Origin of the sequence: Paenibacillus medicaginis (assembly GCF_042138635.1) — a bacterium.
In the GTDB taxonomy this organism is placed as follows: domain Bacteria; phylum Bacillota; class Bacilli; order Paenibacillales; family Paenibacillaceae; genus Paenibacillus; species Paenibacillus medicaginis.
This window is the reverse complement of record NZ_JBHIRY010000011.1, coordinates 1-57205: the sequence shown is the minus strand read 5'-3', so window position 1 is coordinate 57205 and position 57205 is coordinate 1. Positions and strand designations below refer to the sequence as shown.

Genomic DNA, 57205 nt, shown 5'->3' with positions numbered 1-57205 from the left:
AATCCAGTCCGTTAGAATGATCACGCTCACCGTTGTCATCCACAACCCGCTGACTGGATATGCTAAGGGAAAAGTACTCCGAATGTTCGAGCACGAGCCTGTCGATTTTGCCGAGGTGGTGACATATATGAAAACAACTCGATCTTCATCCGCATTGGGCGAATTCATCAAATCACGCAGGGAACGGCTGCAGCCTGAAGAAGCGGGAATTGACCGGTTACCAGGACGAAGGCGTACTCCGGGGCTGCGCAGGGAGGAAGTAGCCTATCTCGCCAATATCAGTGTGACTTATTATACCTGGCTGGAGCAGGGCCGGGAAACGAACCCGTCACCGGAGGTGCTGCTTCATATCGGCAATGCGCTGCAGCTGGACGAGGATGAGCAGAAACATCTGTTTGATCTGGCAAATGTCGACCCGGTGAGCGCAGGTGCTGAGCTGAATAGCGGAGAGCCGGATATCGGATTTTTGCAAAATATTGTAGATCAGCTGCATTATCCTTCTTTCATCACGGATACAGGCACAGATGTTATCGTATGGAATCGGGCCGCAGAGCTGATTGTAGCAGATTTCGGCAGTCTGCCGGAGAGCGAGCGGTATATGATCAACATTATGTTTCTGCATCCGGAATACCGTGAACGACTGGTGAATTGGGAGGGCGCTGCCCGTTACTCCGTAGCGGTGATGCGGGCCGGCTTCGACCGTTACAAGGAGAACCTGCTCTATATGGAACGGTTCGAACGTTTGAGACGGGAAAGCGAAGAGTTTAATTACTACTGGAATCTCTATGAAATCAAGCAAAAACGTGTAGCAACCTCATTATTTCGCCTTCCCGACGGGCAGGAGATGGAGTTCACGATCCATTCCGCAGGTGTGATTGATAACAACCCGGACTTGCACTGGTGCTTTTTTGTTCCGGTGCCCGGCACGGACACGGAAGAGAGGCTGCTGCAAATGCTGGAAGAAGACTCGCTGATCCAATGAGCAGTTCCTGTTGTTGGCCTCCTTTTGGTTGCTTTCCTTTTCGGAAATAACGTATGCTTGAATTCGGACAATTACCAAAAGGGGGCATGAAACGTGAAGGAGGAAAACCGAATTTTTGAGGAAATTTCGCCGGAGCGAATCATGGATAAAGAAATTGCACTTGACCTTCGTCACGAAGATGAATGCGATATCAGTGTTGGGGAAACGATCCGCGTGCTTGGCGGGAAATGGAAGCTCTCGTTATTACATGAATTGGTTGATCAGACCCGGCGGTTCAACGAATTGCGGCGGGCGCTTCCCGATATATCGCCAAAAATGCTGACACAACAGCTCCGCGAACTGGAAGAAGAGGGGCTGGTAAAACGGAAAGTTATTCCGGATAACCCGCCTAAGGTGGAGTATTCCCTGTCAGCATACGGGCAGACACTGAGGCCGCTGTTTGCCGTCATGCTTGACTGGGGAGCCAACCATCGCAGGCGTAAGGCCCAATCCGAAAAGCTCTCAGGAGAACCATCCTGAGAGCTTTCAATTTACCGCTTTATTTTTCACTGTCCGGCATGCGGATTATTGCGCTCAATCCAAAATGATACGATACAGAATACTTTAGCTGGACAGGTGAATGCGAATGCCGGCTTAATAAAGCTTTTGCTTCGCCTCGTCCGTAAAGGAGATCAATTCGTCTATTCGTCCGTCGCGAATTTTATTTGCCCAGGCAGGATCGGCTAATAATGCCCGCCCGACGGCGACCAGGTCGAATTCTTCATGTTCCAGCCGTTCGAGCAAGCCGGCGACCTGAGTCTCTGCCGTTCCATCGTCTTCCAGACCAACCGATCCGACGGCGATCACCGGTTTGCCTGTCAGCTTTTTGGTCCATCCGGCCAGGTTCAGAGCGGAGCCTTCGAATTCAGGCTCCCAGAAACGGCGGGTGGAGGCGTGGAATATATCGACTCCGGCTGCGGCCAAAGGAGTCAGGAATTGTTCCAGCTGTGCTGGCGTCTCAACCAGCTTTGCCGTGTAGTCGCTCATCTTCCATTGCGAGATGCGCAGCACGATCGGAAATTCTGGACCGACGGCACGGCGGCAAGCTTCGATCACTTCCACCGCAAAGCGGGTCCTTCCGCCCCAGTCGCCGCCGTAGCGGTCCGTGCGCGAGTTGGTTTTTTTCCAGAAAAATTGATCGAGCAAAAAGCCGTGTCCACCATGGATCTCAATGCCGTCGAAACCGATCCGCTTGGCGTCGGATGCCGCCTTGACGAAGGCCTGGATGATGTCTGCGATATCCGCTTCCGAATAATCACCGACATGCCCCCGCGCTCCTATATGAGCAATCTGCGCTATGATTCGGCCGCCCGCTTCGTGCACCGCGGTCACCACGTTGGCCCAACTGCTTAACGCGGCTTCGCCGTAGATGTGTGGTACGTTCTCCAAATTGGACGTATCCGGATGATCGATCAGCGTGCCCCCGGTCATGATCAGTCCGACGCCATTTTCCGCCCTGCGGCGATAATAGGCGGCCATATCCGGGACCGGCACGCCATTCGGAGCAAACTCCCGGGCCATCGGTGCCATGACAATCCGGTTAGGCAATGTCAAATTTCCGATGGTGAACGGTTGGAACAGTGCTTGAACAGATGGGGAATAATTCATAACAAACCTCCAGAAAGATTGTATTTGATCGCGATTAGTTCAATTCGGGTATGGCCCCAGTATAAAACCCGTGTCAGTCTCCCACAAGGAGGCACTATTTCTTCATCTGGTAACCTTCAGGTAACCTACTATGGACTCTAGTGCTTCACTACAAACAAAAGAAATGCCCTAGGTACGCAAAAAGAGCTGACCGATATCATGCGGCCAGCTCCTTGTCCTGTTTTTTAGGATTAATTGAACGAATAGTCTGCTACGACAACACCTTCCACCCAAGGACCGATGTTCTGCAGCAACTGCTGATGAAGCGGATGCTGTACATAATCCCGGCAGGCCTGCTGATCCTCGAACGTTACCCGAAGGGCCAGGGAATAACCGTGCGTATTCTCTGTCTCTTCAGAGACATTGATCCCGGCGCTAAGAGCAACAATCCCCGGAATGGAAGTTTTGAAGGAATTTACGGTTTTCAGAGCATCTTCATGGTTGAGGACCGTGCCGTTGTGCTCCTTGAATTTCAATAGAACGATATGTTCATACATGGTTTGAAACCTCCCTGTCTATATTAGAAAAAAGTGAATCTTGATTTTATGCCTGCAGATCACATAACCTATTCTATATAGACTAATTATGACCAGGAAGAGATCCAGTGATCCTGGGATTGCGAATCCCACTCTTCCTGCCTGGACAGGAGGCATGCAGCATGGCGAATATTCCATTGGACAGATACCAGGAATTAGCCCGTTTTTTACGAATACGGCGGGAACGGATTACACCGGAGCAGGTTGGTCTGCCGGACAACGGTCGCAGGCGCACTCCAGGACTTCGCCGGAGTGAAGTCGCGATGCTGGCCGATGTGGGGCTGGATTGGTATACCTATCTTGAACAGGGACGCCATATCAACGTCTCCGACGAGATTCTCGGGCGAATAGCCAAAGTGCTCATGCTGGATGCTCCGGAACGGAACCATATGTTTTATCTGGCCCGCAAGCGCCCTCCCATAGAGGAAACAAAACACGCTTCCCAGGTTACTCCTGCCCTGCAGGGCTTTCTGGACAGCCTCGGAACCTCCCCGGCGAATGTCATGGATTCCCGCATGAACATCATTGCCTGGAACTCGGCCTACTGTGCCATAAACGGCGATCTTGCGGCCTTATCCAACCAGGAACGGAATTTTGTATGGATGACCTTCACATCCGAACGCTTCCGCTACATCAAAGGAGATGAATGGGAGCAGCATGCACGCCGGATTGCCGCTCAATTTCACGCCGGATTTGCCCGGCACGTTGATGATTCCTGGTGGTCCGAGCAGTTCAATGCTTTATCCCAAATCAGTCCGGAGTTCCGTGAGTTTTGGGAAGCCCATGATGTGCTGGATGCCATTGATGCCCCCAAGACGCTTCGGTGTCCCAATGCCGGCATGTTAAATTTCGACCATGTGTCCTTCCAGTATCTTGAGGATCCGAGCTTGACGGTATCCATTCATGTTCCTCATCAGGATGGCACCGTCGAAAAAATGCAGCGGCTGCTGAGCGACTATGAACTAAAGAGCAAGGAGCGGCATGCGCTCTCTACCTGATTAGCCTTCAATTACAGACGATTCTCGATGTCAGGAAACCCGGCGGCTTGCGTGTCTGGAATTTCAAACGACATCGTCGTTCCTTCTCCAGGCCTGCTTACGATGGACAACCCCTGCCCGTATAACTGCTTTAATCGCCGATTCGTATTGGAGATGCCGATTCCGCCTTTTTCACTAATCCCGGCGCTTAGCAACATATTCACCTGCTCCTGATCCATTCCTTTTCCGTTATCGCTTACCTTAACAAGAGTACAGTCGTTCTGATGTGTAATGGAAATATGAACTGTCCCGCCTTCTGACTTGCTCAAGAGGCCGTGGTTCACGGCATTTTCCACCAAAGGCTGGATCGTGAGCGGTGGAAGCTGCAGGCGGATGTCCGGCTCCACCTCCCATTCCATCGACAGCCGATCACCAAACCGCACTTTTTCGATATACAGATAGGCTTTGACCAACTCCAACTCATGAGACAGCTCAACCAGCCTGCCCGTGTTCAGAAAATTGAAACTAATCCGCAAATAGGAAGCAAAGGCCTCGCCCAGCTTGAGCATTCTGTCCGTATCAATCTCACTTAACGCCATCAGCGAATTCAGAGTATTAAACAGAAAATGAGGCTGAATTTGCGCCTGTAAATATGCGGCTTCCATACGCAGCCGCTCATGAACGGATTGCCTTAGGGTAACCAAAGCTTTAATCCGGTATTTTAGCTCCAACGCATCTACAGGTTTTGTGACATAATCGCTCGCCCCCGCAGAGAAACCTGTGTAAATATCGGCCGGCTGGCTACGAGCGGTAAGCAGCAAGACGGGAAGCTCCGACACGGGAAACTGCTCCCTGACGTTCCTGGTCAATTCATATCCGGACATGTTCGGCATCATCACATCGGCGATGAGCAAATCCCACTGCTGCGTACCCAGCAATTCCAATGCTTCCTGGCCCGATTGTGCCGTCACAATGACATAAGGCTCTGTCGACAGGATGCTGACCAGCACTTTCAGGTTGACCGGATCATCGTCAACAGCAAGAATACGGGCCCTGCTTTCTTCCAAAAGCGGTGAAGGTGTCGTTGCGGAGACTTCCTTGTCCCCGACAGTCAAATCCGGGAACAGAAAACCGCCAGGCATCTCATCCGCTCCTGCCGTCTCATGCCCGATAGAAAAGGACATCTGCGGCCTGGAGAGATCAGACTCATCCGCCAAAGGAAGATCAAAGCTGAAAACAGACCCTTTACCAGGCTCGGAACGAACCGTCAATGTACCCCCGTGCAGCTCAATAAGCTGCCTACAGATGCTTAGCCCCAGTCCGATCCCCTGCCCTCCGTTGACGCCATCATAAGCACCTTGCTCATAAGGAAGAAATACTCGTGCGCGGGTTGCTTCATCCATGCCTATCCCGGTATCGGCGATATGAACGAGTACTCGTCCCTCCCCTGTTTCAGCTGACACGGAAACGGTTCCCTTTTCTGTATATTTCAGCGCATTGTGCAGCAAATTATAAAAAACCTGCACCAGCCTCTTTTCATCGGCTAGAACGGGAGGCGTGGTTTCCGGTAATTCCATATGCAGGCCGACCGGCCTTGCTTCTGCCATATATTGCAGCATGGAGAGGATACCTGGTACGATGGACTGAATTTTCAAGGGTTCCTTCCGCAGCACAAGACGATGCTCCTTCAGCCGAACTACATCAAGAAGATCATCAAGCAGATGGGACATCCGCCTGCTCATTCTAATAAGCAGTTGCATATCGTCAAGACTGTTCTTCTCCAGCCTGTCTTTTTCTTTAGTGGCCACATGATGGGCGATATTCATAATGCCGTGCAGTGGTGTCCGCAGCTCATGCGAGGTATTGGCCAAAAATTGATCCTTGATCTGGTCCGCCTCTTTCAATTTTCCGTTAAGTTCAATATTTTCCCTGTTTTGCCGGAAGTATTTCTTGAACCAATAAGAGGCAAAACCGATAATCGCGATAGCCAGGTCAACCGGATAATAGACGGTGGTTACGTCTCTGACAGCCTCTGCCGTACTCCAGATAAAATTAGAAATGATTCCTGCCGAGCTGAGCAGCAGGAAGATCATGTCCCGATCCGTCTGCTGCTTGAAGACCATCATGCCTATGATATAGAGGAACCAGGCAAACGACATCAAATAGAGAATGTAAAACAAGCTGGAAAGAACGAGGCCATCCACATAAGCGAACGGCATGATCAGCAGCAGCACCGTAAAGCCCATGTTTGCCGCCAAAAATACACGCAGCCATCTTTTATGAAAATAGGCCGGCATGAATTTTTTGAACAGCAGCAGAATTAACGGAATTTGCCACAGCATGCTGATCCATTTAATTTTGATCGCCCATGTGTAATGGATCATCGGATACCAATTCAGCAGCATGGTATCGTAGTTGCTTAGAACCACAATGCTGGTGATCAGCAGCAGCAACCCGGTAATCAACAATGTCTTCTCTTTCGGATTGAACGCATAAATAATGAAAGCATACACTTCATGAAGCAACAGCACCAAAAAAATAAACAGCTGTAACCCGATGGAGTTCCAGCGGACAATGTCAATGGACGCTTGGGAGCCAAAGCGCACGGGGTTGATGATTCCACCCTTGTTGGGATTGTCGAAGTTGGCCACACGGACCAACACATCGATCTCGGTAGTTCCTTTTATTTCGTAGGTAGCGGTAAAAGAGACACTTTTGGGGGTGTACTCCTGTTTGGAGGTTGCTACCCTGCCGATGCTTCCCGCCATTTCTCCGTTGATTTCAATTTCAGTTGCCGTCGTAACGCCCCTGAACCAGAAAGCGATGGGCTCCTGCAGCGGATCGGTCAAAATTCGCAGCCGATAAGTTCCATATCCGATGGAGTTGCCGGTGTCCGGGTGAAGCGCACTTCCCCAATCTCCCGGAACCGTGATATTTAGAGGGTCGGGTCCTTTCTCAGGTAGTTCTTGGCCGGTGGCAAGTGATCCGGGATAGAACTTCCACTCTCCATTCAAATATAAGGGGGGAGAACTCCCCAAATCCATCCCGCGCAGATCAAGCACGCCATCAATGGCTCGAGGGTGATTCATTACTGTGAACATCTCGGACCACATCCAACGCATTCCGGTCAGTGCGCTAAATATCAGAAGCAGTATCCATATATATTTGTGTTGGGTTCTTTTCTTTGTTCGCATATACACAAATTCGACACAAACGTGAAGGACTCCTTTAATCGTTAAAGAAAGGAGCATGCCGCAGCAGCCCCTTTCCCTCTCTCACTATATGTTTTTTAACTAAAAACCGTCTTCTTCTCGCTCAGACCAAGCGCCTGCGATGTTGCATCATGAGTTTTCTGGAAAAGATCGGGGTTTTCCGTTAATGCCACACCATAAGAAGGAATCATTTCTTTGATTTTCGGTTCCCACCCCTTCATTTGCTGCGGGAAGCATCTTCCCAGCACCTCAAGCATAACGTTAACAGCCGTAGAGGCACCTGGGGAAGCGCCAAGCAGTGCGGCTACTGAACCATCCACAGCGGTAACCACCTCCGTACCGAATTGCAGGGTTCCTCTGCCGATAGCCGTATCTTTGATCACCTGCACACGCTGGCCCGCCACCACGATGTCCCAATCTTCGCTTTTGGCGTTCGGAATGAACTCACGCAATTCTTCCATCCGCTGCTCATTGGATAACATCACCTGCTGGATCAGGTATTTGGTCAGTGCCATCTCTTTTACCCCGGCCGCCAGCATGGTCAGGATATTATCCGGTTTTACGGAGAGGATCAAATCCAGATTTGAACCTGTTTTTAAAAACTTGGGTGAGAAACCGGCAAATGGCCCGAACAGCAATGCCTTTTTGTTGTTGATATATCGGGTATCCAAATGCGGAACGGACATGGGGGGAGCCCCAATTTTGGCCCTGCCGTATACCTTGGCATGATGCCGCGCCACCACGTCCGGATTGTTACAGGCCATGAACAGCCCGCTTACCGGGAAGCCCCCAATATGCTTGGATTCAGGAATTCCGGTTTTTTGCAGTAAAGGCAGACTTCCTCCACCTCCGCCAATAAATACAAATTTTGCCGTATGATATTCCGTCGCTCCACTCTCGGTATTCTGCACCTTCACCTGCCACAAACCGTCGCTCGTTCGTTTAATATCTTTGACACTATGCTTGTAGCGGATCTCGACATTCTTGCTCTGTAAGTGGTCAAATAACAAACGCGTTAAAGCGCCAAAATTAACATCCGTACCGGAGTCAATTTTGGTGGCTGCTATCGGTTCGTTCGATGTACGCCCTTCCATAATGAGTGGAACCCATTGCTTCAACCGTTCCGGATCGTCTGAAAATTCCATTCCCTGAAACAGGGAATTTTCTGAAAGCGCTTTAAATCTCCTTTTCAAAAAGGTCACATTTTCATCACCTTGTACCAAACTCATGTGAGGTAAAGGCATAATAAACTCACGCGGATTTCGAATCACATTGCTGTTCACAAGATACGCCCAAAACTGCCTTGAAAGCTGAAACTGTTCATTAATACTTATGGCTTTGCCAATATCTATAGATCCGTCAGCTTTTACGGAAGTATAGTTAAGCTCACACAGTGCGGCGTGACCTGTGCCCGCATTATTCCATTCGTTGGAGCTTTCTTCCCCTGCACTTGCGAGTTTCTCAAATACTTTGATTTCCCATTCCGGTGCCAGTTCTTTCAGTAATGCTCCCAAAGTTGCGCTCATGACTCCTGCACCAATTAAGATAACGTCTGTTTTTATCTGTATGCTGCTCATTACAACCCTTCCTTATACCAATATTTGCAAAAAAGGGTAGACGCTCCGGCTTAGGTACCACAAAGCAAGGCGCCACCTAGGAACTCAACATTCTTTTCAATTATAAACTATTTAAATCTGGTTAAAAAGTGACAATTCCGATTTCATACCTCGGAGCACGCAAAAACCAGTATAAAATGCAAAAGAGCCTCGGCCCGGCACATCCCGGACCAAGACCCAACAAACCTTCAAAAAAATGATCTATCTATCTTAGAGTGAACCTTGCTCTGACGTATCTCCCTCCAGCTCATGATTCATTTCTGGTCTTGGCTCGCGTAAAATAATGCTTAATAATGTCCCGGCTGCGGCAATGATCGCGATCAGGAGAAAGGTGCTGCCATAAGCCTGCGACAGATTATGCAACGCATTGCTGCTTCTCCCCCCCGCCTCTGACATATGGAAATTTACCCTGGAGGCCAAATACCCCGTTAATCCCGCTATGGCAAAGGACATCACCACCTGCTGACTTGCAGAGGTTAATGGCGTCACCCGGCTTACAAGCCTTTTCGGCGCCGATTTTAATACATGAGTGTTCAGCGACATCATGCAAAAACCCATTCCCGCTCCCAGCAGGCCAATTGGAACCATCATCCAAGGGACTGGTGTATCCAGCTCAATCATCGACAGGGAGAACAAAGCTACTGTAATCAGGGACAGACCCGTTAAAGCAATGGGGCGAATCCCCAACTTATCGAACAACCGACCCCCAAGCGGCATAAAGATCACAGCGCAAATCTCCATTGGCAGCGTCGTCAGTCCGCTCTCCAGCGGAGTGAAACCTCTAACATTTTGCAGATATAACGGAATCATCAGAATCGACCCAAACAAGGCCACCTGCGCTATCCAGGTCGTTATAATGCTGCGGGTAAAATCTGAAGAACGGAATACCCGCAACTCCAGCAAAGGTTGTTTGTGCAGAAGCTCAACTATCACAAATAGGAGGAGCGCTGCCCCGCCAACGATTAATCCGGTTAAAGTTCGTGCAGAGCCCCAGTCTGTCCCGCCTTCGCTCACACCGAAAGCCAACATGGCGAATGCGATAGGAGCCAATATCATTCCGAGGATATCGAGTGCAGGCGTTTTTTGCCGTTCAAGCACAGGTAAATATTTTGCGCCTACAATGAAGGCCACAATGCCGATCGGCAGATTGATCAGGAAAATCCAATGCCAGGATGCAACCTCGATCAACCATCCGGATAAAACCGGGCCAATAACAGGAGCGAGCAGCATCGGAATACCAAGCACGCTCATAACGGCTCCCCGTTTGTCTTCAGGCGCCATTTTGAAAATTAAAGTGATTCCGATGGGGGAGATCATACCGCCGCCTATCCCCTGAGTGATACGAAACCATATGAGCTGCTCCGGCGTACTTGCTAAAGCACACAAAATGGAGCCGAGCGTGAACAAAGCAATCGAAATCAAGAAAATGCGTTTTGCGCCAAATTTATCAATCATCCAGCCTGCCAATGGAATAACTGCAGACAGAGCCAACGTGTAGCCGGTAATCGTCCATTGAATCAATTGGAGTGAGCTGCCGAAATACTCCTGCAGGTTGGGAACCGCCACATTGACAATCGTGTTGTCCAAAATAACCATCATCATGCCAATAACCACGGCAAGCAGCGGTGCTAAAATGGTTTTGACAGAGAACTCTTGGTTCGATTCCAGCTGTAAGGAATTTGATGAAGACATACGTAACTCCTCGCCCTCTTATTTTTCTGCAAGCTCTCTTTCACATCCAGGTGGTCAATCAGCTTCTCGACGGGGAACAAAGCTTTTCCTATTGAATCCGATATCCGAAAGTCCTCATATCATTGCGGGATGCGCAGAGATTGGTAGACTTCACGAATGATGCGAATTTCTGCAGCCTCGTTTCCGGCACCCCAGGATAGCTTGTTCTTGGTTAAAGCCAATGCCAAATGGTTCACCGGATCGACAAAACCAATAGAACCGCCGGAGCCTGTATGACCGAATACAGCATCATTATTGATCATTGGGAAGAGTGATTCTCCGAGCCAATAACCCAGGCCTTTACGTGTAGGACTATTAAACATGACAACATCCGGTTCTGCGGTTTGAAGTGCAGCAGCAATCCGTGTCCGCTCCGGGGTCAGTAGGCGTGTTCCGTCGACACCTTCGCCGCTAAGCGCGGCATAATGGCGAGCTAAAGCACGGGCGCTGACAATCGCACCGGCACCGGGGATTGAGGCTTGTCGGATGTCCGAACGGTTCCACATCTCGTTGCCAGGTCCTATCCCGTATGGAATAACCCGATTGATCAGCATATCCTCCTGAATACCGCCACCAGATGGCATTTTACCGCTTATTCTCGCGACACGTGCCTCTGCTTCCTCGGGAATGCCAAAATATAAATCCTCTATCTTTAGCGGTTTACTAATCTCATCCCGTACCAGCTGCGCTATCGTTCTGCCGTCGACGCGACGTATCAGCTCTCCCAAAATCCATCCCTGCGTAAAAGCGTGGTATCCCGTCTTCGTTCCGGGTTGCCAGAGCGGCTCAAGCTCCGCAACGACTTTAGCCATGAAATCCCAATCTGTCAGCTTCTCCGGCGTTATTCCCGCAGGCATCTGAGGAATACCGGCCCGATGAGTCAGAACATCACGAACCGTAATGTTTTCTTTCCCGTTTGCAGCGAATTCCGGCCAGTATAAAGAAACTGGGGCATCATAATCAATCATGTTCCGTTCAGTCAATTGATGAATAACCGTAAAGACAAGCCCTTTACCGGCTGAGTATACAGTGAAAAGGGTATCGCCGTTCACCGGCTCCTTAGTCAGGTCGTTAGCGATTCCCGCCCAGGCATCAACAATAAGCTTGCCGTCCAGGTACACTGCAACCTGCAAGCCATGCTCACCTCCACGATCAACCAGTTCATCAAGAAGCTTCTGGACGCGTGCTTGCGGCTCAGAGATTAAATCCTTCCCGGTTAATAAATGTTCATCATGCTGTTTGCTGCTCATAGAAAACCCTCCCTGATTTATAGCTGTTAGATTGACGAACAAAATACCAATCAAAATGCAACTATATAAAGCACAGTTAAGTGCAAAAAAATATTACAAGTGCAATGAAGCGGCGCCTGCTTCTTTGCAAAATGAAATTACTGTGCTTTTTAAAGGCACAGTATTATCTAAAAATAAAATGCAGTTATGAACGCTAACTGCAATCTACTCGGTAACAGTATATATCGTTCAAAAAAATAATGCAAACAGTTTCCACATCCAGCTACTGGTTGAACTGGAGATCCTTCATGACCTCTGCTAATGTATGCTGCTTAAGCAGCATAATCGTTTGTATTTGGATGTCGTCCATAATGGAATGCAGCCTCGTTTCGAGCTCTTTCAAGCCAGGATCGCTATTGATCTGTTCTTCCGATACACAGCAGTCTTCCGACGCTTTATCCCTCTTCTGTAAATTATTATCGCAATCATGATTATCTTCCGATTCACCGTAAGCAGAATTTAATGCCAGGAAAATATCCGCAAGAGTAACTTGATCCGGATTGCGCTGCAAAATATATCCGCCATCACGACCTTCCTTCGCTTCAACAATCCCTGTTTGAACAAGCTGTATTAGAACTCTGCGCACAAAAGTAGCATGTGAGTTGACCTTTTTGGCGATAGCAGCGCTGGACATCGCTTTACCGCTTTGAGCAAGACAAATCAGGGCATGAACGGAAATGGCGAATCGAGGCGGTCCGATCTTAATGCTGTGACGTACACTCATGTTAATTCCCCCTCTGTGCAGTTTACCGTAATATCGCAAGTCAAATCAAGAAAGAGCGGGAATTGCTTCTCCCGCCCTAAACGTTCTTCAGCACTGCATTATTATACTATCTGCTCAATGTACTGTTTAAATTCTTGTATGGTTGTGAACAGCTGATCGGGCTGAAGCGACCGCAGCAGCTCCGGATCGGCCGTCTCCGCCCACGCGGCGGATACAATCGGAACTCCCGCTTCCCTCGATGCTTCAATATCGCTTGGAACATCTCCTACATACACAGTTTCTGCAGACGTGATGCCAAGTTGTTCCAACACGTTTCTAATCCCCTGCACCTTCCGCGGACCTTCCGGAGATCCCGTTTCAATCACGTCAAAATAGGACCGGATACCGAAAATGTCCAGCGTAACCTCTGCGCTTCGCGCCCCCTTCCCTGTAACCATGGCCAGCCGTACATTCCGGTCTTTGGCGAAGTCAAGCACCTCGGTTATGCCCTCAAACGGAGCAGCACACATCCCATGCAAATCACGGTAATGCTTCAAATAATCCTCAATCCCCTGATCATAATGGGCAGAAATCAAAGCCCGGACCGTTCCCCCTTCCGAAGGGCCAAACGTATCGATAATTTCCTGGTCGCTCAGCACTCTGCCGGCCAGTGGTTCAATCGCTTTCTTGAAAGCGGCAACACACAATGGCAGCGTATTCCCAAGCGTACCGTCAAGATCAAAAATGATGCATTTTAGCATGTTCATGCTCCTTCTCTTTTTTATTTTGGCCGATTCTGTTTCTGTAAACAATTGTTGGTCTTCTTTATGATAAGTCAGCACTGTTAACGCAAATCCAAACGCTGTTAAACCCGCGGCGATCCACGTTAAGCCTTCAAAGCCTGCTCCAATCTCCAATAGAAAGGCTCCAAGCGCCGCCCCGATCGCATTCGCCAAATTGAATACGGAAGAAGCTAAAGTTCCGGCTAGAGCAGGCGCCTCCTTTCCGGCGATGACAAACTTGGCGTTTAAAAGCGGAACCGCGCCGAATACTCCTGCACCAAAAAGAAAGCTGAATACAAATACCGTCACGGAAGATAGCGAAATAAATATCGATGCAGTTGAGAATAAAAGGGTTAACGCCGCCAAGAAAAGCGCAAGACGTTTCGTCAGCATCGCAGGTTGGACCTGCCCCGATAAATAGTTGCCTGTCACGGCACCACGCCCACAGATAAACAAGGCGGCCGTATTTCTTTGACACCAAATCCCGTAAATTCACGAATGAGCGGCTCGATAAAGGTGTATACAACAAAAACGCCGGAATGACCTGTCAGGATGACCATGCAAATCAGTAAAATATTTTTGTTGCGAATAATCCGCAGCTCACGTCTGACATCCGGTTGATGCTGATTGTGGTCAGAAGCAACTAACCATAAACCTAGCAGGACCACTGCACCTATGAAGGCAACAAGCAAAAACACCAAGCGCCAATGAAGTATACCGCCCAAATAGGAACCGAACGGAACACCCAGCAAAATGGCCAGAGTCAAACCTCCATTAATGGAAGCCATGGCCCGCTGCCGCCTGCCAGGCGTACTGATTTGATACGCAGCAACCAGGGTTATGCAAAAAAACGGGGCATGCATGGTTGCAGAAATAAGTCTGGCCAGCAGCAATACCGTAAAATTAGGGGACAGTGCGGCAACAAGATTGCTGATTACAAAGACAGCCATTAACCAGCATAACGAAGACCTGATTGAAAATTTGATCGTCGATAGACGTTTTTCTTATACTAATAGCATCTTAATTAGCTCGGAGAGAGGGGATAAGTTTATGGCGAATATCAAAGACATCGCGAAGCTGGCCGGAGTGTCGGTGACGACGGTATCACGTGTAATCAACGGTCACCCTTACGTAAGCGATGACAAAAGAGCGGCTGTTCTACGTGCCATGAAGGCAACGAACTATGAGCGGAACATCAATGCCGTTCATTTAATCAAAGGAAAAACCAATCTCATAGGTGTCATGGTTCCTTCTATCAAAAGACCCTATTTCGGCCTTGTCGTCGAAGGAATCGCCGAGGAAGCCTTGAAGGGCAACTATAAACTGGTTCTCATCCAGACCAATTATGAAGAAGAACGAGAGCTGGAAGCTTTGATGATGCTGAAGCTCAAGCAAATCGATGCCCTCATAATTTGTTCGAAAATCAGCGATTGGGACATTGTAGAGGAATATGCCGCATACGGTCCAATTATCGCATTCGAAGACGCAAGGGGCCGAAACGTATCCTCCATTTATATCGACCATTACAAAAGTTTTATGGAGGCGCTAACGTACTTGAGCGGTAAGGGCCATCGTAAAATCGGCTACTGCCTAGCCAGAAAATCCGGCACAAGCAGCAGGCAAAGGGAAGCGGCGTACCGGGATTTTTTGAAAAGATCGGGCGAGTCCTTCGATCCCGATTGCGTATTTTATGACGCCATTCATTTCGAAGACGGTGAATGGATTGTGGAGCGATTAATGACGTCCCTGCTCGTGACGAGCGACCAGGTCGCGGCCGGCATTCTGGCCTGCTGCAACGAACAAAACCTTCAGGTCCCATCCAAGCTCGCCATCGTCAGCTTTGATAACCAACCGATAGCCAAAGTCCTGAATATCACAACTTTTGCAATTCCTTTAACTGAGATTGGGAGAGATTTGTTCCGTAAAGTGATGACCAGGGAGTTCGGTCAGCAGGAGATACCGGTGAAGTTGATTGAGCGGTTGACGGTTTGAAGAGGGCTGCTGCCTCAAACATAGGGATGAATCAGAAGGAGGAAACAGAAAGTGCTTGGGTGGAACATCTATCTCGATGCTTTGTCTTTCCACCCCTTCGTTCATGAGCGGCTCGCGACCCTCACATAGTTACAATTTACTCTTTAGTTTCAACTAAAAGGAGCTTTCCTCATCTAAGAAAGACCTAAAACTCATACATAAGTCATGGAAATAGTCTTTTAGACCCAAATCAATTTTCAAAACGGATAGAAATTTTTCATCAATATATTTCTGAAAACGATAAGTATCGCCAAAATAGGACTTTTAATGTAAGATTATATATGCTGAAAGAACTAGACTTTTCCTCAGCCGATGGGGATATTAATTTTCATAGTCTAGGAGGGAATGTGTTTATGGCATTTAACAGGAGGCATTATGTACCCATTGTCAAATGGAAGCAAGGAGAGCAAAGAGCTCTGGAAACTCTTGCTGCCACGTCGAAAGAAAGACTAACCCCACTTATTGAAATCGCACCAATTGACTGGGATTTCGAAAATGAAGTCCAAAGAAAACAGTGGACGAGCACCTGAGCAATTTCGGAGAAACCTTACAACGTTCTTGGCCGCAAAAAGCTTTCATAGACCTTCTATACATCCATCCAATAGAGAGAATGTCATCGGGATTGCATCCCCTTGCTTATGTACTTCAAGATGCACGTGCCCATCAGATACCGATTGTCCCTGTGACAAGTTCTGATCGTGATGCCGACCATAATGCCGAAATAATGGCTGCTGACCAATTAGATCACTTAGGTGCCTCAATCCGAATAACCGAAAGGGACTTTGACTCTCTTCAACCAATCATCGATTCCTTATTAGGAGCACTCCAAATGACACCTGAGCAAATCGATTTAATAGTCGATTATGGATATGCTGATCCTTCACTCTTAACGAGAACCACCTTATTTCTCACAGGATTAATAGATAATCTTCCGTACCTGCAAGCATGGAGAAACGTCATTTTGTGTGGAACGGGGTTCCCTAAGAACTTATCGGATGTGAGTGCGAACACGATCGATCAAATTCATCGAGCCGAATGGTTAATATGGAAGAAGATTATACGGACCGGAACTGTAAATCGTGAACCGATATTTGGGGACTATGGTATTTCAAATCCGGAACCATTTGAAGGTGACCCTCGCTTCATCAACATGAGTGCGAATATCCGATATACAGCGGATGACAAGTTCATTATCTTCAAAGGTTTGATTACTAGAAAATACGGGAGTGCTCAATATCATCAGCTTGCGAATCAAGTTGTATGTCATCCAGAGTATTCCGGCCGCAGCTTCTCGGCAGGCGATCTTTACATCGACGACGTGGCTAAAATGAATGACGGCCCCGGTAACGCCACAAGTTGGCGAAAAGCCGGGACCAATCATCATTTAACGTACGTTACTAATGAGCTCGCCACCGTGTCCTTGCCTTAAGTTTCTTTCTTACTTCATCTTGAAGATCTTCGAGCTCAAGTTGATCTGCAAGTGCGTTCCATAATATTCGTCGAGGCTTGCTAAGTAGCCCCTTATGCAAGCCTCTTTCTTTTAATATAGAGAGTGCTTCTTCCCTCCATAGTAGTTGCGCTAGAGCGAGGGGATCTATATTGGGATTTTGCTGAGGGGATCGGTATGGTAAGAAGCAAACTACTCCTTCATTATCCATTTCAGTTTTTGTTATTCCCCACCAGTCAGGGATAATGTCTTGAAGCCCCTCCATAAAACGGGAAGCTGTAAGAATTGTAACTGTATCAAAAACTTTATTGTATGCATCAGTTTGTCTGGGCAGTCGCTCCAAAGTATCGCTTTCACTTTTGATTTCGTAGCCATTTATTGAACCATTTACAACTGCAACATCGATTCTCGCATCGCCTTGGCAAAGGCCAAGTTCATCAAGAATGAGAGTATTGGGATCATCTTTGTGCAATTCTCGAAGAACTGAATGAAGAGAGGCACGTATATCAATATCCCGAGTCTTCATCTTCCCTCATCCTCCATTAAAGTACATTTTCTTCAACACGCATACTGTCATCTTAGCACATGGTACTAAATTCTGAACAGAACATAACTGTGACAGCCCAACTACTCGGAAAACAATTCTCATGCCCCGAAAGATAATCTTTACAAAACTTTCCCCATTATTATGTGATACGATTCACCTTAAAGGATTTACCGGTAATTCTGCCCTACTCGATCCCATTATGATAATGGAATGGCTACTAAAATTCAAACAATAAAATATTGTCTTGGATGAAAATGCCTCGCTCGATGTGCCGAGCAAGGCATTCTACGTTAGAAACAATTACCTGGTGTCAAACTGACCCCATCGTGATGTTGGCGACCCCAATCCATATCCATCCGATAACGTAATATACGGCCCGTCACTGGTGAATCCACCTCTGACCTGATCATTCTCTTTAAAATGCAGAAAACTGTCCAAATCCCCGTAAATGAAATTGGGTCTGGAGGCCACTAAAGCGGCTCCTGCCGCAATGCCGATTCTGCTCTCCATCATACAGCCGAGCATGCAGCGGATACCGCTGGCTTCTGCGATAGCGTTGATCTGCAAAGCTGTGTAAAGACCGCCGCATTTCAATAATTCGAGCTGGCCAAAAAGATAATCCTCTGTGAGTAACCGCTTCGCCTAAATGAATCAGCTATCTTTTGGGGACACTGGTAAGGACATATGAATCCAAAGGAGGTAAACCGGTGAACGAGAATGAGGAAAGAAAAAAACTGCTCGAACAAGCCCAGGCCAAAGATTCGACCGATGGAGGGCGGAGTTCCGCATTCATGTCGGAGGATCTATGGAACCAGGAAGGGAGCCCTGTAGCTGCGGACGATGAATTCGGTCCGGAAATGAAACAAGAGGATCCGCCGACACTCAATGGCAAGCCGACGTAGTTCATGAGTTTTGAAAGGAAATTCTCCCTTTGCGCTCTCTTCGGAAAACAAAAGAACCCGACTTCCGCAGCCATCGGTTCGGGTTCTTTGCATCGTCATTTTTTACCATGTATTTCTAATATCTTTTCTATACTCTTTAGCACACCAAAATGATCATTGGAATCCGCGGCATAACTTGCGTATTGTTCCATATCGCCAAACACCATCATTTGTTCTGAGTCTTTGCCCAGTCGCTCTCCCAGCACTTTCATGGCTTTTCCCTTGTTAATTCCATGGTTCATAATATCAATCCATATCGCATCTTCGGCGGTGACGGAAAAATCATAACCGTACTTTGGCTTGAATGTTTCCTCAAAATATTGCTTGCTGTTTTTATTGGGAAAATAAATCGTGAGTTTAGCAGCTTCCGTAATCACTTGGTCGAGTTCTTCAACAAAGGTAATGTTTGAATAAAAGGTTTTCAAAAATGCTTCATTGCCTTTGTATTTTCCAGCTATATACGCTGAATCCAATCCACAGAGAATCGCAATCCCATTCGTGTTATCTTCGACGAAACGAATCATGGGTTGATAGTCCGCAGGCTTCAATAAACTTTTGAAGATCACTTCTCCTTTATAGCTTATAATTCCGCCGTTATCACTGATAAAGCATATCTTATCCTTTATTTCAGGAAACATGTCCTCCAGTGTATATAGCGCGCGTTCGCTGGCAATCGCAAATACAATTCCTAGCTTATCTAATTCTAAAATATACTGGTCAAAGTTTGGGGGCAACTCACCTTTTTCCGTAAGCAATGTATGATCCATATCTGAAGCAATCAATTTTACATTATTCATATAACACCTCCATATTCATATTATAATAAAGCAACATTCACAATGATAATGCCTAAAATTGCCTGTATGATGTGCCTTAGGTGTCGTAAACCCACCCTATGTTCAGTTTTTGTAAATATGCCTTGTTTATAATAAGATGGATTTATATTTTTTTAGGAGGTAGTTATGAATTCTTCATTCAAAAAGTATGCAGCCGAATTTATTGGAACATTCGTGCTTGTTCTGTTCGGCTGCGGCAGTGCCGCTACGGCGGGAGGAGATCTCGGAAATTTGGGAATCGCATTGGCATTCGGACTATCCATTGTGGCGATGGCTTATGTCATCGGTCCGATTTCGGGGTGTCATATCAATCCGGCGGTTTCACTCGCCATGCTTCTTAATCGTAAGCTAACGGGCACCGACTTCATCGGATATGTTGTTGCGCAAGTCGCCGGGGCAATTGCAGGCTCTGCTATTCTGTACGCCATCCTCGTCTCTGCGGGCATGCCCACAACAGGACTCGGTCAGAATGGTTTCGGCCCTGGCTATGGGATCGGGATTTCAGCGTTGATGGCCGTCATTGTCGAAGTTATTTTAACCTTCGTTTTTATCTATACAATCCTGGGTGTGACCTCAAGTGAGAGCAATGGAAATGTAACGGGCCTGGTCATCGGTCTGACGCTTGCTTTCGTACATATCCTTGGCATTGCCTTAACGGGAACGTCCGTCAATCCTGCAAGAAGCCTGGCGCCGGCGCTTCTGGTGGGTGGAACGGCTTTATCCCAGGTGTGGGTGTTTCTTATCGCCCCGCTTGCCGGATCCGTGTTGGCCGTTGGTGCATACCAGTGGCTGAACATCAGCCGTAAAAGAAAGGCGTCTGTCGACGGTATTTACACTGAAGGCAGAGCACACTAGCGGAAGTTTTTCTTGTGATGTAAGAATGCTGCAGCTCCACTGTAACTTAGTATATTCTCTAATCTAAAAAAGAGGGCAGTCCCATAGGTCATTGAAAATGGCTTAGAGACTGCCCCCTTGCTTTGTAAAAACCGGATTCACCGGCTAACCTTTTCTCCTTCTTCCCCCATCTCGTTTGCCCCTTCCTTTAGATATGCGCCATACCCCTGAGTCCACGTCCACATAGCCTCAAATATCGGCTGCAGACCCTGCCCGGACTCGGTAAGCTCATATTCCACATGCAGCGGTACACCAGGATAAAGAGTACGCGTGACGATTCCCTTCTCCTCCAGCATCCGCAATCGGTCTGTCAAAGTCTTCGGACTAATAGGCTGCAGCTTGCGGCGCAGCTCCCCGAAACGCCGGGTTCCGTTAAACAATTCGAATAAAAGAAGAAGCGTCCATTTGCCGTCCAGGATCTCCAGGATAGGTTCGACGGTACCAGGACAGGATCGGTCCATCATTACGATCACTCCGTAGTTCATTTTTTGAAACTATTGCACTTTATTGTAACTACTTTTCAAAAGTACCACAGTTCAATTACGATGTAAATCGAGAGATGAGGTGCAACGCCCAGACCGGGTGGCCGCATCCATCCGAAAAATACTAAGCAGAACATGTGGAGGAATATGACTATGAAAACTGTTTTATGGGCAACTTTAACCGCTAACGGTAATTATGCACAGTCCAGCCCTGAGAACCCGCCTAAACAAGAAGCACTGAACGACTTTGCGGCACATGCCAAAGCTGTAGGAAATTTCATTGTCGGACGCAGAACGTTCGAGCAGATGCAAGCGCCGGGCAGAGTCTCCCAGGAGGAACAGGCCAACGCGGGCGGACCTTTCGCCGGGATGGATATCGTTGTTATATCCAGCAGCATCCATGACATTCCGGGCGTAACGGTTGTAAGGTCTCCTCAGGAAGCCTTGGACTACCTGCAGCAAAAAGGCCATCAGACCGCTCTCATCAGCGGCGGAGCGGATGTCCACAATTCCTTTCTAAGCCAGGGACTTGTAGACGAAGTGATATTTAATGTGGCTCCTGTGTTGGAGGGCAAAGGGTTGAATCTTTTAATCGACCAAAACAACTACGGTTACATGCATGTTCAATTGTTGGACTGCAAACCTTTGGGGAGTGGGGTGGTTCAACTGCGCTATGCGATTGACCGATAGATCAGGCTCACGCGTTTACCCGCTGCCTCTACTGGATCAAGAAAAAACCCTGAACCCCTTGCCGATATCAGCAGGGAGTCTCAGGGAATGATTGAGCATTATAATATCCATTACTTACCGGACACCGCATTCGCCACCAGGGTAGCATATACCTTCGCTCCGGATGGATTCAAATGCACACCGTCACTGGCGAAGAAAGCATTCTGCCCTTTGCTTGCGCTGTACCAGTCGACGACCGTTACGCGAGGGTCTTCTGTGGCAGCGGCGGTCAGCGCATGGTTGACGATGCTTTCCCATGGGCGAGGCACACGGGTGTTCACGAGTATAATCTTCTTCGCGCGGCTCAGTTGGGACAGCAGGTCATCCAGCTGAGCCTTCGTGAAGGAACCATTCGAACCCAGCTCAATAATCACCTTGGAACCGAGCTGTCCATTACTGCTCAGCTGCTGAATAACTACGGAGGCTTCATTCATCTGTCTGCCTACCTTGCCGTCAATGATAATGCCCGGCATTGTCTGGCGAAGGTATGGCTCGATGTCCAGCATAACCGAGTCGCCGATGGCAGTAACGCCATTGCCGGAAATGATCTTGCTGAGCTTCTTCCGGTTGTCCGCAGAGCCGGAATCCGCAGCTGTGCTGCCTGGATATGCTGTGCTTGCTGAGCCCTTCGTGCTTGCTCCCCTGGATGGAGAAGCTTTGGAACCGGATGAGTCAGAGTCTGGTGCTTCTGTCTTCTCTTGAGCTGAATGCTCAGAAGCTGCCTTGTCCGTATTATCCTGCTTGCCTTCAGAGGTATCCCTCTTGCCCGCCGCTTCGTTGACATGATCTTTATTCTGTTCAGTCGTTACATGCGACACATTTGTCGGGGACGTAGCAATGACGGGTTTTGCGTAAGAATCCGCCAGTACATCCCTATCCTGTCCTCTTACCGTCAGTGCATGACCAAGTGTCGCCGAGAACAGGATGAGCACCAGTGCCGCCGCGCTGCCATACAACCAGACACGGGTGGCGCGTTTCTTATATGCACGTTGCAGCACATGGCGGAAGCCCTTCTGCCGGATCGGCTGCTCCACATACCGCCAGGACAGCTCAGCCAGCGCCAGACTGACGGCAACCTGGATGATAGCCTTCAGGATGGAAGGATCGTCCGTATTTACCTGCGGTGTACTAAGTATAATGACCGGATAATGCCATAAATATAGTCCGTATGATCTCTTGCCCAGCCAGCGCAGCGGCTTGCAGCCCATGATAGCAGCCAGACGGCTCGCCGGATGGGCTAGCACTGCGATCAGCAACGCGGTAATGATGGCGATGATCAGCATACCGCCGCGGTACAGGAAGGCCTGGTATTCATTCGTATGCCATACCAGCCAGATGAGCAGCAGCAGGGAAATCGCCCCTGCCGTATCCAGAAAAGTCAGCGCCGGTGGGGATACTTGGGTCTTAAGCTTGGCGCTTGGCCAGACAACTGCCAGCGCCGCTCCAACCAGCAGTGCAAATATACGCGTATCGGTACCGTAATAGACACGGCTTGGATCCTCGCCTGGTATGTACAGTAGGGCCATAAGCAGCGCTGAGATCAGCGACAGGCTGAGAATCCAGACTGCCAGCTGCCCCCGCTTCGGCAGGAACTTCAGTCCAAGCAGCAGCAGGAGCGGCCAGATCAGGTAGAACTGTTCCTCGACGGCCAGCGACCACAGATGTCCGAGCGGTGATGCCGGCCCAAAGCTCTCAAAGTACGATACTTTGTGGAAAATAAACCACCAGTTGCTAACGTATAACAGGGCTGCCGGTATGTCTCCGGCAAGCGCCGACAATCTGGAATGGTCTCCGAACAGGGACCACAGCGATACAACCGCCACCATGACAAACATGGCCGGAAGCAGCCTGCGGGCACGACGTACCCAGAAATCAGCCATATTAAACCGCCGATTACGCTCCCACTGACCTGCCAGAATATCCGTGATCAGATAGCCGGACAATACAAAGAATATCCCTACACCGAGCAGCCCGCCAGGCGCCCAGTCCGTGTTCAGATGATAGATGACAACAGCCAGCACTGCAAATGCCCGCAATCCATCCAATCCCGGCATATAACGATGAGGTTTGAGCGGCTTAGTCATAAATTGGCCGCCCTTTTTTCTTAATAATTGCTCCCGATAATCCGGTGAAAAAACTCGCCTGCCTTGATTTCTCACTTTTTTCTATTCGTGAAGTTCTGTCTATGATGCCATTCATGATTCCTATCCTTTCCGGGGTTATCCTGTTCAAGCCCCTCGCGCCCGAACCAACCTTTTCTCATTATATCTAAGTACATTGTACCATTGATCTCAAACCAGTTAAAAATGGTTTACAGCAAAGCAACAAATTAGCAAAAAATAACTGCGGGATTCCGCACGATTCTTCTTATACACTAATATGGCTAAAATTCAAAAAGAAGCTTGCCTAGGCAAGCTCCTCTTCCCGGCCACAAGTAAGCCGGTCAATAAATTCAAAGTGGCGGTGTTTGCACCCCCAGTTGTATCCAACCTTCCTTCGCAGGGCCGTATACTGCAGGTATAGGCAGCCCCGCTTGGCGCATAAGAACGGTGACCTGTCCTCGATGGTGAACAATGTGTTTGATCAACCCCATCAAGATCGTGGCATTTGACTCCATTCTGCCGAATGCATTTTGTATTTGCGCTAAAGAATCATCCGTCCATTGCTCTTTAAGAGCGTTCACAACATTAGCGCTTATCGTTTGAAAGGTTTCCGCGATTTCCCTCGCAGAGGGCACCTCACCCGAGTTTGGAACCTTATCTACCGAAAGTCCGAATTCAGTCAAATAATCCGGGATATTCGTTACAAAATGCCATGCAATTCTTCCCAACGTCCGGCCTTCGGGATATACTTGCTGCTGCAGCGCTTCATTTGTCAAACTGTCTAAAACTTTCCGGGTTAATGCGGCCTCGTTCTTCCATTCTGTGATAAAATCCTCAACTGTCGTATACATTCCATCATCCCCTTATTTTTTTATATGTTTAGTGCAAATCATAGTGTTGCCTTGTTAATACCAATCTTAACCCCTGATAGTGACAACTGCTGTCATAGTTATAAATTTTTATTGCTCAACGTCTTTTGACGGATAAGCAACCGGCAGCAAACCCGTTTTCATTGCAGTGAAGGGGCATTTTTTCTATAATGGCTTCGTAACTTACGGATTGATAATAAATCTCATTTGAAAACGACGGGTTAGGAGGTGTCCCCAGATGTCGCAGACCTACGAAGAGCTTGCACAATATTTTGCCACTACACCCATTCAACTGTTTGGTGTGTACCTTACATGGCTGGAGAGCAACCGTACTTATAGCGGGCATGTTCACAAGCCTACCGCCAAATGCGGTGTGATCGTCGCGCTCGAGGGGGAAGCAACATTCGTCTTCGATGAAGGGGAGCAATTCGTGATGAAACCTGGCCACATCCTGATCGGAGGAGCAGGCAGACAGCTGCAGGTGATTTCGGGTACAAATGGCTTCCGGTACTGCCTGGCTCATTACCTGCCAGGCGGGGCTGACGAAAAGAAGGATCATCGGCGGCCAGGAGACATTTCCTCTATGGAGGTAACACTAAATCCGGAGCTGCTAACCCTGGTGGAGCAGCTACTAAACGCCGCTTCCTCACCTGATTCGATGGACAAGCTGAATCAACGCTCGTTATTTTACCAGCTTATCACCAAAGTGCTGAAAGCGGAGCGCTACCACCAAAACAAGGACAGCTATCCCGTTATTGAGGACGCCATCCGGTACATCCAGTCTCATTTCACCGAGCCGCTGACGCTGACCAAGCTGGCCGATCGTTACCAATTAAAACCCAAATATTTCTCTTATCTATTCACCAAATATACCGGGACAGGACCCATTGAATATCTGATCCATTACCGGATGAACAAGGCACATGAGTGGCTGTTAACAAAGCGATTTTCCGTAGCCGCCGTTGCCAAGAGTATTGGGTATTCAGACCCGTACTATTTCAGCAGATTGTTCAAAAAATATAAAGGGGTTGCGCCCAGTCAAGTAGACCTCGACCGCACAGAATCTTAAACTGCGGCAATGTCATCTTGCCCGTACAGTACAGTTTGCCGCGTGAAATTGTCCATCATCGTTCGGGAATCTCTTCATTCTCATTGGATGCGTGTGATGATACTATAAAGAATGTAATTGATAATGATTATCATCTTTCAAAAATAGAGAGAGGGTACACAACTATGAAAGTTCGTCACACTACATCATGGTCTGTCTTTTTTACTGGCATGATCAGTTTGCTGCTGCTTCTGAGCGCCTGCTCAAGTAATACGCAGTCTGCGAATGGACAAACGCCCACCCCGCCGTCAAACGCGGCCGGACAAGCAGCGGCAGGTTCTACCTCATTTCCGCGCACGATCGAAGCGGCCAACGGCAGCATCGTCATTCAGGAGAAGCCGGAGCGCGTCGCTGTCGTTCACTGGGGATACGTCGATTCCATCCTGCTGTTCGATTTGAAGTCGGTCGGCCTCACGCTGCCGTTCACGAAGAACGACTCTTCCCTCGGTACCGACACGTATAAGCCATACGTCGACAAGCACGAAGAGCTTGCTTTCGTTGGTGAGAACACGACTGTCAACATGGAGGCACTGCTGGAATATGCGCCAGACCTCATCATTGCAGGCAATGCGACCAATACCCAGCTGACGGATCAGCTGGAGAAAATTGCGACAACCGTCGTTATTGATGAAGCAGACACCGACGTATGGAGCAATTGGCCGGCGCTGGTCACGAAGTTCGGAGAAATATTGGGGCAGGAGGATGGCGCGGAGCAGTTCATCACCGATTATCAAGCCAAGCTGCAGAACGCCAGGGAGAAGCTGGCCGATGTCAAGGGAACGGTCGCATTCCTGCAGGTGCGGAACAACGCCGTATGGCTGGGCGGAACTAATTTCCTAACCCCCTATTATGACAAAGGCCTCGGATTGAAGGCACCGGACAGTCCGGTGATGACGGAAGGCGCTGAGCTGACACTGGAAGGATTAAGTGCGCTGAACCCCGATCATCTGATACTGGGCTACTTCAACTATGATAATCCGTCGGCAGCCTCCCTTACAGACGAGTGGGAAAAGACCGCTGTCTGGAAAAGCCTGAAGGCGGTTAAGAGCGGGCAGACACACACCGTCAACGGTGCTCTCGCCATGGGTTACGGCCCGCTTGGCAACAGCTATGGCATCGAGGCTGTACTGGAGGCATTGGACAAGTAAACCCTGGACTACTCCTTCTGCCTCGTCAGAAACAGCATGATAAAGGAAATGACCATCATGGAGCCCGTCCAGGCCCATGCCATCGTCATATTGCCGGCATCCACCGCTACAAATATGGCCGTAGGAATGGTCTGTGTTTTACCAGGAATATTGCCCGCTATCATTAATGTCGCCCCAAACTCGCCAAGCCCGCGAGCAAATCCGAGAATATAGGCGGAAGCAATCGAACGGTAAGTCAAAGGAAGCGTGATGTACCTGAACACCTGCCATTCATTAGCTCCGGTGGAGCGCGCAGCCTCTTCCAAGGCCTGATCTACGGAAGAGAACCCAACCTTCATCGTCTGATACACCAGCGGAAAGGCCACCACGACGGCAGCGATCACGGCAGCCCACCAGGTAAATATAATCGGTGCGTTAAAAAGCCATTCCATCCAGTGTCCAAACCAGCTTTTTCGACCCAGTATGACTAATAGAATAAAACCGACCACTGTTGGTGGAAGAACTAACGGCAGCATAAAGATTGTCTCAACCACTGTTTTTCCTTTAAACGTTTGGCGGGACATCCACCAGGCGGCAGCCACACCAAGTACGATTACGGTCAGGCTGGACAGCATCGACACCTGCAGAGACAGTTTAATCGGTACCCAGAATTCCTCCCAATTGATCATGGCTGCTATCAATTCGGGATGGAAAACCCATACTTCACAAAGACGTCAAGCGCTTCTTGGGTCTGCAAATAGTTGTAAAAATCTTCGGCCTCTTTGTTATGCTTCGTCGCCTTTACAATTCCAATCGGATATTCAACAGGTGTGTAGGTCTTGGGATCCACAGGGAAAGCAACTTTTACTTTGTCCGAGGTTAATGCGTCTGTTTTATAGACAAACCCAACATCTGCATTCCCTGTTTCTACATATTGAAGAACCTGTCTTACGTCTTTCCCCTGCACCATTTTGGATTGCAGAGCATCCCAGAGCTTTGCGCTTGTGAGCGCTTCTTTGGCATAGCCTCCCGCAGGTACACTTTCAGGAATGCCAATAGCAATGTTCTTCACATCAGGCTTGGACAAATCCTCGACGCTTGCAACCGGTGCACTTCCATCTACAGCAACTACAGCTACCAATTCATTGCTTAATAAGTTTTTCTGTTGATTGGCATCCATGAGCTGTTGCTCCACGAGCGCTTTCATGTTCTTGGTTGCGGCAGACAGGAACAAGTCAGCAGGTGCTCCCTGCTCAATCTGCTGCTGCAGCGCGCCGGATGCGCCAAAGTTAAAATTCAATTTAATATTCGGATTATTCGTTTCATAAGCCTGCTGAATTTCTTTCAGGGCATCCGTCATGCTTGCTGCCGCTGATACAGTCAATTCAATCGTTTCAGCCGTTTCCGTGGTTTGAGCATTCGTGCTTGAAGCTTGTGGACCGGCACCATCGTTCGCTGCCGTACCACAGCCCGCTATGACTAACATGAAAGCTATAATAACCGATAGAACCACACTAATCTTTACATTTTTAAACATAAGACCCCTCCGGAATGATATCCAATTATAACTAAACAAAGCTATTATACTTTTTCGGAAGGTCATTTGTAAACTAAATATATCTATTTATATCTAACTTTAGTGGAAAATAAAATTTTAAATATTCAAGCGAGCAGGGATTCAGGTAAAGCGCTTGGCTTCATTCAATTGTGTTATAATTAGACACAAAAACCAGCCAGTTTTACAGCTAACCGGGAGGATTATGATATGTCCAGCGACATGTCTTATACAACAGAGGAAATCGCCAAGCTTTTGAAAATATCAAAGCTCACCGTGTATGATCTTATCAAAAAAGGGGAGTTGCCCTCTTATCGGGTCGGCAAGCAAATGCGGGTGGATGCCGCTGACCTGGAGGCATATAAACAACGGACAAGAATGGTTCCGATAACGGGCCAATCTGCTGAGGTTCATTCACCCGTACATTCCCAACCGCCGGCTTCCTTCAGCGCGAACCGCCCCATCGTGATCACCGGGCATGACATTAGTCTGGATATTTTGGCCAACCACATGGAACAGGCAATCCCCGGCATTCGGCCTTTGCGTTCATTTGTCGGCAGTCTCGACAGCCTGATTTCCATGTACAGAGGTGAGGCTGATATCGTAAGCACCCATCTCCTGGACGGAGATACCGGGGAATACAACCTTTCCTATATCCGAAAGCTGCTTGTCGGTTCTTCCTATGTGGTCGTCAACCTACTTTCCAGAAATGCAGGACTGTATGTCCAGCAAGGGAATCCATTCGGCCTTACGCAGTGGTCCGACTTAAGCCGTCCAGGGCTGCGATTCGTGAATCGGGAAAAAGGATCGGGGGCCCGCGTATTGCTTGACGAACAACTCCGCCTTCACAGCATCAGGCCTGTGCAGCTTGCCGGATATGACAATATACAGACCAATCATCTCGGCGTGGCGACGAAAGTCGCGTCCGGCGAAGCCGACGTTGGTGTCGGCATAGAAAAAGCCGCCTCTATTGTCGGGCAAATTGATTTCATTCCTTTGATCCGGGAGCGCTATGATCTTGTGATGCTAAAAACATCGTGGAGCCAGACCTGGATTCCTGCTCTCTTGCAAATTCTGCAATCCGACACCTTCAAAAAGGAGCTGCAGTCGATTTCAGGGTTTGATTTATCCTGTACAGGGGAAATCCTGTTTGAAGCCTGAGGGCGGACACCTTACTGAGCCATCGGCTCAAACGGCAAAAAAGACACAGCCATTTCTATGGTTGTGCCTTTTCTTATTTAAAAGATTTGGAAGAATGCTCCGCTCACATTACTTAATAACTACGTATTCCAGACCAACAAGCTTTGCATAGGTCACAATTTGGTCTGTTGTTAAATTCAGTGAAACTACGGTGTGGTGACCGCCGCCATTTTCGATCCAGGCTTTTACCCCATCCTGGAAGTTTGGCTTCACGTTCCAAAGCACACGGGCCACCGGAAGCTTGGGCGCCGGAACCGTTGGCTCAAATGCAGTAACCTCGTTAATCAGGAGCTTATAATGAGTGCCAAAGTCAGCCATGGAAACAACTACGCCGTCTCCCGCTTTGCCGTCAAATACCAGGCGCGCCGGATCTTCACGATCGCCAATCCCTAATGGAGAAACGATGATTTTAGGTCTGTTGCTGGCCAAAGTCGGGTCTACTTCAAGCATATGGGATTGGAGGATGGCTTCCTGACCTGCGGCCATTTCATAGGTGTAGTCCTCCATAAAGCCAGTGTTCTGGTTATGGCTCATCACTTTAAGCAAACGGTCAAGCGCTGCCGTCTTCCAATCTCCTTCACCGGCAAAGCCATATCCCTGTGCCATCAAACGCTGGACGGCAAGTCCAGGAAGCTGCTTCATCCCGTGTAAATCTTCGAAGTTCGATGTGAAGGCATTGTAACCACCCTCATCAAGGAAACGTTTAATAGCAATTTCATAGCTTGCCTGTACTTTTACGCTGGCTTCCCAGTCTTCCTTGCTGTAAGTTCCGTAATCAAATTCATACAGCTCCGCATATTCCGCAAACAAAGCATCGATCTCTTCATCCGTAACAGCATCCACGTATTGAACGAGGTCTCCAATGCCAAAGTAATCAACGGTCCATCCGAATTGAATTTGGGCTTCAACCTTATCCCCTTCCGTAACGCCTACGTTGCGCATGTTGTCACCAAAGCGCGCGACCTTGATGTTAAAGCTTTCGTTATAAGCAACCGCTACGTCCATCCACTCAGCAATCTGCTTTTGCACTTCAGGGCGTTCCCAGTAGCCTACTACAATTTTATTTTGTTTCTGCAAACGGGCATTGATAAAACCATATTCACGGTCGCCATGAGCGGCCTGGTTCAGGTTCATGAAGTCCATATCAATTGTTGCCCAAGGAATGCTTTCATTGTATTGCGTTGCCAGATGAAGCAAAGGTTTTTGCAGCAATTTTGTTCCGCGAATCCACATTTTCGCAGGCGAGAACGTATGCATCCAGGTGATGACACCAGCAACCTCGTCACGATAGTTGACTTCTTTCATGATGCTTGTGATTTTATCTGCACTCACAGCCAAATCCTGCAGAACAAGCGGGTAAGGTAAAACACCACTTTTATTCAATGCATCCGTCATGGTTTGGGCATGGGCTTTAACTTCCGCCAACGCTTCTTCCCCATAAAGATGCTGTGAACCTACGACAAACCAAAACTCTTTTGTTCCTGCTGCTGACATCATGATCATCCTCTTTTCTTTATTGGATTGTTTGGATTATTTCTGCCCGTAGTAGGCGTCTTTCCCATGCTTCCGCAAATAGTGCTTATCCAGAATACGCTGCGGCAGTTCTTCAGCAAAATGATTTAATTCCCGTGCAAACAAATTCATTTTACAAACTTCTTCCAGCACAACACTGTTCACTACCGCTGATTTTGCGTCTTTCCCCCAGGTAAACGGTGCATGACCATGGAGCAGGATGCCGGGAATGGCCATAACATCCAGCCCGCGCTGCTCAAAGGTTTCGATGATGACATGGCCTGTTTCCGCTTCGTAACCACGGTCAATCTCCTCTTGAGTCAGAAAACGGGCACACGGTACGGGACCGTAGAAGGTGTCTGCATGCGTAGTCCCCATCACGGGCACATCCAGACCAGCTTGAGCCCAAATGGTCGCCCAGGTTGAATGGGTGTGCACGATGCCGCCGATTTCCGGGAAATGCTTATACAGTACGGCGTGAGTCGCAGTATCGGATGAAGGCCTCATCTCTCCTTCAACAACATTGCCATCTAAATCCACAACCACCATATCGCCGGGTTTCATCGTTTCATAATCGACACCGCTGGGCTTGATCACGAACAACCCGCTTTCCCGATCAACGGCGCTTACATTTCCCCAGGTATATTTCACAAGTCCGTGTTTAGGCAGTTCCAGATTCGCTTCATACACCTCTTCTTTCAATTGTTTCAGCACATCATTCCCTCCAATTCTCCACCAAATGGTCCACAGCAGCCTGCTCAATCGCCAGACCTTTTTGGTAGCGTTCGATAAATATTTCAAATCCTTTCACGTCAATTTCATCCGGTACCATTTCTTGCGCCTCAACGTCTTTAAAGACCTTTGTGTCAAGGAAGTCTTCCAAACTCTCTTGTTGCTCTTTGTTCATCATGTAAGAAGCCAGAATCGCCATGCCCCATGCCCCGCCTTCGCCGGCGGTTGCCATCACGGAAACCGGAACATTCAGTGCAGCAGCCATAATCTTTTGGCCAACGACAGGGGTTTTAAATAAGCCGCCATGAGCTAAAATGTTATCTATCGCGACATCTTCTTCTTTCGTCAAAATATCCATACCGATGTTCAACGCGCCAAAAGCAGTAAATAGATGAGTCCGCATGAAATTGGCTAAATTAAAATTACTTTCCGGTGAGCGGACAAACAGCGGCCGCCCTTTATCCAAACCCGTGATATTTTCACCTGAAAAATAACCATAGCTGAGCAAACCGCCGCCATCCGGATCCGCTTCCAAAGCTTTATTCAGCATCACGCTGAATATTTGATTCGTATCCACTTTTTGTCCCATAGCCTCGTAAAATTCACGGAATAACCCTAGCCAGGCATTAATATCGCTTGAGCAGTTGTTCGCATGAACCATACCAACCGGACTGCCGTTTGGCGTAGTGACCAGATCAATTTCCGGATATACCTTGGAAAGCTCCTTCTCCAATACAATCATGGCAAAAACCGAGGTGCCTACGGAGACATTTCCGGTGCGTTTTCTCACACTATTCGTAGCAACCATCCCGGTTCCGGCATCACCTTCCGGAGGACAAAGCGGAATGCCTGGTTGTAAATTTTGTGAAACATCCAGAAGCTTGGCTCCAGCTTCCGTGAGTTCACCTGCTTGCTCGCCTGAGATGCAGACTTTGGGAAGAACATCCTTAAGCTTCCACGGATATCCCTTGGCTGCAATGAGTTCATCAAACTGCTTAAGCATCCGTTCATTGTAATCCTGTGTGGCTTCATCGATTGGGAACATACCCGACGCATCCCCGATGCCAATGGCTTTATTACCGGTCAGCAGCCAGTGAATGAATCCGGCTAAGGTCGTTATAAAATCGATCCGAGGCACATGCTTCTCTTCGTTTAAAATGGCTTGATAAAGGTGAGCAATGCTCCATCGTTCAGGGATGTTGAATTGGAAAGTATCCGTTAATTCCTTGGCCGCGGCACCGGTGGTTGCATTACGCCAGGTCCGAAACGGAACAAGCAGCTCCCCTGTGCTATCAAAAGCCATATATCCATGCATCATTGCAGAAAATCCGATAGAACCAACCGTTCGAATCGTGACTCCATAATTTCGTTCTACTTCCTGCTTCATTTCGCTGTAAGCTTCTTGCAAGCCCGTGATGATGTCCACCAGGCTGTACGTCCAATATCCATCTTCCAAGCGGTTTTCCCACTCATAGCTTCCGGATGCGATGGTTTCAAAATGATGATCAATTAACACGGCTTTGATCCGTGTGGATCCGAATTCGATCCCCAGGGAAGTTTCTCCCTTCGTAATCGCTTGTTTAATGTTTGGTTGATTCGTGATCACATTGTCCCCTCCCTGACAGCGTTTTTCAAAAGAAGGCGCTTTCCTTTATAGACAGCCTTAGTATATTTTTTTGTTCGTACATTTGTCAATATTAATTATAGGTTATACATACAACTATTGAGGCGATAATTCTGCTGTTTTCTCCTTAATCATTATATAAAGATACTTATGTGATTATGAAAGTGGATCATAAATATAAACCCCTGCAACATTTTTACAATTTGTACGTACTTGATGCAAATTCTTTTCATCCACTTAAAATAATGCTAAGATGTACATACAAATTTTCCGGATGAATGCATTAGAATGCGAACAACTTTGAAAGAAGTGAAAGAAATGAAGCCAAAGTATCAGGTCATTATTGATGATATAAAAAGCAACATCCTTTCAGGGGCATACAGCCTGGGAGAACAAATTCCTACGGAAGCCGCTTTGCAGGATATGTACAAGGTCAGCCGGCAGACGGTCCGAAAAGCCATTTTAGAATTATCTAACGAGGGTTTCTTAAGGAGTGAAAAAGGCTCTGGCACTTATGTCAGCAACCAATATCGCTCCAAATCTGCCGGGGGCTCCAATATTAAAACGATCGGTGTCATCACGACCTATATTTCAGATTACATTTTTCCCTCCATTATCCGCGGAATTGAAGGCAGATTGAATGAAGATAACTATTCGTTACTGTTAGCCAGTACAAATAACGATGTCGCACAAGAAAAAAAAGCTTTGGAAATGATGCTGTCCTATGGTGTGGACGGTTTGATTATCGAGCCTACGAAAAGCAATCTGTACAATCCCAATATCGCTTATTACCTGTCTTTCAAGGAACAGGATGTTCCATTCATAATGATCAATGCTTATTATGAAGAATTGGAGGTTCCTTTCTTTTGCCTTGATGACGTGCAGTCCAGCTATCTGGCAACCAAAGAATTGATCTCTAAAGGACATACCCAAATTGGGATCATTGCAAAAATGGATGATTTACAAGGAAAGTATCGAATGAAAGGGTATATCAAAGCTCTTGGAGAAGCCAAATTACGATTTCACCCGGAGCAAGTGCTTTCATTCGATACAGAGACGAAGCAGGAATTGTCCGCAAACTTGAAGGAATTCTTAAATAAAAATCGGGATGAGCTGACCGCCATTGTGTGCTACAACGACGAGGTAGGATTGGAAGTCGTACATGTATGCAGACAGCTCGGTATACTTATTCCGGACGAATTATCCATTATTGGCCAGGACAATTCTTACATTGCCAAAAATGCGAATATCAAACTGACGACCTTGACCCACCCGCAAGAACATATGGGACGAGATGCAGCGGATTGGATCATTAAGAAATTACAGGGAAAAAAGGACCTGCCAAACACCACCTACTATCAGCCTGAGTTAATCGAGGGCGAAACGGTGAAAAAGATGACTAACTGATTCGCGATTCATTGCAATACAATTTGAAATAACAACCCAAATTCGCTGTATTTACAATCGACAATACAACAAGCCATATCATCAGCGATGACATGGAAGTCCATAGTCCAAACCAAGGCAAAACACGGCCGGCACCAATGAATGTAGCTAATGGTGACAGGAACAAGAGAATCAAGACAGGAAGCATTCTTACGGCCGCCGAAAAAATCAATTTCCCGGTCGTAATGTTCTTTTTGCTTCGAAGGATACGAGAATGTGAATATCCTCCCCACAAAATCGTCGCAACTACCAGCAGAATCATAAGGATCTCCATGTTTCTGCCATTAAAGACAGAAGCCTCAGGCTTTTCGCCATGAATAATACTTGCAATCCCGTCGGTAAAAGCTGAATAATCGATAAACGCGTTTAAACCGGAATCAAACATCATCGTAATGCCCAGCCGCTGATCCAAATAGATCGTCTCTTCCCCCTTATACGTCCAGAAAATTCCGCTATGGGAAACCGTCCGTCCCCCTTGTTTATCCTCGCCTGCCAGCCAGCCCATTCCATACGGACCGCTCTGTCCGGCTGTATGGTACTGCTCCATCAGCTCCTTAGACAGAAGACGGCCATCATATTGGGCTAGCATCCATTTAGCCATGTCTTCAGCAGTCGAAATGATACCGGCCGGACCGTCAATAAACCATAAAGGTTCAGCCTGGCTTACGGGATGGCCAAGCATAAGATAATGTCCCCGCGGAATGGCGGAATTTTCATTGATCAGTTGTGTGGTACCCACGTTAAAGGTATGATTCATCCCCAAAGGTTTAAATATATGATTTTCCAGGTAATCAGAGAAGCTCTGTCCGCTCATTTTCTCTACAAGAAGAGCCAAATATTGATAATTTGGATTGTGGTAGCTATAGGCCGTTCCCGGATCATTAGCAAGCTTAACCCTGTTCAATGATTGGTTGATCTCCTGCAGCGATTGATACTGGGGGGATCTTGTCATGTCAGGATTTACTTTGTCATTAAGACCGCTTGTCTGGTTAAGCAGATTCCGAATTGTAATATGACGTACACGCTCGTCCTCAGGCAAGAGATCGGGAAAATATGATGTGTATGGCGCGTCAAGGTCAATCAATCCTTTGTCAACCAATTGAAGGACGGCCAGTGCTGTAAAAGATTTGCTTAAGGAAGCAATAGGAAAGGGAGTATTGCCGTCTATAACGCGGTCATCCGAAAACGTGCCGTAACCATTCGCATAGAAAATCTCTTCGTTATTGGCTATGGCAAGAGCCGCGCCCTTAATATGATTGGCTTCCATGGTTGTTTTGACGTAATGATCAATTTCATGCTGTATTTCAGCTTTGTTCCGGATTTCAACAGCGAAAGCGGGTTGAACCAGGATGGCCATGATCAGCAGCAAGCAGACAAAATTTAAAGCTATTTTCTTTTTATGAACGATTCTCATACTAGCACTCCTCAGTTCTATAATAAGGAAATGCTAATATATAATTATCAACTTTTTATCAACCCCGCGAAAAATCTGGCTGTTACGCTTCCTCCACCCTGGAGGCCATTCTCTACATGCAAACTCCCCTCATGCTTTTCACACAGTACTTTGCAGATATAGAGCCCCAGCCCGTGGTGTTCATTCGCATCCGATACCTCTCCGCGATAAAAGGGAAGCACGGCCTTTTGCAGCTCTGTATCCGAAAAACCGGGTCCGTCATCCGTGACTGTAACCGCAAAAAATCCTGCACGAGCGCTATAGTGAACACTTATATGGCTGGAAGCATAACGCGCTGCATTGTTCAGCAAGTTCTCAAATACCTGCATCACCAAATGGAGATCGACAGCGATTGTATTCGCATCCGCAGCAATGGATGTACTGAGCGTCTTACCGCATTGTCCGGTTATTTGCCGTGCGCTGTCATTCAGCAAAGAGATGAGATGATCCGTTTCCATCATACGGCTATGTACCGGCATGTCTTCCAGCTTTTGAATGGAATTCATCGCCTCCGTGTAGCTCTCAAGACGCGCAATATGTACGTTCATGGTTTCAATCATGTCCAGAAGCTTTTCCCTGGATATATTATTTTGGGGCAGATACGTGGCCAGCAGCTCGGAATATCCCTTTAGAACGGATAAGGGTGTTCTCAGATCATGGGCAAAAATAGCATTCAGCTGTTTGCGTTCCTCAACCGATCGCCACAGTGTTTTAAAGTTTTTTTCCAACTGGCCGCGCATTTTTTCAAATACATGGCATAACTCGCCCATCTCATCCGCACTATCATATGAAATATGAAACCCCAAATCATTCGCTGAAATTTTCTCCGAAGCCTTCATCAGGATTTCAAGCGGCTTTTTCAACTTCCACCGATAAAAGAGGCTGGCCATCAGAACTATACCGACGGCAACCGTTATCAGCACCATCGCAACCTGAACGGGCAATATCCAATCCTGCACGGAAGAATGGCCGGCAAACCGCAAGCGCATGCTCTCCGCCCATCCAAACTCCAATGTGATGACGATTAGAACAGCGATGAGCGTCATGCAGCATAGGAAAATGAATGATTGCAGCAAGGTCAGCCGCTTCAAGGTCAACCAGTCTACGATTTTCGCCATTTGTAACCTACTCCCCAGACCGTTTCGATCCTGTTGTCACAGCCATGCTCCTTCAATTTGTACCGAATTCTCCTGATATGTTCCGCGATTACATTGCTGTCGCCTTCATTATCAAATCCCCATACCTCTTCAAAAATACGCTCCTTGTCAAACACCATGCCAGGATGCATAGACAACAGTTCTATAATATCGAACTCCTTTTTGGCCAGGAGAATTCGTACATCGTGGAAGTAAAGCGCGCGAGCCGCATAATCAACCACCAAATCTTCACTAAATTTTATAGACGTTTTATTTTGACTTCGTACTTCCCTGCGTAAATGTGCCTCTACCCTTGCGCCCAGTTCATGAATATTGAACGGTTTTGCGATGTAGTCATCCCCTCCAGCCTTAAACCCCATGATTTTATCCGCATCCTCGACACGGGCTGTTAGAAATAAAATAGGGCAGGACACAAAGTCCCTGATTTTCCTGCATAACTCAAGACCGTCCAGCTCAGGCATATTGATGTCTAGCAAAACAAGGTCCGGCAGATTTTCAATTTGCCGCAAGGCCTCATGGCCGTTTGGTGCAGTCATCACGAAATACCCGTTCAATTCAAAGTAGTCTGTCAGCAGTTTTCTAAGATCAGCTTCATCATCTATGATCAGTATCTTTCTCATATGCCCTCTCTGCTTTCCAATTTCAAATCATGTTAGATACAATCTACCCATCCCGTTGATTCATATATCGCTCGCCCCACTCGTCCAATTGGTCCAATATGGATTTCAGCGATAATCCCAATTCACTCATTCTATAGACCACCAAGGTCGGGAATTTTCGAAAGTCTCCTGATGCGAGCTTATCATCTGGGACTGTATTATGACAACGATTCACAAGCAGCAACTTCATAATTCATGTGGCAAAACGGGTCAAAATGTAAAAAGGACACAACCTTACAGCCATCCGGAATGATTCGGTGCAATTGCTCCTCAGCTCCTGGCTGAAAGTCCATTGTCCAATAACAAACAATATACGGTGCCAAGTGATGGCTCGGCACATATTCCCGGTAACTGTACCCGGGGTGATGCAGCTCCGGCTGCAGTTTGGGTGATGGTACAGGACGATAGGAATGTATCATTTCACATTCTCCCTTGCTGCTATTTTTGCTCCGTCATTCTTCAAATCATATCAGATTTTCGCGCCCCTCAACATGAAAAAAGCTCCCCAGTCCTGTTACCAGGACAAGGAGAGCAAAGCGTTAAAGAACTATGGTTTCATTGTTCTCCGTCTGAAGCCTAACCACACACCGAGAGCGATCAGCCCGAGACCCGCCAGATAGAACGGATAGTGGCTTGCTTCACCCGTTTGCGGCAGCATCGTTACCGTAGTCTCCGATGGCGGAGTTTGCGGTTTCGGCGTTGGTACTGCCGGCTTCTCCGGTTTCGGCTCGCCTTCACCGCGTGGAGTATCCTCCTCATCGATGTCAACGGTTGGCGTTTCCGTCGAAGGCGTTTGAGGGGTTGTTGTCGGTTCGCCTCTTGGGACATCTTCATCCGGTACTTCTACTTCGTCGGACGGCGTCCCTGGGTTGGACGGAGTTACCGGAGACTGCCCTGAATTGCCATCAGACGGACGATCCGGCTTATCATGATCATGATCCGAGTGATTGCCCGAGTTGTCAGATCCTCCTGGATCCGTTGGGTTGCCAGGATTTCCTGGGTCGGTCGGGTCCGTTGGATCCGTCGGATTACCAGGGGTTCCTGGGTCGGTCGGATTGCCAGGATCTGTTGGATCCGTTGGATCTGTCGGGTCTGGGTCTGTAGGATCCGTTGGCTCGCCAGGATTAGTTGGCTCTTCCTTAGCGTTCGTGATAGTCAGTTTCTTTACATTGCCTTGGCTCTGCATTTTGGAGTCGATCGTTACGTCCCTTGTTGCCTGATTGATCTTATATCCTTCCGGAGCTGCCAGCTCCTCCAGAATATAGTCATCATACAACAGCTTCGTAAACAGGATTTTGCCGTCCGCATCCGTTGTTTTTACGATTGGCGTCTTCTTGCCCGCTTTATCGTAAAGCACGAACTTCGCTCCCGCCAGCAGCTTCGTCTGATCATCCTGATCAACCTTCGTTACTTCCAGGCTGCCTGTTACGCCGCCTCCTGAGCCTGAACCGGAGGAAGTGCGAACAATAACCTCTTCCGTCGTTTCCCTGATCTCGGTCTTCAGCTGATCTCCTTCGAGCGCCACTTTATTTTGTACAGCTTCTTTATCCCCGGCGGTGATAAATGACTGATATTCCAAAATATACGCTGTGGAGATAGCGTCTGCAAACTTTAATTCAAACGTCTCTTGATCGCCGTCAAGCTTTGAAATGGTTAACGTATAATCTTTACCTTTTGTCAGCTCATCAGCTTTGACCGCTTCACCGTTTGCATTGATCTTGGTTGTGTACAGATGGAATGAGTCCTCGAGCAAGATTTGGTTCGCACTTGGATAATCAATAACTTTGGCGTTGGAAATTTGCGACTGGCCTTCATTGATGCGAATGGACCAATCGATTTTGTTTCCGTTTTGAGTGCCGTTTTTCTTCACATATTCGCCGCCGTGGGGAATCGCTACACTTGCGTTCCATGTGGCTGCTTTATCGCTGCCGTTCCACAACTCAGCCGTATTATCAATATTTTTGACAATCAAAGTGCCTTGCAGCGACGTTTTGAACTCGATCCAGTATGCGGTTGAAATCGGGCCGGTAAAACGAATGGACACTTGGTTTCCGTTCGCTGCGGATGGTTCCGTCACCTCATATTGAGACGCAGGAATTTGGACGCCCTTCGTAATCCCATTCCGTTCTCCTGTCAGCTTCATCTCGTATACCTTAACCGAATTCGGCACAAGCTTCTGCTCAAGCTTCAGAACATCCGTTACAACCGCTTCGTTTAGCGATTTGAGATTGTAGTTCATCTTGATGTTCCATGTCATCTCTTTGTTGACAGGATCGTAGCTGCCGTCTTTTCCTCCGTTATTTCTCGTATAATCGTCGGAAGAGAAGCTCGCATCCCGTTGAATCGGCCCTCTTGCCTCACCGTTCTCGCTCCATGTCATGATGGCTCTGTTCATGTAATCCAGCTTGCTGTTCTTCAGCCAGTCGATGTTAAATTTCGTTTGATACTCAATCGTATACGTGGTGTCAATGGTCTTGGAGAAATTAATTTCAAAACCGCTTCGTGCATTATCGTATTCGACCTTATAATCACTCGCAGGAACAACTTTCCCGACCGCTTTTACGATCACTGAATCCGGAATGAAATCGAGGCCGCCTTGTGGGAACGTATCCTTGATGACTACATTCTCCATACTGTACTTGCTGCCGTCCGGCTTTTTATCACCATTAACAGTAATAAGCCACTTCGCCGTTTTATTTGCAAAATCGACATTCGAGACGCCCTTCACCAAAGCGCGAATTCCTTGGGCCGGAGCGGTTACTTCCTTGGACGTATCACCCGATACGACTTTATTCTTCACCTGCTGCCCGTCAGCGCTCGTCCGGTCGACTGGCTTCGTTTGATAAACGATTGTATACGGAGAATCGATATCCCTCTTGAATTGCAACGTAAATCCGTTCGTACCTGTCGGTGTAAAGGTGTATTCATCCGGTGAAAGCTGATCTTCGGCCTTCGTCGAATTCCCTTTATACACCTTCAACGAATCGGTAACCAATGTATGAATCGCACTGAATTCATCCGTGATGACGGCTTGATTACTCGGAATCTTCTTCTCGTTGAAATTGTATTTCACGGTCCAGGTGATAATTCCGGTGTCCTTATCCTGGCGATATGACTTATCCAAAAACTTACCGCGGTCTACCGTTACCGTAGCGGTCGATTTGGCATCTTCCATCCCATCGCCAGAGAGTACAGCAGTGTTCTCAAAACGCGTTTGCTCGCCGGTAAGCTTCGTCGAATAACGAATCTCATAGGCTTTGCTGATCGTCTCATCCTGGAAAGCAAGCTCCAGTTTGGCACCGCCGTTCGTTTCGACTGTATACTTGTCGGCCCCTACCTTTTCGCCAAGGACCGTCGAGCCATCGCCGTTAACTTGCAGGCGGTACACCTCCACAGAGTCGGCGATAAGCTCCGAGCCTTCAGGCATCGTATCGGTGATGACCGCATGCTTGATTTTATCCAGCGACTTGTTGACCTGAACCGTCCAATCAATCCGGTCTTTGCCAATCGCTTTTCCCTGCTTATCGATCAGCTTTCCACCCTGCGGCTTCAGATTCACGATAACGGTCTGCACTCCGCTTTTTACCGGAATGGCGATGATGACTTCCGTGCTCCCCTTAATGGTTTCCTTCGTAAACTCGGTACGTATTTCCAGCTTGCCACTTACGTTAGAATGGCTCTCCACATAATCGTTGAAGGTCATGACAACCTTGCCGTTGCGATCAACTGTAAATCTGCCAACTTCGCCTTGACCGGCAACGAGCGGTGCTTCAATCTCCGTGAATACTTCAAACTGTGACGGCAGCTCGAAAGTAAATGTATCCCCATTCTTGTAGCCGTGTTCGTTCGAAAGCTCCCATTCGTAGCCGAGATTAACAGCTGCACCAATGTCCAGGGTGCTATCCGGATTGTATACCGCATCAATCACGGTACCATTCACGTCGGTTAACACGACTTTTGTTAAAATGCTGTCCGTATTGTTGACCGGCGCTGGTGGGATATAGACGTCATCCGTGACTCCAACGTCTCCCGTCTCTCCATACACGGATTCCTGCACGTTTGACGGTGCATCGGCCGCATTAGCATTGACCACACTGCCCGTCCAGGCGGATACACCAAACAGCGATTGAAGCAGAAGCAGCAGCGCCACAACGATTCCACTAACTTTTTTCTTCATAATCTCTCCCTCAGTCTCTACATCACCCTCGTAATGTTCGGTTCCGATCCTGCTGCCGTGCGCAAATCAGAGTATCTATACTCCATTGAATTGTATGCCGTTAAGAGACCTCCCAGTCCATCACCTCCGCATATTTCTAATGGCGCACAATTCATCGTTCCTGTTTTTCCCACCAGAACCAAATGGGCTTCTTGCATTATAACTGCCCGATCTCTACAATTTCTCTACAAACTCAAATAAGCCTTGGACATTTGTCCAAAGCTTAGATTAATTGTATTATATTTAGTAATATTTGGATACCGAGTAGCGAGCGGCATCCTTTATCATTTTGAAGTCGGCTCCTTTGGCTTTCCAGCTCGCATCGACCGTTGTATCAATGGTTACCCACTTCCCGTTCAAATAAACTTCATTCCAGGCGTGGTAAACATCGACGTATTCCGATGTTCCCATATCAAGCTTGGCCGGAATGCCGATGCTCCGCAGCATGGAAGCGAATAAGGAGGCATAATCGTAGCACATCCCTTTCTGTCCTGCAATCGTACGGTTGATATTGGGAAGGTAGTCCGTCAGATCACTGGTTGCAAGTGCCTTGTCGTATCTGATCGTACCAACAATATATTCATAAATAGCCTGCACTTTTTCCTCGTCAGATTGAGCAGACCGGGTCAGCTTCTTTGCAAGCTGAGCAGCCTTGTCCTGTTCGCTCCAATTGATATTTTGTACAGAGCCCAGAAACACTTTGCTATTGTTCGTCAGTTGAAGCGTAACGGGCGCTTCCTGAACGATTTTATATTTGGTACCGCTGATCTGTTCCAGTACGGTAACCATATAATCACCGTTGCCCATCTGCAGCGGAAATGCTTCCTGCCGTTTGTTCGGCGAAAGCATATATGTATATTTGTCCTGACCTTTTGCAATCATGAGCTTCGTCTTCATGCCGGCTTTCACGTCATATCGAATAACGATCACACCACGGTCCAGCTGTTCCAAGCCCAGCCAATTTTGAGATTGGGTAGCTTGTACTAATGGAGCCCACAATAATAACGCAAAAAGTCCTACAATCGCGAATATTGCGTTGCGCATACTGTAAACTCCCTTCGGTAGCCAGGCTGCCATTGACATAACGTCAAGAAGGCCCTGTAGCTTTGCGTCCCAGTCTTTCGACAAGTTTGCCGTTATCGTGCTAGAGTTTCCAGATTTCAATATTTTTTTATCCAAATTAGAAAACAAAAAAAGCGTCTTCTTTTCGGTAGCTGGCTGCCATCTGACATTATCGTCAATTAGGCCCTATAGCTTTGCGTCCTCGCCTTTCGACAAGTTTGCCGTTATCGTGAGTAGCTTTTGTGAGACTATCTTACCAGACATCTCTATTTCTATCAAGAGAAAATTTACAAGATTCATTGATTTCTGCGCCCATTCGATGATCTTTTTCGATTCTCTCTCAGACCATAAGAGCAAGAATGAGGACGAAATAATAAAGCCTCCTTGATAAAATGAGTTCACCAAAGCCAAGGAGGCAGAAAAATGTCGGTCATTCAGGAATTCAATAATCTCCACAATTCAGAGGATCTATTATTTTTGGGTAATGCCTGGGATCTTTTATCAGCTTTAACTTTAGAGAAGGCCGGGTTTAAAGCCATTGGCACAACCAGTTGGGGAATTGCCAACTCGTTAGGATATGCGGACGGAGAGTTAATAAATTTTAGTCAAAATCTAGCAATCGTCAAAACCATTGCAGAGAATGTAAAAATACCGGTATCCGCTGATATTGAAGCAGGGTACAGCGAAAAATTGGATACGATTATTAATCATGTATTAAAAACGGCAGATGCCGGGGTTGCTGGCATTAATATTGAAGATTCCTTGAAAAAAGAGAAGGGGTTAAGGGATATAAAGGATCATTGCAGCCTCCTGACACGAATGAGGAACGAACTGGACAATCACGGATATAAGGATTTTTATATCAATGCCAGAACGGATACTTACTTTCAATTGGAAAACCCGTTTAATGAAACGATCAATCGGGCCAAGGCATATGTTGAAAGCGGGGCCAGCGGTATTTTTGTGCCGGGAATAACGGAGGATGGTGAGATTCAACAAGCTGCTGCTCAAATCAAAGCACCGCTCAATATATTGTCTTTGCCTAACCTGACAAGTTGTAATAAGCTGAAAGAGTTAGGCGTGAAGCGCTTCAGCTTTGGAAATGCCCTGTCAGACAAAATTATTGCTTGTTTAGAAGACAATGCGGCTAAATTATTGGAATTACAGGATACAGCTCATTTATATGAGAACTAGATCAGGAAGGCAGGCGATGAAAGAATGACCAATATAAATCTTTCATTTGATGAGATGTGGGAGAAAATCATTGCCTGTGACCGGAAATATGATGGATTATTTTATACAGCTGTGAAAACAACGAAAATCTACTGCCGTCCTTCCTGCAGATCCCGAAAACCCAAAAAAACAAACGTTGAGTTTTACCATAATATCAGTGAGGTTGAACAGGCTGGCTATCGTGCATGCAAAAGATGCCAGCCTGAAGTTGAACATTCTCCTCACAGTGAATTCGTTAAAAGTATTACGACGATTTTAGTGAATCAATATAAACAAAATTTGAAGCTGAATGATGTTGCGGAACAGGTCGGTTTAAGCCCCTTTTATCTTGAAAGGCTATTTAAAAAAGAAACATCAGAGACTCCGCGTACTTTTTTGGAAAAAGTGCGCATTGATAAAGCCGTACAGCTTCTTCAAACGACCAATATGACAAATCTTGAAATTGGTTATGAGGTTGGCTTTCAAAGTCTCTCTAATTTTTACAAAGTGTTTCGAAGCTTAAAAGGCTGCTCGCCAAGCGAGTTTCGTAAGATGAGTAAAGAACTCTAACCGGCGGGCTGGAGAGCCTGTCCACCTTATATCTTGGAGGTCCCTATATGAGCAGACTGCATATATTAGATTACCAATCACCCATTGGAATGGTTGAAATACAAGGAACAGAGCAAGCGGTTTATTCTATCCTGTTCACAGAACGGGATCACATCGTAAATGCTGTCCATGACGCAACTCCCCGGGCTTTGAAGCTTTGCCATGATCAGCTTGATGAATATTTTAAAGGCACGCGCACGGAATTTACATTTCCTTATATATATGAAGGTACCGAATTTCAAAAAACAGTCTGGAATTCTTTGAAAACAGTACCCTACGCACAAACATGGTCCTACAAAGATATTGCTGTTTCTATTGGCAATGAAAAGGCCATACGGGCAGTCGGCAGCGCAAACGGTAAAAACAAATTAAGTATTGTCATCCCTTGTCACCGAATTATTGGTACAAACGGGAAGTTAACCGGCTATGCGGGCGGTTTATGGCGAAAGGAATGGCTTCTTAAGCATGAAAGCCGTTTGGAAAAAAGAAGTATCACTAAACCATTGTCCTAAAATTGGTATCAAGTGCAAGGATGAATACTTTTCTGGCCATAAGTGCATTTTAACCTTGACCCAATAGACGACGAACCATTGATATTAATCATGGTCTCATGTATAATTGGGTTAGATTCAAGGGGTCATTGGCAATCACTTCGGTGGTTAGGCGATGGCCTCTTTTAGTTTGAGCATATATAATCGAATGCCAGTAGCAACCTCCGCATTGAGGTACTTAAACTTCCTGCTCCAATCTCTTTCGCGACTTCAATTTTCCCCTTAATATATGCTTCGATCTGATCCCGAGCTAGCCTATGTATGTTGTAAGCGATGATGTCCTGTTCTTTTGGCTCTTTGAAGAATGGTATCTTAGCATTGTTACCCTGACTCGCAACATATCTAAGTGCAATTTCAGTAGGTATCTCGTTTTTATTAAAAATATAATCTTCCACATATGAAATTAAATCTGGTGTCCGGAATATATAAGTTGCATCACCTAAAGCTACTACAAGTTTCTCGTCACCTATTCTTTTTTCGAGCTCCTCTAATTGCTCTGGCGCAATCAACAAAGTATTTAAACTTCCTTTTTTTCCACTATCAACAATTAATTTTTTTATAACTTGCTGGAAACGCCTAACTTCTGAAGGAGATACCCCTTGGTTAATCTGAACAGTTTTCTCGTACAATTCAGTGAAATTGTCGGTTTGAATTACCGTGTACTCACACCCTAATTCTTTATCATATACCGTCCTCTCCAACAATTCCTGCATCCCTTCCACTCGATCAACAATAATTATCCGAGAACTCATTCTCTTTATTTCTGACGAAGTGAGCGATGTCGAAAAATCCTGAATGATTTTTCTAACATTATGTATTTGAAATTGCTTTTTTAAAAGGTGAGATTTGTGTTCGATATGCTTGTTGTTGCGTAAAGTTTTCAACTTCGATTTCCTGTGCATAAAATTTTTCATTAAACGAGGCCTCTATTATTGTTCCAGCCTCTATATTGGTATAATAAGCCACTTCACTATCGGTTGCAGATACATAACTTTCCCTGACTTTATTTCTAAGTTGATTTAAAAAAGCATAGAAGTCTGTTTCTATATTCAATTGTCGCCAAAATCGTTGAAGCAACTCCTCCCAGCTCGGAAAGCCAGCCAAGTACTTCTTGGATATACCTGAACCAATAAACACTACAGGATATTCGTTACTCTGTTTTAAAATGTCCAAAGAACTGCTCATAAACCAGCCTCCTTTAGGTGCAACAATTTTGTAGAATTATAATAATAAAATGTACTATACGACGCTCAACAAAACAAATAAAATTCCAGTTATTCAAATATACAAAGTCGTTACCGACATTTATGACACGGCTCGGCATCAGTTCTATATAATTATAGGGTATATAGCCAAGCAATTAAGCTATGAATTCCCCAACATCCCGGCAAGTTCATATAAGGAGTCATACTGCTGAATGCGGTAGTGACGGCCTTCTTTTTGCAGATATCCTTTATCGCAAAATTGGGCAAACACGTACAATAAGTGCCGGTAAGAGACACCCAAAAAATCACAAACGATTACATGCTTTTCCTTATAGATCCCTTCATCCGCAGTTTGCAATATAAAATCCGCTAACCGGTTTTCAAGCGGGAAGGCGAGGCTTTGCGAAGATTTGGCAGCCATTTTGGTTGCTTTTTCACTCAGAAACTTCGTTAGCCCGCGCAGAAATACCGGATCTTCCAGCATCTGTGCGCGGCAATGATGAAAAGGAAACGCAAAACAAACGGTTCTGGCAGAGGTTTGGATCCCTTTTGTATAATACACCTCATTCAACAATTCCATTTCCCCAAAATAGTCTTTAGCATGGATAAAATTAATCAGGGACACCTTCCCGTTGTGATGAGTGACATAAATTTTGGCCTTTCCTTCAACGACATAAAATAAATAATCCGGCCTCATGCCTTCCTTAATAATCCATTCGCCGCGCTTATATTCATGCACTTCTATACACTCTTCAATCGGAAAAGAAAATAAATGTGCTATGGAATGCTCCTCCAGATAATGTTCTCTTTTCTCATTTTTATAAATTTCCATCGTCCACCCCAAAAGATGAGATATCTCATGTTACTGTATTTCTCCCCATGATATCATGCAACCTGAGGGGGAACAAAATGAACACACAACGCTGGATGAGCAGACAATTTTTTAGCTTTTTTGTTACATGGGGAGTTTTCCTGCCTTATTGGACCGGATGGTTGATTCATACAAAAGGGGTAACGGTGTCACAGGCAAGTCTGATGATGAGCGTGGGTTTGGTAGCAAGAGGCCTGTCCACATTAATTGTGTTTCCTGTATTGTCGGGGAAATTCAGCAGTAAAGCCTTATTAAATGGAGCTGCTATCGGCACACTGATTGCACTTCTCTGTTATATTCCATCCCATTCCTTCGGCAGCTTGCTTGCTGTAACCGTACTTTTACATTTGGTTTACCCTGCGTTAATGCCTGCTTTGGACAGCGCGGCTGGAGTCCTTGTGCAGCGTCGGCAATTACAACATTACGGGAAAAGCCGCTTATGGGGATCCATTGGATTTGTGGTGACAGGTTTGGTCTTGGCCGTCTTTACAGGGGCAATGGGGGAAAAAGTTATATTATGGGCGATGCTGCTTGGCATCGTGGTGTTTGTATGCCTTGGATTCATGCGCGCACCCACGGTTTTATCTGAAAAGCCGCCAGCGGTTAAAAGCAAAAGAAACGGAATGCTAAAACTATTTCAAATCAAACACTTTCCTTTGGTGCTTGTCATTGTCATTTTATTGCAGGCGGCACACGCTTCTTATTACAATTACGGCTATATTTATCTGCAAGAAATCCATGCACCGAAATATTTGATCGGCGTCATTATTAACATCGCCGTAATTGCAGAAATTATTTTTTTCGCGGTCGCTGACCGCAAATTTCACAATTTTTCAGCAGGCTCCTTACTGGCGCTGGCCGCACTGGGTTCATCCTTGCGATGGATACTGGTATTTGCCTTTCCGAATGTGATTGTGTTCAGTATCGCGCAAGCCTTGCATGCATGCTCATTTGCGATGGGGCATTATGCCTTTATGAAATATTTGATCAAACATATCCCGCATGAACAGGTTCCTAAAGCACAGGGAATGTACTCGGCCCTGGCACTTAGCTGGAGCACAGCAGTGTTCACCATTTTTGGCGGCTATTTATACGAAATCGAGCCAAGATACGCCTTCTTGGGAATGATGGTTTGTACCGTACCCGCGATGCTGCTTGCACTTGTGTATCGGAGATTGGAAACCCGAATGGTTCATTGACCTGGGACCCTCCTTTCTCATGTTCTGGAGACGCTCCGTGCATATCCCACCTAAAGAGCTGGGAAACAGGGAAAGTTTCTCCTTGCTCCCGGCTCTTTGTTTATTGAACAGCCCCTTGGCATATCCTCAAAAGCTATTCAAAATGCCATAAATCTGCCAGCAGAGCGTTCGGATGGTCCAGGTTTCGTTCATTGCCACCAAGGTTACCCTTCCTGTTCGAGTGTTTTGCCAAGTGCATTCAGCATCTCATTTGTGCCATGCTCGCGCACTTCCGGCGTATCGTGCCCGTCGAAGAATGCCCCCTGCTCCGTGAAGATCAGCTTCGTGCCGCCTTCAATCGGAATGAGCTCGACCGTCGTGATCGAGACCGAGATACGCACATCATCCGAATCCAGGGTGTAGCTATAGACGATGCGCTGCTCCGGCACAATTTCCTGATAGCATGCGTCAAAGGTAAAGACAGGCCCCTCTGGCGGACCTCCGCTGCTGTATTCGCGTCCTCCGACATGAAATTCGAAAATATCGGCTTTCGAGAACCATTTTGCTTTGACAGCTGGATCGGACCAGGCTTGGTATACCCTCGCAGGCGATGCGGCATAAGTCCGCTCTACGGCGAAGGTGGCGTGTTTGACAAATCGTTCAGTCATAGTTAATCCTCCTTAGATTTCGAATCTTCCTCTTCTTCGGCAAGAAAATTACCCAATAAATTCAGGCGCTGCTCCCAGCTTGTCCGCCGCTCAATGACCAGCTTCTCATGGCTCTTTTTCATCGCTTGCAAAAGTTCGGTGAAGTCTTCAACCGCTAACGGTTCCTTCCCTTGCATCGACTTGGACACATGTTGAAGCAGATCAAGAAGCGTTTGTTGCAGCTTGATTTGTTCCTTGATGCGGGACATTTGCAGGTTGACGATCTCCAGCGGGCTGAACTGCTTGTCGTTCAGAACCGACTTGACCTCCTCCAGAGACAAGCCCAACTCCTTCAGCGATACAATCTGCTGCAGGCGGGACATGTCAGATTCACTGTACAGCCTGTGCCCGGACTCCGTTTGGCCGGATGGCGAGAACAAGCCGATTTGATCGTAAAATCGCAAAGTCCGCACGGTGAGCCCCGTTAGTTTTGCCAGGTCCCCCACCTTCCAATAACGTTCCATAAGAAACTCCTTCGTTAGCGCTAACTATTTACCGGTAGTTTAAGTATAAAAGATGACGTTACGTAAGGTGCAATCGAAATTTTAATTATTTCTTGTTGACTTAAACCATGGTTTAAGTCGTATCCTAATCCTGTCGACAATGAAAGATATGATTTGGAGGCCTCCAGATGAAGTATTACTCAATTAGCGAAGCTTCAGCCATGTTCAATGTTCCGGAATCCACGTTACGTTATTATGAAAAAAAAGGACTGCTGCCGCTCATCGAGCGTGATGAAGCTGGCAGGCGGTTATTTTCAGAAATTCAAATTACGCTCCTTAAAGTTGTTACGAACTTAAAAAACACCCACATGCCCATACGGGGTATCAAGCAGTATGTTGATTGGGTCGTAGAAGGAGACCGCACCACCGAACTCCGGCTCGAAATGTTGAAGAATCACAAGCAAGTTGTGCTGGACGAAATCTCGCAGATGAATGAAGCCTTGGAAGGAATCGACGTAAAAATTGCAACTTATACAAAACGGGTTCAGGAAAGAAAGAAAAATGAAGTGAAAAATAATGGAGAAGAGGCGCTATTATGAAACTTTCAGGAAATACAATACTTATTACAGGCGGAAGTGCAGGAATCGGATTGGCTTTTGCGGAACGCTTTCTGAAAGCCGGAAATAAAGTCATCATTTGTGGACGTCGTGAGAATGTGCTGCAAAATGCGAAAGAAATACTCCCTGACCTCATTACACGTGTCTGTAATTTGGATATTGAATCCGAGCGTGCAGCTTTGTTTGATTGGGTAACGGAAAACTATCCGGAAGTGAATGTGTTGGTTAACAATGCAGGAATCCAGCAACGATTTAATGTGTTAAAAGCCGATGCGAAGAACGATTGGAACTATTTCAATAAAGAAATCACAACCAACATTGAGGCACCTTTCCACCTCTCTATGCTGTTTGCTCCTTATTTTACAGAAAAAGAAGAGTCGACCATCATTAACGTGACATCCGGGCTGGCTTTTACACCATTTGTCATTGCTCCGATCTATTCAGCGACCAAAGCGGCCCTGCATTCGTTTACCATGAGTCTAAGACACCAGCTTTCTGAAACATCTGTAGAAGTCATTGAAATTGCCCCTCCGGCAGTAAATACCGATTTAGGCGGATCGGGACTCCATGTGCATGGAGAACCATTGGATGCCTTCGCAGATGGCATTTTCAAAGGACTGGAAGAAGGGAAAGACGAAATTGGGTATGGCACTTCTGTAGGCCGCTTGCGCATGTCGCGTGATGAAATTGACGAGTACACGGAAAAGATGTATCAGGCCACGAAAAACGAAGTTGAATAAAATACACTTGTTCCAAATTTCTGCCTCTGCTATGCCCTTAGTGCGTATGCGGAGGCAGGCCTGTTTCTCAACAATGCGCTGTCAACAGTCGCTAAACTGAGACCTTAACTGCGATCCGAATGACATAGCTCTCCGGATTTTTCTCAGAGAAATAGTTGAGTAAATCCATTGCATACGCATTTCCGCATACCTTCATTCCGTTTTGCTCGATGTATTTTTGGAGGATGGAGCAAGTTTCCGGCATGGTCTCATAAGAGCCTCTATGGTCCATAACAGCATAGAAACCCTTGGGTTTGATGATCATTTTTTCTCCCGGAATGGGCGCTTTCAGCAAATTGGCTATATAGTCATAAGAAAAATCGCCAGTTTCAAAACCGTCCTTGCCTATAATCGTCCAGATGGGAAATTCGTGATCGATAACATGCTTTTCGCAATAATCTCGATGTTCACTTAGTTTTCTGGTAAACTCCTTGTCGTCATCACCATGTTCCAGCGGGGTGGCGATAAAATATTCCTCTTCACATTCCTCTATTAGTGGAACATCCCGTAACCCTTCCATCGTTGTCTCTGTCATTTGAATGGCGCTTCGCAGAATATCTTGCATCCGTTTGATTCGAAGCTGTTCCGCTTCCAGATCGTGCTGCTTCTGTTTAAGCAGCTTGACGAGCAGGGGAGTATTCTGATTCTGAATAAATTCCTTGATTTCCTGCAGAGAGCTTCCTGCCTTCTTGAGTACATTAATAATATCAAGCAGGTAACACTGTCGAAAAGAATAATAACGGTAGCCTTTTGCATTAATAAATTCGGGCTTTAAAAGCCCGATTTCGTCGTAATGAAAAAGGGTATGTTTGGTTACTCCACACATGCTGGCCAGCTCGCTGGTAGTAAAGTATTGATTGTAAATTTCCGGCATCTCTTATACCTCTCACTATAATCTGAAGATCCTCAGCTTAAATTGTAACCGATGAGTTATTGCTTGACTATAGGGTAACCCGATAGTTTAGGTTATTTTTATACAAGGATTTCAGATTCATGAGATATGGAGGAACAACTAGAATGAATGATTATAAACGCTGGATAACTCTGATCGTGGTATCCAGTGCGCTTATGCTTATCGTGATGGATGCGACGATTCTTTACACGGCGCTGCCGAGCCTAACCCATGATCTTGGTGCGTCTGCATCGGAAAAATTGTGGATTCTGAACGGTTATTCGCTTGTCATGGCGGGTCTGCTTCCGGCGATGGGTACACTTGGGGACCGTTTAGGTCATAGAAGAATGTTCACCCTTGGGTTAATCGTTTTTTCGGCAGCTTCGCTCTTGGCGACTTTTGCTCCAACACCTGCTGTATTGATCGTTGGAAGAGTTCTCCTTGCCGTTGGTGCATCCATGATGATGCCTGCTACATTGTCCATCATCAGAGTTACATTTACCGATCCGCGTGAGCTTGGATTGGCCATCGGCATATGGGGCTCCATTTCCTCCGGAGGTGCAGGGCTCGGACCCATCATTGGCGGACTTCTTGTGGAGCATTTCTGGTGGGGAGCGGCTTTTTTGATCAACGTTCCCATCTCGATCGCAGCGCTTGTGTTGACACTGGTATATGTCCCCAAGCATGCGGGCAATCAGGAAACAAAGTGGGACCTGACCGGCTCCTTCCAGATTTTGATTGCCATGGTGGCGCTGATCTATGCTATCAAAGAATTTGCACGGCGGGAAGGGTCCCTAACATTTGCAGCAATCGGAGCCATTATCGGAGTCGTGGCACTGATCATCTTTATCCGGCGCCAACTCAGAAGCTCCAACCCGTTGCTTGACTTGTCACTTTTTAAAATATCTCCTTTTGCCACGGGATTTATTACAGCTTTGGTTGGCCTATTCGGACAGTTGGGCATTCAGTATATCGTGACTCAGCGTCTGCAATTGGTGGAAGGTATGAGTCCGCTGCAGGCGGGACTTATTACACTAAGCATACCAGTCGCGGCTCTTGTTGCAGGACCGCTGGTCGGGAAGATCATGCATCGCTATGAAGTGATACGCATCAAGAGCTTCACGCTTATGGTTGCAGCTTTGGGAACGCTGATCTATTTATTCCAATTTAATTCAGGCATTGCGGGGCAAATACTTGGTCTGGCGCTCCTTGGTGCAGGCTTGGGAGCAGGAATGACGGCAGCGTCTCACTCGATCATGAGTTATGCGCCGCCCGAAAAAGCCGGGATGGCTGCTTCTATCGAAGAAGTGGCCTATGAGCTCGGCGGAGCGTCCGGAATCGCGATTATCGGAAGCATGTCAGGTCTTGTGTATTCGTTGACCATGAAAATTCCTGCTGGACTTCAGGTTCCGGCAAATGTGAAAGACAGTCTGGATGAAGCGCTAATTGCTGCGGAGGGCTTGCCCGGACAAGCAGCCGAGGCGTTGAAAGCAGCCGGTCGTGCAGCTTTTGATGAGTCCTTTTTTACAATCCTCGTCGGGGTTACGGTATTTTTTGCAGTCGCTTCGTTAGTCATAGCTTGGGCAGGGGCACGGTCAAAACAAAGAAAAACCGGGGTGTAAACTATTTTTAGCCGCTGATCAAATCACCGAATCGGCGGCTCTGTTGTAATGGATACAATCACCCGGCTGCCTATTTGGCAGCTTTTTTATTTTATGTTGACGACCACATATTTATGTGATATCTTTTGTTTAGTCAAATATGTTGACGACCACACAAATGAAGGGAGTGATTAAAGTTAAAAGAAATAATAGCGAATCCATTGAAAATGAAATCAGTGCGGTAACGCAATTTCCCGTAAGCTTCTCTATATTCAGCATGGCTCGTTCACATCATAAGATTGGAGGACAGCTGCTTCGAGAAGCGGGCCTATACCCAGGGCAGGAGCTCGTACTCATGCAGTTATGGCACCAAGACAGCCAATCACAGAATAGCCTTTCACGGTCACTGCGCCTTGATCATTCGACAATCGCCAAATCCGTTCGTCGTTTGGAGGAGGCAGGACTGGTCACCTGCAGCCGCTCTCAGGAAGATAAACGCGTAACCATTGTATCGCTCACTCAGGCAGGTCGTGAGTTTGAACCCAAGGTGATTGAGGCCTGGAGCAAGCTGGAAGAGATCACAACGAAAGTTCTCAATGACGAAGAAAAAATGCAGTTTGTTGCCCTGGCACAAAAAATTGCCGCTTCATTAGAAGCTTGAATGTAAATCAAAAAATGATGAGTGACAAAGGAGAGATAAGCATGTCTAACAAGTCGATGCAAGCCATTCTGGTCCATGAATATGGCGGTCCAAATGTTTTAAAGGTAGAACAAGTTGAGCGCCCTCAGCCGCAAACGGATGAAGTGCTCGTTCGCATCGTGTACACCACAGTTATTCCGCTTGACTATAAAATTCGTAATGGCTGGCTTCAAGATGTTTTCCCTGTAACATTCCCCTACATCCCTGGATTTTACGCTTCCGGAGTTGTCGAAAAGGTGGGGCAAGGTGTAACGGAGTTCAAACCGGGGGATCGTGTATTTGGCACTATCCGAGGAGCCTATGCTGAAAATGGCATTGCGCAAGCCCGGGAATTAGTTAAAATTCCCGATCATCTCACCTTTGAAGATGCGGCAACGATTAAGGCAGGAGCCGAAGCGGCTTGGAAAGCGTTGTTCACCGAAGGCGAGCTACAGTCTGGCCAAACCGTTCTCATTCATGCGGCAGCTGGCGGTGTTGGACAATTTGCCGTTCAGCTGGCCAAGTGGAAAGGAGCAACCGTGATCGCTACGGCTTCCGCCTCTAACCTGGACTTCGTCAAGTCTTTGGGTGCGGATCAAGTCATCGATTATACCACGACAGCTTTCGAAGACGTCGTCAAAGAAGTAGATCTGGTCGTCGATTCCATTGGAGGAGATACCGAGAATCGATCCTGGGCTGTTCTGAAAAAGGGCGGAATTCTCGTTTCTTTGGCTCAGGATCCATCCCAGGAGAACGCGCAAAAACACGGTGTTACCGCTAAATTCAACACCAAATTCCCAACCTACACGGATCTGCAGACCATAACGGAATTAATGGCCAAGGGTACGATCAAAGCAGAGATCGATTCTACTTTCCCGCTAAACCAAGCCGACAAAGCACTGGAGAAAAGCGAAGCAAGACACGGACGGGGAAGAATTTTGCTGCAAGTAAACTCAATCTAACAGCAACATGTATGAAAATGAACATTAAAGAAGGAGCCACCCCGGCTCCTTCTTCATATTCAACCACGATTTACTGCATCTTGGTTTAGATTTTCAGTGCTGGTGCTGTAGCATAGCGGGCCTTTGACAATATCTTAGACCTTTTTTACAAACTCCGACTTTAACTTCATTGCACCGAATCCATCAATTTTGCAATCAATGTCATGATCCCCGTCAATCAGACGGATGTTTTTGACTTTGGTGCCGATCTTCAGGACCGATGATGTTCCTTTTACTTTCAAGTCTTTGATGACAGTAACCGAGTCTCCATCCCGCAGGACATTGCCGTTGGCATCTTTTACGATTTTTTCGTCTTCACCGGCTTTGGAATCAGATTCCAGGCTCCACTCATGAGCACATTCCGGGCACACCAGCAAGCTTCCGTCCTCATAAGTGTATTCGGAATTGCATTTCGGACAATTAGGCAAGTTAGACATTAATTTTTTGGATTCTCCATTCATTATATTGATCTAATCTCTATCATACTGTCACAGGCTGTATCGGATCGTCAAGCACCAGCAGGTATACCACAGACTGACAAAATATAATTCACTTCGTGGGCATCGATATGCTATTTGCAGCACCTTACTCTATTCTTTTCAAAAGTGCTCGATATCGCTCTATTTGCTCCTTCGTCGCGGCTTCGCGCAACGATTCCCATTGTACAGCACACCTCTTAAAATACCGATCCATCCCTAGTTCATGGGCAAGTCTTATCGCCTGTAAAATGCACTCGACCGCATCCACCAGTCGCCCCACCCACTGTTCATATATCGCCCGGTGGTAGAAGTAATGGTACATATCATCGTTGTTTGATGAATATGATTCTATGGCAAAGCCCGCAGCTTGTTCACTGAAAGTATGTAAAATCCGATCAATCCGCCACCCATACCGCACCGCCGCCTCCATAATCGTGGTCAGCCCCTTCACACATTCCTCGGGATGCTTATACAGAAAACCCACATACTCCTCAAGCAACTCAGCCTGTCCCGCCTCAATCTCCAGGGCATACCGGTTCGCCCGTGCTTTATGCTTAAAATCCTGTACCACCTGCTCTTCCGCTTCATTCAGCGTATCCATCCATTTCAGTTCCGCATATCGCCCGATACACGCTCGCGCCTCCTCTACCCTCCCCAGCTTCTGAAAGGCAAGACCCTTCATTTCAAGACTGTACCCGTAATAATACAGCAACGGATGCTCAGTATGGTTGTATGAGGCAGACCACCCTTTGGATTGACGCTCCCGCCGCTCTTCATGGATACACTTCACGCATTGGTACAAAATATCCGCCGTCTCCAACACCTTACTCCAATTTTCAAAGCCTACAGCCATATTCAGCATTTCAACAATGATATCCGGTTTGAGTGATTTCAGAATGAAAGTTTGCAAAGATAGTTCCTCCTTTACAAAAGTAGTATAGACGAAGCCACACTCCTGGGGAATGACTAGTCTCTTTCATTATACTACTTATAATGTGCAATTTTACACCATTATTGCTAGATATTTTGTCCTGACTTTTATAGCCGATCTTATCTAAGGGATTGTAGCAAAATAAACTACCTGTTTTTAGGCGAAATTGTGTAGTTCCATTCTCCATGAAAGTCATTTTTTTCTAAG

Annotated in this window: 56 protein-coding genes, 1 pseudogene and 2 riboswitches; of the genes and pseudogenes, 22 read left to right on the top strand and 35 right to left on the bottom strand. The window is 46.9% G+C overall.

What is annotated here, in order from left to right; genetic code table 11:
* The first annotated feature begins 127 nt into the window (after positions 1-127).
* Both ACE5LO_RS13170 and ACE5LO_RS13165 read left to right on the top strand, forming a co-directional pair.
* Positions 128-982: a helix-turn-helix transcriptional regulator gene (locus ACE5LO_RS13170; protein ID WP_375520484.1), complete on the top strand. Its 855-nt coding sequence runs from the start codon at positions 128-130 to the stop codon at positions 980-982.
* A 141-nt stretch (positions 983-1123) separates the two neighbouring features.
* Complete coding sequence (locus ACE5LO_RS13165; protein ID WP_375520559.1) at positions 1124-1501, top strand: winged helix-turn-helix transcriptional regulator; 378 nt, start codon at positions 1124-1126, stop codon at positions 1499-1501.
* Positions 1502-1615: 114 nt separating this feature from the next.
* On the opposite strand, the gene ACE5LO_RS13160 is transcribed toward ACE5LO_RS13165, so the two are convergent.
* Positions 1616-2629, bottom strand: coding sequence for an NADH:flavin oxidoreductase (locus ACE5LO_RS13160; protein ID WP_375520483.1), 1014 nt, complete (start codon positions 2627-2629; stop codon positions 1616-1618).
* Positions 2630-2859: 230 nt separating this feature from the next.
* Positions 2860-3165, bottom strand: coding sequence for a Dabb family protein (locus ACE5LO_RS13155; protein WP_375520482.1), 306 nt, complete (start codon positions 3163-3165; stop codon positions 2860-2862).
* 161 nt (positions 3166-3326) lie between these two features.
* Between ACE5LO_RS13155 and ACE5LO_RS13150 the strand changes: the two genes are divergently transcribed.
* On the top strand, positions 3327-4202 hold the full coding sequence (locus ACE5LO_RS13150) for a helix-turn-helix transcriptional regulator (protein WP_375520481.1): 876 nt from the start codon (positions 3327-3329) through the stop codon (positions 4200-4202).
* 11 nt (positions 4203-4213) lie between these two features.
* Here the strand turns inward: ACE5LO_RS13150 and ACE5LO_RS13145 are convergent, their stop codons facing one another.
* The 7 genes from ACE5LO_RS13145 to ACE5LO_RS13115 form a co-directional block, all read right to left on the bottom strand.
* Positions 4214-7282 carry a hybrid sensor histidine kinase/response regulator gene (locus tag ACE5LO_RS13145; protein WP_375520480.1) on the bottom strand — a complete coding sequence of 1023 codons (3069 nt, stop codon included), beginning with the start codon at positions 7280-7282 and terminating at the stop codon, positions 4214-4216.
* 188 nt (positions 7283-7470) lie between these two features.
* A complete protein-coding gene (locus ACE5LO_RS13140; protein ID WP_375520479.1) occupies positions 7471-8970 on the bottom strand; it encodes a malate:quinone oxidoreductase in 1500 nt (499 codons plus the stop codon).
* 249 nt (positions 8971-9219) lie between these two features.
* The gene (locus tag ACE5LO_RS13135; RefSeq protein WP_375520478.1) at positions 9220-10701 is read right to left on the bottom strand and encodes a DHA2 family efflux MFS transporter permease subunit; all 1482 of its coding nucleotides are present in this window, start codon (positions 10699-10701) and stop codon (positions 9220-9222) included.
* A 119-nt stretch (positions 10702-10820) separates the two neighbouring features.
* On the bottom strand, positions 10821-11990 hold the full coding sequence (locus tag ACE5LO_RS13130; RefSeq protein WP_375520477.1) for a serine hydrolase domain-containing protein: 1170 nt from the start codon (positions 11988-11990) through the stop codon (positions 10821-10823).
* 262 nt (positions 11991-12252) lie between these two features.
* A complete protein-coding gene (locus ACE5LO_RS13125; protein WP_375520476.1) occupies positions 12253-12753 on the bottom strand; it encodes an RrF2 family transcriptional regulator in 501 nt (166 codons plus the stop codon).
* A 101-nt stretch (positions 12754-12854) separates the two neighbouring features.
* Positions 12855-13907, bottom strand: a complete 1053-nt coding sequence (locus ACE5LO_RS13120) for an HAD-IA family hydrolase (RefSeq protein WP_375520475.1) — start codon at positions 13905-13907, stop codon at positions 12855-12857.
* A 35-nt stretch (positions 13908-13942) separates the two neighbouring features.
* On the bottom strand, positions 13943-14488 hold the full coding sequence (locus ACE5LO_RS13115; protein ID WP_375520558.1) for an MFS transporter: 546 nt from the start codon (positions 14486-14488) through the stop codon (positions 13943-13945).
* Between the two features lie 76 nt (positions 14489-14564).
* Between ACE5LO_RS13115 and ACE5LO_RS13110 the strand changes: the two genes are divergently transcribed.
* From ACE5LO_RS13110 to ACE5LO_RS13100, 3 genes are all read left to right on the top strand, one after another.
* Entirely contained in the window at positions 14565-15506 is a 942-nt protein-coding gene (locus ACE5LO_RS13110) for a LacI family DNA-binding transcriptional regulator (protein WP_375520474.1), read from the top strand.
* Between the two features lie 392 nt (positions 15507-15898).
* Positions 15899-16075 (top strand): beta family protein, encoded by a 177-nt coding sequence (locus ACE5LO_RS13105; protein WP_375520473.1) that lies wholly within the window; start codon positions 15899-15901, stop codon positions 16073-16075.
* On the top strand, positions 16060-16974 hold the full coding sequence (locus ACE5LO_RS13100) for a beta family protein (protein WP_375520472.1): 915 nt from the start codon (positions 16060-16062) through the stop codon (positions 16972-16974). The genes ACE5LO_RS13105 and ACE5LO_RS13100 overlap by 16 nt, the downstream gene beginning before the upstream one ends.
* On the opposite strand, the gene ACE5LO_RS13095 is transcribed toward ACE5LO_RS13100, so the two are convergent.
* Together ACE5LO_RS13095 and ACE5LO_RS13090 are read right to left on the bottom strand one after the other, a co-directional pair.
* The gene (locus tag ACE5LO_RS13095; protein ID WP_375520471.1) at positions 16943-17518 is read right to left on the bottom strand and encodes a sce7726 family protein; all 576 of its coding nucleotides are present in this window, start codon (positions 17516-17518) and stop codon (positions 16943-16945) included. The two genes, ACE5LO_RS13100 and ACE5LO_RS13095, sit on opposite strands and share 32 nt — an antisense overlap.
* A 321-nt stretch (positions 17519-17839) precedes the next feature.
* Positions 17840-18136 (bottom strand): annotated as a pseudogene (locus ACE5LO_RS13090) (enolase C-terminal domain-like protein); the annotation flags it as partial.
* Positions 18137-18246: 110 nt separating this feature from the next.
* On the opposite strand from ACE5LO_RS13090, the gene ACE5LO_RS13085 reads away from it, so the two are divergent.
* Positions 18247-18441, top strand: a complete 195-nt coding sequence (locus ACE5LO_RS13085) for a hypothetical protein (protein WP_375520469.1) — start codon at positions 18247-18249, stop codon at positions 18439-18441.
* 95 nt (positions 18442-18536) lie between these two features.
* Here the strand turns inward: ACE5LO_RS13085 and ACE5LO_RS13080 are convergent, their stop codons facing one another.
* Complete coding sequence (locus tag ACE5LO_RS13080; RefSeq protein WP_375520468.1) at positions 18537-19277, bottom strand: HAD-IIB family hydrolase; 741 nt, start codon at positions 19275-19277, stop codon at positions 18537-18539.
* A 165-nt stretch (positions 19278-19442) separates the two neighbouring features.
* Between ACE5LO_RS13080 and ACE5LO_RS13075 the strand changes: the two genes are divergently transcribed.
* Positions 19443-20171: an MIP/aquaporin family protein gene (locus ACE5LO_RS13075; protein WP_375520467.1), complete on the top strand. Its 729-nt coding sequence runs from the start codon at positions 19443-19445 to the stop codon at positions 20169-20171.
* A 137-nt stretch (positions 20172-20308) separates the two neighbouring features.
* On the opposite strand, the gene ACE5LO_RS13070 is transcribed toward ACE5LO_RS13075, so the two are convergent.
* On the bottom strand, positions 20309-20674 hold the full coding sequence (locus ACE5LO_RS13070) for a winged helix-turn-helix transcriptional regulator (RefSeq protein WP_375520466.1): 366 nt from the start codon (positions 20672-20674) through the stop codon (positions 20309-20311).
* Positions 20675-20845: 171 nt separating this feature from the next.
* Between ACE5LO_RS13070 and ACE5LO_RS13065 the strand changes: the two genes are divergently transcribed.
* Positions 20846-21382 (top strand): dihydrofolate reductase family protein, encoded by a 537-nt coding sequence (locus ACE5LO_RS13065; RefSeq protein ID WP_375520465.1) that lies wholly within the window; start codon positions 20846-20848, stop codon positions 21380-21382.
* A gap of 110 nt (positions 21383-21492) precedes the next feature.
* On the opposite strand, the gene ACE5LO_RS13060 is transcribed toward ACE5LO_RS13065, so the two are convergent.
* Entirely contained in the window at positions 21493-23505 is a 2013-nt protein-coding gene (locus ACE5LO_RS13060; RefSeq protein WP_375520464.1) for an acyltransferase family protein, read from the bottom strand.
* A gap of 368 nt (positions 23506-23873) precedes the next feature.
* Complete coding sequence (locus ACE5LO_RS13055) at positions 23874-24374, bottom strand: DinB family protein (protein ID WP_375520463.1); 501 nt, start codon at positions 24372-24374, stop codon at positions 23874-23876.
* A 256-nt stretch (positions 24375-24630) separates the two neighbouring features.
* On the opposite strand from ACE5LO_RS13055, the gene ACE5LO_RS13050 reads away from it, so the two are divergent.
* Together ACE5LO_RS13050 and ACE5LO_RS13045 are read left to right on the top strand one after the other, a co-directional pair.
* Positions 24631-25461, top strand: coding sequence for a helix-turn-helix transcriptional regulator (locus tag ACE5LO_RS13050; protein WP_375520462.1), 831 nt, complete (start codon positions 24631-24633; stop codon positions 25459-25461).
* 164 nt (positions 25462-25625) lie between these two features.
* Positions 25626-26648: an ABC transporter substrate-binding protein gene (locus tag ACE5LO_RS13045; protein WP_375520461.1), complete on the top strand. Its 1023-nt coding sequence runs from the start codon at positions 25626-25628 to the stop codon at positions 26646-26648.
* A gap of 8 nt (positions 26649-26656) precedes the next feature.
* On the opposite strand, the gene modB is transcribed toward ACE5LO_RS13045, so the two are convergent.
* Both modB and modA read right to left on the bottom strand, forming a co-directional pair.
* On the bottom strand, positions 26657-27316 hold the full coding sequence (gene modB / locus ACE5LO_RS13040) for a molybdate ABC transporter permease subunit (RefSeq protein ID WP_375520460.1): 660 nt from the start codon (positions 27314-27316) through the stop codon (positions 26657-26659).
* 8 nt (positions 27317-27324) lie between these two features.
* On the bottom strand, positions 27325-28164 hold the full coding sequence (gene modA / locus ACE5LO_RS13035) for a molybdate ABC transporter substrate-binding protein (RefSeq protein ID WP_375520459.1): 840 nt from the start codon (positions 28162-28164) through the stop codon (positions 27325-27327).
* 228 nt (positions 28165-28392) lie between these two features.
* Here modA and ACE5LO_RS13030 point away from each other — a divergent pair, with 228 nt between their 5' ends.
* Positions 28393-29343, top strand: coding sequence for a substrate-binding domain-containing protein (locus ACE5LO_RS13030; RefSeq protein WP_375520458.1), 951 nt, complete (start codon positions 28393-28395; stop codon positions 29341-29343).
* 108 nt (positions 29344-29451) lie between these two features.
* Here ACE5LO_RS13030 and araA read toward each other — a convergent pair whose 3' ends face one another.
* The 3 genes from araA to ACE5LO_RS13015 are packed head-to-tail and all read right to left on the bottom strand — an operon-like array spanning position 29452 to position 33232.
* Positions 29452-30876 (bottom strand): L-arabinose isomerase, encoded by a 1425-nt coding sequence (gene araA, locus ACE5LO_RS13025; protein ID WP_375520557.1) that lies wholly within the window; start codon positions 30874-30876, stop codon positions 29452-29454.
* Positions 30877-30912: 36 nt separating this feature from the next.
* A complete protein-coding gene (locus tag ACE5LO_RS13020) occupies positions 30913-31608 on the bottom strand; it encodes an L-ribulose-5-phosphate 4-epimerase (RefSeq protein WP_375520457.1) in 696 nt (231 codons plus the stop codon).
* Position 31609: 1 nt separating this feature from the next.
* A complete protein-coding gene (locus ACE5LO_RS13015; protein ID WP_375520456.1) occupies positions 31610-33232 on the bottom strand; it encodes a xylulokinase in 1623 nt (540 codons plus the stop codon).
* Positions 33233-33568: 336 nt separating this feature from the next.
* Between ACE5LO_RS13015 and ACE5LO_RS13010 the strand changes: the two genes are divergently transcribed.
* A complete protein-coding gene (locus ACE5LO_RS13010) occupies positions 33569-34657 on the top strand; it encodes a GntR family transcriptional regulator (protein WP_375520556.1) in 1089 nt (362 codons plus the stop codon).
* Here the strand turns inward: ACE5LO_RS13010 and ACE5LO_RS13005 are convergent.
* From ACE5LO_RS13005 to ACE5LO_RS12975, 7 genes are all read right to left on the bottom strand, one after another.
* Complete coding sequence (locus ACE5LO_RS13005; protein WP_375520455.1) at positions 34650-36110, bottom strand: serine hydrolase domain-containing protein; 1461 nt, start codon at positions 36108-36110, stop codon at positions 34650-34652. The genes ACE5LO_RS13010 and ACE5LO_RS13005 overlap by 8 nt on opposite strands.
* A 47-nt stretch (positions 36111-36157) precedes the next feature.
* Positions 36158-37267 carry a HAMP domain-containing sensor histidine kinase gene (locus ACE5LO_RS13000; protein ID WP_375520454.1) on the bottom strand — a complete coding sequence of 370 codons (1110 nt, stop codon included), beginning with the start codon at positions 37265-37267 and terminating at the stop codon, positions 36158-36160.
* On the bottom strand, positions 37252-37926 hold the full coding sequence (locus ACE5LO_RS12995) for a response regulator transcription factor (protein ID WP_375520453.1): 675 nt from the start codon (positions 37924-37926) through the stop codon (positions 37252-37254). Before ACE5LO_RS12995 ends, ACE5LO_RS13000 begins: the two co-directional genes overlap by 16 nt.
* Before the next feature lie 43 nt (positions 37927-37969).
* The gene (locus ACE5LO_RS12990; protein WP_375520452.1) at positions 37970-38155 is read right to left on the bottom strand and encodes a winged helix-turn-helix transcriptional regulator; all 186 of its coding nucleotides are present in this window, start codon (positions 38153-38155) and stop codon (positions 37970-37972) included.
* Complete coding sequence (locus tag ACE5LO_RS12985) at positions 38124-38384, bottom strand: DUF6597 domain-containing transcriptional factor (protein ID WP_375520451.1); 261 nt, start codon at positions 38382-38384, stop codon at positions 38124-38126. Before ACE5LO_RS12985 ends, ACE5LO_RS12990 begins: the two co-directional genes overlap by 32 nt.
* A 128-nt stretch (positions 38385-38512) precedes the next feature.
* Complete coding sequence (locus ACE5LO_RS12980; RefSeq protein ID WP_375520450.1) at positions 38513-42142, bottom strand: collagen binding domain-containing protein; 3630 nt, start codon at positions 42140-42142, stop codon at positions 38513-38515.
* 282 nt (positions 42143-42424) lie between these two features.
* Positions 42425-43225, bottom strand: a complete 801-nt coding sequence (locus ACE5LO_RS12975; RefSeq protein WP_375520449.1) for a transglutaminase-like domain-containing protein — start codon at positions 43223-43225, stop codon at positions 42425-42427.
* Positions 43226-43238: 13 nt separating this feature from the next.
* Positions 43239-43326: riboswitch (cyclic di-GMP riboswitch) on the bottom strand.
* Positions 43327-43387: 61 nt separating this feature from the next.
* Positions 43388-43476, bottom strand: a riboswitch (cyclic di-GMP riboswitch).
* 190 nt (positions 43477-43666) lie between these two features.
* Here ACE5LO_RS12975 and ACE5LO_RS12970 point away from each other — a divergent pair.
* The 3 genes from ACE5LO_RS12970 to ACE5LO_RS12960 are packed head-to-tail and all read left to right on the top strand — an operon-like array spanning position 43667 to position 45576.
* Positions 43667-44437: an isocitrate lyase/PEP mutase family protein gene (locus ACE5LO_RS12970; RefSeq protein ID WP_375520448.1), complete on the top strand. Its 771-nt coding sequence runs from the start codon at positions 43667-43669 to the stop codon at positions 44435-44437.
* A 24-nt stretch (positions 44438-44461) separates the two neighbouring features.
* On the top strand, positions 44462-45025 hold the full coding sequence (locus tag ACE5LO_RS12965; protein WP_375520447.1) for a bifunctional transcriptional activator/DNA repair enzyme AdaA: 564 nt from the start codon (positions 44462-44464) through the stop codon (positions 45023-45025).
* A gap of 47 nt (positions 45026-45072) precedes the next feature.
* Positions 45073-45576: a methylated-DNA--[protein]-cysteine S-methyltransferase gene (locus ACE5LO_RS12960; protein WP_375520446.1), complete on the top strand. Its 504-nt coding sequence runs from the start codon at positions 45073-45075 to the stop codon at positions 45574-45576.
* Positions 45577-45740: 164 nt separating this feature from the next.
* Here the strand turns inward: ACE5LO_RS12960 and ACE5LO_RS12955 are convergent, their stop codons facing one another.
* The 3 genes from ACE5LO_RS12955 to yeiL form a co-directional block, all read right to left on the bottom strand.
* The gene (locus tag ACE5LO_RS12955) at positions 45741-46316 is read right to left on the bottom strand and encodes a hypothetical protein (protein ID WP_375520445.1); all 576 of its coding nucleotides are present in this window, start codon (positions 46314-46316) and stop codon (positions 45741-45743) included.
* Between the two features lie 109 nt (positions 46317-46425).
* Positions 46426-46800 (bottom strand): hypothetical protein, encoded by a 375-nt coding sequence (locus ACE5LO_RS12950; protein ID WP_375520444.1) that lies wholly within the window; start codon positions 46798-46800, stop codon positions 46426-46428.
* A 180-nt stretch (positions 46801-46980) separates the two neighbouring features.
* Entirely contained in the window at positions 46981-47652 is a 672-nt protein-coding gene (gene yeiL, locus ACE5LO_RS12945; protein ID WP_375520443.1) for a transcriptional regulator YeiL, read from the bottom strand.
* Positions 47653-47729: 77 nt separating this feature from the next.
* Between yeiL and ACE5LO_RS12940 the strand changes: the two genes are divergently transcribed.
* Complete coding sequence (locus ACE5LO_RS12940) at positions 47730-48890, top strand: MFS transporter (RefSeq protein WP_375520555.1); 1161 nt, start codon at positions 47730-47732, stop codon at positions 48888-48890.
* Positions 48891-49093: 203 nt separating this feature from the next.
* Here the strand turns inward: ACE5LO_RS12940 and ACE5LO_RS12935 are convergent, their stop codons facing one another.
* A complete protein-coding gene (locus ACE5LO_RS12935; RefSeq protein WP_375520442.1) occupies positions 49094-49537 on the bottom strand; it encodes an SRPBCC family protein in 444 nt (147 codons plus the stop codon).
* Between the two features lie 2 nt (positions 49538-49539).
* Positions 49540-50040: a MerR family transcriptional regulator gene (locus ACE5LO_RS12930; RefSeq protein WP_375520441.1), complete on the bottom strand. Its 501-nt coding sequence runs from the start codon at positions 50038-50040 to the stop codon at positions 49540-49542.
* A gap of 167 nt (positions 50041-50207) precedes the next feature.
* On the opposite strand from ACE5LO_RS12930, the gene ACE5LO_RS12925 reads away from it, so the two are divergent.
* Both ACE5LO_RS12925 and ACE5LO_RS12920 read left to right on the top strand, forming a co-directional pair.
* Positions 50208-50618 (top strand): MerR family transcriptional regulator, encoded by a 411-nt coding sequence (locus tag ACE5LO_RS12925; protein ID WP_375520440.1) that lies wholly within the window; start codon positions 50208-50210, stop codon positions 50616-50618.
* Positions 50615-51376, top strand: coding sequence for an SDR family oxidoreductase (locus tag ACE5LO_RS12920; protein WP_375520439.1), 762 nt, complete (start codon positions 50615-50617; stop codon positions 51374-51376). The genes ACE5LO_RS12925 and ACE5LO_RS12920 overlap by 4 nt, the downstream gene beginning before the upstream one ends.
* A 91-nt stretch (positions 51377-51467) precedes the next feature.
* On the opposite strand, the gene ACE5LO_RS12915 is transcribed toward ACE5LO_RS12920, so the two are convergent.
* Positions 51468-52289 (bottom strand): MerR family transcriptional regulator, encoded by an 822-nt coding sequence (locus ACE5LO_RS12915; RefSeq protein ID WP_375520438.1) that lies wholly within the window; start codon positions 52287-52289, stop codon positions 51468-51470.
* Positions 52290-52432: 143 nt separating this feature from the next.
* Between ACE5LO_RS12915 and ACE5LO_RS12910 the strand changes: the two genes are divergently transcribed.
* The 3 genes from ACE5LO_RS12910 to ACE5LO_RS12900 all read left to right on the top strand — a co-directional run bounded on the left by ACE5LO_RS12910 (position 52433) and on the right by ACE5LO_RS12900 (position 55549).
* Positions 52433-53929: an MFS transporter gene (locus ACE5LO_RS12910; protein ID WP_375520437.1), complete on the top strand. Its 1497-nt coding sequence runs from the start codon at positions 52433-52435 to the stop codon at positions 53927-53929.
* Positions 53930-54086: 157 nt separating this feature from the next.
* Entirely contained in the window at positions 54087-54569 is a 483-nt protein-coding gene (locus tag ACE5LO_RS12905; RefSeq protein ID WP_375520436.1) for a MarR family winged helix-turn-helix transcriptional regulator, read from the top strand.
* A 41-nt stretch (positions 54570-54610) separates the two neighbouring features.
* On the top strand, positions 54611-55549 hold the full coding sequence (locus tag ACE5LO_RS12900; RefSeq protein ID WP_375520435.1) for an NADP-dependent oxidoreductase: 939 nt from the start codon (positions 54611-54613) through the stop codon (positions 55547-55549).
* A gap of 134 nt (positions 55550-55683) precedes the next feature.
* Here ACE5LO_RS12900 and ACE5LO_RS12895 read toward each other — a convergent pair whose 3' ends face one another.
* On the bottom strand, positions 55684-56025 hold the full coding sequence (locus tag ACE5LO_RS12895) for a zinc ribbon domain-containing protein YjdM (protein WP_375520434.1): 342 nt from the start codon (positions 56023-56025) through the stop codon (positions 55684-55686).
* Between the two features lie 148 nt (positions 56026-56173).
* Complete coding sequence (locus ACE5LO_RS12890; RefSeq protein WP_375520433.1) at positions 56174-56977, bottom strand: DNA-binding protein; 804 nt, start codon at positions 56975-56977, stop codon at positions 56174-56176.
* Between the last annotated feature and the right edge of the window lie 228 nt (positions 56978-57205).

Coding starts and splice junctions, on each gene's coding strand:
- ACE5LO_RS13170 (WP_375520484.1), top strand. CDS start 128: ATGAAAACAACTCGATCTTCATCCGCATTGGGCGAATTCATCAAATCA.
- ACE5LO_RS13165 (WP_375520559.1), top strand. CDS start 1,124: ATGGATAAAGAAATTGCACTTGACCTTCGTCACGAAGATGAATGCGAT.
- ACE5LO_RS13160 (WP_375520483.1), bottom strand. CDS start 2,629: ATGAATTATTCCCCATCTGTTCAAGCACTGTTCCAACCGTTCACCATC.
- ACE5LO_RS13155 (WP_375520482.1), bottom strand. CDS start 3,165: ATGTATGAACATATCGTTCTATTGAAATTCAAGGAGCACAACGGCACG.
- ACE5LO_RS13150 (WP_375520481.1), top strand. CDS start 3,327: ATGGCGAATATTCCATTGGACAGATACCAGGAATTAGCCCGTTTTTTA.
- ACE5LO_RS13145 (WP_375520480.1), bottom strand. CDS start 7,282: ATGTTCACAGTAATGAATCACCCTCGAGCCATTGATGGCGTGCTTGAT.
- ACE5LO_RS13140 (WP_375520479.1), bottom strand. CDS start 8,970: ATGAGCAGCATACAGATAAAAACAGACGTTATCTTAATTGGTGCAGGA.
- ACE5LO_RS13135 (WP_375520478.1), bottom strand. CDS start 10,701: ATGTCTTCATCAAATTCCTTACAGCTGGAATCGAACCAAGAGTTCTCT.
- ACE5LO_RS13130 (WP_375520477.1), bottom strand. CDS start 11,990: ATGAGCAGCAAACAGCATGATGAACATTTATTAACCGGGAAGGATTTA.
- ACE5LO_RS13125 (WP_375520476.1), bottom strand. CDS start 12,753: ATGAGTGTACGTCACAGCATTAAGATCGGACCGCCTCGATTCGCCATT.
- ACE5LO_RS13120 (WP_375520475.1), bottom strand. CDS start 13,907: ATGCTGACGAAACGTCTTGCGCTTTTCTTGGCGGCGTTAACCCTTTTA.
- ACE5LO_RS13110 (WP_375520474.1), top strand. CDS start 14,565: ATGGCGAATATCAAAGACATCGCGAAGCTGGCCGGAGTGTCGGTGACG.
- ACE5LO_RS13105 (WP_375520473.1), top strand. CDS start 15,899: ATGGCATTTAACAGGAGGCATTATGTACCCATTGTCAAATGGAAGCAA.
- ACE5LO_RS13095 (WP_375520471.1), bottom strand. CDS start 17,518: ATGAAGACTCGGGATATTGATATACGTGCCTCTCTTCATTCAGTTCTT.
- ACE5LO_RS13080 (WP_375520468.1), bottom strand. CDS start 19,277: ATGAATAATGTAAAATTGATTGCTTCAGATATGGATCATACATTGCTT.
- ACE5LO_RS13075 (WP_375520467.1), top strand. CDS start 19,443: ATGAATTCTTCATTCAAAAAGTATGCAGCCGAATTTATTGGAACATTC.
- ACE5LO_RS13070 (WP_375520466.1), bottom strand. CDS start 20,674: ATGATGGACCGATCCTGTCCTGGTACCGTCGAACCTATCCTGGAGATC.
- ACE5LO_RS13065 (WP_375520465.1), top strand. CDS start 20,846: ATGAAAACTGTTTTATGGGCAACTTTAACCGCTAACGGTAATTATGCA.
- ACE5LO_RS13060 (WP_375520464.1), bottom strand. CDS start 23,505: ATGACTAAGCCGCTCAAACCTCATCGTTATATGCCGGGATTGGATGGA.
- ACE5LO_RS13055 (WP_375520463.1), bottom strand. CDS start 24,374: ATGTATACGACAGTTGAGGATTTTATCACAGAATGGAAGAACGAGGCC.
- ACE5LO_RS13050 (WP_375520462.1), top strand. CDS start 24,631: ATGTCGCAGACCTACGAAGAGCTTGCACAATATTTTGCCACTACACCC.
- ACE5LO_RS13045 (WP_375520461.1), top strand. CDS start 25,626: ATGAAAGTTCGTCACACTACATCATGGTCTGTCTTTTTTACTGGCATG.
- modB (WP_375520460.1), bottom strand. CDS start 27,316: ATGATCAATTGGGAGGAATTCTGGGTACCGATTAAACTGTCTCTGCAG.
- modA (WP_375520459.1), bottom strand. CDS start 28,164: ATGTTTAAAAATGTAAAGATTAGTGTGGTTCTATCGGTTATTATAGCT.
- ACE5LO_RS13030 (WP_375520458.1), top strand. CDS start 28,393: ATGTCCAGCGACATGTCTTATACAACAGAGGAAATCGCCAAGCTTTTG.
- araA (WP_375520557.1), bottom strand. CDS start 30,876: ATGTCAGCAGCAGGAACAAAAGAGTTTTGGTTTGTCGTAGGTTCACAG.
- ACE5LO_RS13010 (WP_375520556.1), top strand. CDS start 33,569: ATGAAGCCAAAGTATCAGGTCATTATTGATGATATAAAAAGCAACATC.
- ACE5LO_RS13005 (WP_375520455.1), bottom strand. CDS start 36,110: ATGAGAATCGTTCATAAAAAGAAAATAGCTTTAAATTTTGTCTGCTTG.
- ACE5LO_RS13000 (WP_375520454.1), bottom strand. CDS start 37,267: ATGGCGAAAATCGTAGACTGGTTGACCTTGAAGCGGCTGACCTTGCTG.
- ACE5LO_RS12995 (WP_375520453.1), bottom strand. CDS start 37,926: ATGAGAAAGATACTGATCATAGATGATGAAGCTGATCTTAGAAAACTG.
- ACE5LO_RS12990 (WP_375520452.1), bottom strand. CDS start 38,155: ATGAAGTTGCTGCTTGTGAATCGTTGTCATAATACAGTCCCAGATGAT.
- ACE5LO_RS12985 (WP_375520451.1), bottom strand. CDS start 38,384: ATGATACATTCCTATCGTCCTGTACCATCACCCAAACTGCAGCCGGAG.
- ACE5LO_RS12980 (WP_375520450.1), bottom strand. CDS start 42,142: ATGAAGAAAAAAGTTAGTGGAATCGTTGTGGCGCTGCTGCTTCTGCTT.
- ACE5LO_RS12975 (WP_375520449.1), bottom strand. CDS start 43,225: ATGCGCAACGCAATATTCGCGATTGTAGGACTTTTTGCGTTATTATTG.
- ACE5LO_RS12970 (WP_375520448.1), top strand. CDS start 43,667: ATGTCGGTCATTCAGGAATTCAATAATCTCCACAATTCAGAGGATCTA.
- ACE5LO_RS12965 (WP_375520447.1), top strand. CDS start 44,462: ATGACCAATATAAATCTTTCATTTGATGAGATGTGGGAGAAAATCATT.
- ACE5LO_RS12960 (WP_375520446.1), top strand. CDS start 45,073: ATGAGCAGACTGCATATATTAGATTACCAATCACCCATTGGAATGGTT.
- ACE5LO_RS12950 (WP_375520444.1), bottom strand. CDS start 46,800: ATGAGCAGTTCTTTGGACATTTTAAAACAGAGTAACGAATATCCTGTA.
- yeiL (WP_375520443.1), bottom strand. CDS start 47,652: ATGGAAATTTATAAAAATGAGAAAAGAGAACATTATCTGGAGGAGCAT.
- ACE5LO_RS12940 (WP_375520555.1), top strand. CDS start 47,730: ATGAACACACAACGCTGGATGAGCAGACAATTTTTTAGCTTTTTTGTT.
- ACE5LO_RS12935 (WP_375520442.1), bottom strand. CDS start 49,537: ATGACTGAACGATTTGTCAAACACGCCACCTTCGCCGTAGAGCGGACT.
- ACE5LO_RS12930 (WP_375520441.1), bottom strand. CDS start 50,040: ATGGAACGTTATTGGAAGGTGGGGGACCTGGCAAAACTAACGGGGCTC.
- ACE5LO_RS12925 (WP_375520440.1), top strand. CDS start 50,208: ATGAAGTATTACTCAATTAGCGAAGCTTCAGCCATGTTCAATGTTCCG.
- ACE5LO_RS12920 (WP_375520439.1), top strand. CDS start 50,615: ATGAAACTTTCAGGAAATACAATACTTATTACAGGCGGAAGTGCAGGA.
- ACE5LO_RS12915 (WP_375520438.1), bottom strand. CDS start 52,289: ATGCCGGAAATTTACAATCAATACTTTACTACCAGCGAGCTGGCCAGC.
- ACE5LO_RS12910 (WP_375520437.1), top strand. CDS start 52,433: ATGAATGATTATAAACGCTGGATAACTCTGATCGTGGTATCCAGTGCG.
- ACE5LO_RS12905 (WP_375520436.1), top strand. CDS start 54,087: ATGAAGGGAGTGATTAAAGTTAAAAGAAATAATAGCGAATCCATTGAA.
- ACE5LO_RS12900 (WP_375520435.1), top strand. CDS start 54,611: ATGTCTAACAAGTCGATGCAAGCCATTCTGGTCCATGAATATGGCGGT.
- ACE5LO_RS12895 (WP_375520434.1), bottom strand. CDS start 56,025: ATGTCTAACTTGCCTAATTGTCCGAAATGCAATTCCGAATACACTTAT.